Below are 43,703 nucleotides of genomic sequence, written 5' to 3' on the forward strand. Positions count from 1 at the left end.
TCGGCGAAATCCGTCGGTGCCGCAGAGGCGCCTCGAAAGCGCATGAGCCGAAGGCTCGAGTCCCGAGGCCGAAACGGCGAGACCAAGGGGGCCGCAACCCCGCGCCGCCGGAGGCGGCGCCAAAAACACAGCACCTTCGCGAGCGAGTCCGCCTGTCGCCTTCACGAGCGAGCCCACCCCCCCACCTTCGCGGTTCGGGCCGATGCGGCTCGTTCGGTCGACCGATTCATCGGTACGGAAGGTGGGGCGCCGCCGGCAGGCCTATTCCGGTTCCGGGTCTATGACGTCGGGGTCGACGCCGAGGTAGGTCGCGATCTGCTGGACCAGTACTTCGCGGAGGAGTTCGACCAGGTCGTCCGGGTCGCCGGCGCGGAGTTCGAGGGGCTTGCGGAACAGCACGACCCGGGCGCGGATCGGGGTGCCGTGCCGGTCGACGCCGGCGGGGATGAGCCGCGACAGCGGGACCGGGCCGTCGGCGACGACCTCGTCCGGCCAGGTCACCGAATCCGGGTGCAGCGGGCGGATTTTGGGCACGTCGTCGACGGCGATATCGAGTTTGGTGAGCCGATCGTGCCAGCGGGTGTCCAGGGGTGCGAAGGCTTCCAGCACCAGCCGGTCGAATTTCTGGCCTCGGGTGCGCCAGGCCGGGACGGTCGGCGGCAGCATCGGTCCGCGGACACCGCGGCCGCGACGGCTGACCGACCGGGCGGTCGGGGGTCTGCGGTTGCGGGATCGTGCCATGACCGTCAACGTTAGTTCAGTAATCGCCGATCGCGACGGCCCGCCCCGGCCACATGCTCCGGGGCGCACCGACGCGAGCGGTGTCGTCAGCCGATACCGCGCTTGAGGCGCCGGCGCTCCCGCTCCGACAGGCCGCCCCAGATTCCGAAGCGCTCATCGTGCGCGAGCGCGTATTCCAGGCATTCGTCACGGACCTCGCATCCCAGGCAGATGCGTTTGGCCTCGCGGGTGGAGCCACCCTTCTCCGGGAAGAAGGCCTCCGGGTCTGTCTCCGCGCAGAGTGCGCGTTCTTGCCACTGTTCTTCGATGGAGCCGAACATCTCGTCGAAACCGGTCACGATCAGGCTGAGCCGGGGTGTCGATTCACGCTCACTCCGATCAGGGCCGGACCAGCCGTTGTCAACAGCGACGCTTCGTGCTGCGCCTGCTGTGGAATCGGTTCGCGATACACCCACCGGAATGCCGGCTGGGGCCAGATCATCGGCCATCGCTCCGCCTCCTCACTGTGTGTTAGCGCAGAAAGAATTCATTTCCGTCGATCAACGCGCATACCGACGGCCAAACTCCGCGACGTTGTCTCGCGGACTTCCCCGAGCCTGCCATTCCAATTCGAACATCCGTTCGAGTTTCCGTACGCGCCTTGCACTTCCCGCGCGACCCGGAATGACATGTCTGTGATTAGACACGCCGCCTGTAGTGATGGTCAAGCCATCGTCACTATTCCGTTACTATCCCGCGCGGCATTCCGAGTCGATCTTGTGACCCCAATAGCAAATGAGCGGCAAATATAGCGGAAGCCGCACCATTTCCCGCGCGGCATAGTGTGTACAGATGTGACTTCACAACAAGCGGACAGCGCACCCGCCAATGGTCCCCGTATCGTCGTCCTGGTCGGCGGAGTCGGTGGCGCGCGGTTCCTGCTGGGCGTTCGGGAGCTACTGCCCGAGGCGGAGGTTTCCGCCATCGTCAATGTGGGCGACGATGTCTGGATGCACGGGCTGAGAATCTGTCCCGACCTCGATACCTGCATGTATACGCTCGGTGGCGGAATCGACCCGGAGCGCGGCTGGGGCCGGCTGGGGGAAACGTGGCACGCCAAGGAGGAGCTCGCGAAATATCATGCCCAGCCCGACTGGTTCGGACTGGGGGACCGGGATATCGCGACGCACCTGGTTCGGACCGAAATGCTGCGCGCCGGGTATCCGCTCTCGGCGGTTACCGAAGCCCTCTGCAATCGATGGCAACCGGGTGTGAAACTCCTCCCGGCAACCGACGATCGCTGTGAAACACATGTTGTTATCAGCGACCCGGAGAGCCCTGGCGAACGCCGCGCGATCCATTTCCAGGAGTGGTGGGTTCGCCACCGTGCGGCCGTCGAAACCCACGGATTCGCCACAATCGGGGCGGATGACGCCAAACCGGCACCGAATGTGACCGAACTCATAGCCGATGCCGATGTCGTATTACTCGCCCCCTCGAACCCGGTGGTGAGCGTCGGGTCGATCCTCGCGGTGCCCGGAATTCGCGGTGCGCTGCGCACCACGAACGCCCCGGTGATCGGGGTATCACCGGTGATCGACGGCAAACCGTTGCGCGGGATGGCCGACGAGTGCCTGTCGGTGATCGGTGTGGAGACGACGGCGGAGGCGGTCGGACGCCACTACGGATCCCGTTCGGCCACCGGCATTCTCGACGGCTGGCTGATCCATACGACCGATACCGCCGAGGTGCCGGACGTACAGGTGCGCAGCGTTCCCCTTTTGATGACCGACCCGCCCACCACCGCCGAAATGGTGCGTGAGGCACTCGATTTGGCAGGAGTGAAGCCGTGACCAGCGCAAACCCGTTGGCCGAGACAGTGGCCGGGGACCACGCCGCCGCGCAACTACAGATTCTGCCGATCACCGGACTACCGGAGTTCCGGCCCGGCGACGATCTCGCCGAACATATCGCCGCCCGGGCGCCGTGGCTGACCGACGGTGATGTCCTCGTGGTCACCAGCAAGATCGTCGCCAAGGCCGAGGGCCGGATCGTGCCGGCCCCGACCGATCCGGAGGAGCGCGACGCCGCGCGGCGGCGGCTGGTCGAACAGGAGGCGGTGCGGGTGGTGGCGCGCCGCGGCCGGACTCTGATCACCGAGAACCGTCTCGGCATTGTGCAGGCCGCGTCCGGCGTGGACGGATCCAATGTGGAGCACGGTGAATTGGTGCTGCTGCCCGCCGATCCCGACGGTAGCGCCAAAGGATTGCGTTCGGCACTGGGCGCACGGCTCGGCGTGGATATCGCGGTGGTCGTCACCGACACCATGGGCCGCGCCTGGCGTAACGGGCAGACCGATGTCGCGATCGGTTCGGCGGGATTGCCGGTGCTGCACGACTACGCGGGGGCCGTCGACGGACAGGGCAACGAACTGCAGGTCACCCAGGTCGCGATCGCGGACGAACTGGCCGCCGCCGCAGACCTGGTCAAGGGCAAACTGGGCGGGGTCCCGATCGCGGTGGTGCGCGGCCTGCCCGTTGCCGACAACGGTTCCAGCGCGGCCGATCTGGTGCGTCCGGGTACCGACGACCTGTTCTGGCTCGGCACCGCCGAGGCGATTGCGCGCGGACGCGGGGAGGCGGTGCTGATGCGCCGCTCGGTCCGCAGTTTCGCGCCCGGCCCCGTCGACCCCGAACAGATCCGCGCCGCGGTCGCGGTGGCGCTCACCGCGCCGGCTCCGCACCACACCCGCCCGGTGCGTTTCGTCTGGTTGCGCGACCGGGCCCGGCGGCAACAGTTGCTCGAGGCGATGGCCGGCAAGTGGCGGGCCGATCTCACGGCGGACGGTCTGGATCCCGAGCGGGTCGAACGGCGGGTGAACCGCGGCCGCATCCTGTTCGATGCCCCCGAGGTGATCATCCCGTTCTGCGTTCCCGACGGCGCCCACGACTATCCGGACGGCCGCCGCCGCGACGCCGAACGGACCATGTTCACCGTCGCGGTCGGGGCCGCGGTCCAGGGACTGCTGGTCGCGCTGGCGACCGAGGGGCTGGGCAGCTGCTGGATCGGATCGACCATTTTCGCCCCGGAGACGACCCGGGAAGTGCTCGGCCTGGACGCGGAATGGATTCCGCTGGGAGCCATCGCGATCGGGCATCCCGTCGAGGAACTCCTGCCGCGTCCCCCGCGCGACCCGGCCGCAGGTCTGGTGGAACTGTGACCGCCGAATCGCTGCACGCGTCGGCGACCGGACTATTGACCGCGTGGCGGCCGGATTCGGGCGCCGACGCCTCGCTGCGGGAGGCGATACTGGCCTTCCTCGGCTCGGCACCGCGCGGTTGCCTGCGTGAGCACGTACCCGGGCATATCACCGCCTCGGCCGTGGTGTTCTCCGACGACGGCCGCGAGGTACTGCTGACCCTGCATCCGCGGGTCGGGCGCTGGATTCAGCTCGGCGGGCACTGCGAGCCCGGTGACGACACCGTGGCCGCCGCCGCGCTGCGCGAGGCCACCGAGGAATCAGGGATCCCCGGGCTCCGGCTGGAGCCCGACCTCTACGGCGCCCAGGCGCATCCGATCACCTGTTCGCTCGGTGCCCCGACCCGGCATCTGGATCTGCTGTTCCGGATCACCGCACCCCCGGGAGCTGTCCCGGTGCGCAGTGTGGAGTCCGCCGACCTGCGGTGGTGGCCCATCGACGGACTGCCCGCGGACGCCGATGTGCTGATCCGCTGAGGTCCCCGCTGCTCGGTCGGTCACGGCCGAGCAGCGGTTTCGCTCGCGGACGGCCTCGGAAACCGGCCGCGAAATAACGGCTGTGTGAACCCGGATCCCTTCTTTACCGAACTTATAAACGTCTCCACTTCAGGCATCCTTCGCGCTTACCGTTTGGGGTGAGTGTGGTGCGCCCGGTGCGCCCGGCGTGAGGAAGTCAGACAGCAGGCCGAGCCTGCCCATGCCCCTATCAGAAGTGAGACGGAGATGTCTGCCGAGCCCTTCGAATCCACTCCACCCGAATCCTGGTGCGACCCCAAGCGCTACCTGTGGTTGTGGGGTCTGTTGGCGCCCACCGGGCTGTTCGTCATCGGAATCCCGGCGGTTTGGGCCCTGGCCGCCGTGGGCCGTCCCGGTCTGATCCATATCGTGTTCTGGCTCGGGCCCATCCTGCTTTATCTGATCATCCCGCTAGCCGACCGAATGGTCGGGACGGACGGATCCAACCCACCCGATGCGATCGTGGCCGCGTTGGAGCAGGACAGGTACTACCGCTATCTCACCTACCTGTATCTGCCGTGCCAGTACGCGACCCTGCTCGCGGGTGCCTACCTGATCACCGCCGACGGTCCGTATCTGCCGGTGGAGGGCGGGCTGCACCTGATCGACAAGATCGGACTGGCCGTCACGATGGGGGTGATCGGCGGCATCGGCATCAATACCGCGCACGAGCTCGGGCACAAGAAAGTGGGTCTGGAACGGCGGCTGTCCAGGATCGCGCTCGCGCAGAGCGCGTACGGCCATTTCTACATCGAACACAATCGCGGACATCATGTGCGGGTGGCGACCCCCGATGACCCGGCCAGCGCTCGGTTCGGCGAGAGTTTCTGGGCGTTCCTCCCCCGGTCGGTCCGGGGCGGCCTGCGCTCGGCGTGGTCGCTCGAACGCACCCGGTTGCGACGGCTGGGGGTCGGGCCGTGGAACCTGCGCAACGACGTGTTGACCGCCTGGCTGCTGACCGTGGTGCTGTTCACCGCGCTCGTTCTCGTGTTCGGGCTCGAACTGCTGCCATATCTGCTCCTGCAGGCGGTGGTGGGATTCGGTTTGCTGGAGGCGGTGAACTACACCGAGCACTACGGCCTGGCGCGGCAGCGTACTTCTTCCGGGCGTTATGAGCGCCCCACCCCCGCACACAGCTGGAACAGCGACTATCTGGTCACCAATATCTTCCTGTACCACCTGCAGCGGCACAGCGATCACCATGCGTTCCCGACCCGGCGATACCAGGCGCTGCGCACCTGGCAGCAGGCCCCGGCGCTACCCGCCGGATACGCGGGAATGATCACGCTCGCCTACCTGCCACCGCTGTGGCGGCGCGTGATGGACAAACGGGTTCTCGCGCACTATGGCGGCGATATCACCCGCGCGAATATCCATCCTCCGGTGCGGGACCGGGTCCTCGCGCGCTACGGCACGACCGCGATGGAGGCGCCGGAATGAGCGAATACCGCTGCCCGGTGTGCGACTACGTCTACAATGAGCGCGCGGGCGCCCCGCGTGAGGGTTTCCCGCCGGGTACGCCCTGGTCGGAGGTGCCCGACGACTGGTGCTGCCCGGACTGCGCGGTCCGGGAGAAGATCGATTTCGAGCCGTTGCCCGCCGGGCCCCGCGGCCGGTGGTAGCCCGATCGACCGAAAGGCCGGTGTGCTCCATGACCGATTACAAGCTGTATCAGTGCGCTCAGTGCGGCTTCGAATACGACGAGGCCCTCGGGTGGCCGGAGGACGGGATCGCGGCCGGGACCCGCTGGGACCATATCGCCGAGGATTGGACGTGCCCGGACTGCGGTGCGGCCAAGTCGGATTTCTTCATGATCGAAATCGAGCGAACTTGAAACTTTGACTCACATGGTGAGTTCGTGCCAGTGTCGCTGATATGCCGAGCACCGGAGCCCGGAACGTCACCCAGGGGTCTGCGCGTGAGCTGCGCACAACCGTCCTCGACGCGATGCGAGACCTGCTGGTGCAGCGTGACTGGTCCAAGATCACGCTCACCGATGTGGCGGTCGGCGCCGGGGTGAGCCGGCAGACCCTCTACAACGAATTCGGCTCGCGCGGTGGGCTCGCCGAGGCCTACGCCGTCCGGCTCGCCGATCATCTCGTGGACCATGTGGAGACGGCGCTGGCCGCCAATGTGGGAGACGCCCAGGCGTCCATCCGGGATGGTCTGGCGAGTTATTTCCACGATTCGGCCCAGGACCCGCTCGTGCAGTCGCTGCTGCTGGGTGAGGTGAAACTCGATCTGCTCCGGCTCATCACCCTCGACGCCGGGACGCTGATGGCCCATGCCACCGAGCGGCTGTCGACGGTGATGCAGCGCAGCTGGATCGCGCTGACGCAGGCCCAGGCCCGCACCTTCGCGCACGCGCTGGTGCGGCTGGCGATCAGCTACATCCCCACCCCGCCGCCGCCCGGTCACGATGCGCCGGCCGAGCTCGGGCGAGTTTTCAGCCCCTACGTCGCCGCCGTTCTCGCCGAACAGGGATTGCGATGAACTCGCTACATCCGATGAAATAGCATCTTCGCGCGCACTATCAGTTACTATCTCGGTCGCGGAGAGTGCGCGGGACCGGCCGGATACGGGGTTGTCCGAGCGCCGGTACGGTACTCGCGTGTAACAGCGCCCACGTTCGGAGCGAACAAGGGCGCATCAGTGGCGCGGGTTCTGTCAATATGTAGGCCGCTGTCGGTACGGGTTCTCAATAGCGGGGCAAAAGTGCAATTGGTTGGTAAGTCGGCTGGATCGGCCGATCCCAAACGCCATCTGTGGATTCTCGGACTGATCGCTCCGGCCTGTGCGCTGCTGCCGTCACAGCTGGTGCTGCACACCGGTCTCGAGGTGTTCTGGTGGCTCGGGCCGATCGTGGTACTTGTGATCATTCCGCTGCTCGATGTGCTCGTCGGCGACGACGGCACCAACCCGCGCGACGAGGATTACGAGACTCTCTCCAACGATCGCTTCTACCGGTGGTGCACCTATCTGTTCCTGCCTTTCCAGTTGATCGGCCTCACCCTGGCCGGCTATCTGTGGGCCGGTTCCGAGCTGAGCGTCCTCGACAAGATCGGACTTGCCACCACCCTGGGACTGGTCTCGGGGATCGGTATCAACGCCGCACACGAACTCGGGCACCGGGTGGAACACCTGGAACGCTGGCTGGCCAAGGTCGCCCTGGCGCAATCCGGGTACGGGCATTTCTTCGTCGAACACAACCGTGGCCACCATGCCCGGGTCGCGACCCCCGAGGATCCGGCCAGTGCCCGGCTCGGTGAGAGCCTGTGGACCTTCCTGCCGCGCAGCGTGCTCGGGGGATTCCGCTCCGCGATCGTCCTCGAGCGGGAACGGTTGCAGCGGGCCGGTAGCGGCTGGTGGAGCCCCCGCAACCACATCCTGCAGGCCTGGTCGATGACCATGGCGCTCTTCGGCGCCCTGATGCTGGTGTTCGGCTGGGAAATCCTGCCGTACCTGCTGTTGCAGGCAGCGCTCGGCGCCGGGCTGCTGGAAACGGTGAATTACATCGAGCACTACGGGCTGCTCCGGGAACGCCGGCCGGACGGCCGGTATCGCCGGTGCACCCCGCGCGACAGCTGGAACAGCGACCGGCTGGTCACCAATATCTTCCTGTTCCACCTCCAGCGGCACAGCGACCATCACGCCAACCCGGGGCGCCGGTATCAGACCCTGCGCAGTTCGGACGAGGCCCCGCAACTGCCCGCCGGCTACGCGGCGATGGTGGTGCTGGCCGTCGTTCCGCCGCTGTGGCGGCGGGTGATGGACAAACGGGTCCTCGCCCACTACGACGGCGATATCACCCGCGCCAATCTGTCTCCCGGTAAACGGCGCCGGCTCCTGGCGGTGGCCCAGGGGCCTGTCGCGGCCTGATCACCGGACCCGCCGAGGGCGTTACCGATCGGCTACCGCGCCGACCGGCACACCCGCACCACGGTGCGTGCCAACCGACTAGCCTTGCGATCGAGACCGATACCGAGAGAAGGCTGACCCACGCTGATGACGACCTCCGAACTGCCTCGAACCTCGCTGAGCACCGATACCCGCAACGGTGTCGAATACAAGGTCGCGGATCTGGCGCTGGCCGATTTCGGCCGCAAGGAGATCCGGCTGGCCGAGCACGAGATGCCCGGACTGATGGCCCTGCGCCGCGAGTACGCCGATGTCGCCCCGCTGAAGGGCGCCCGGATCTCCGGTTCGCTGCATATGACGGTGCAGACGGCTGTGCTGATCGAAACCCTCACCGCGCTGGGCGCGCAGGTGCGGTGGGCCTCCTGCAATATCTTCTCCACCCAGGACCACGCGGCCGCGGCCGTGGTGGTGGGCCCGCACGGCACGGTCGACGCGCCGCAGGGCATCCCGGTGTTCGCCTGGAAGGGCGAAACGTTGGAGGAGTACTGGTGGGCGGCCGAACAAATGCTCACCTGGCCGGGGGAGCCGGCCAATATGATCCTCGACGACGGCGGCGACGCCACCATGCTCGTCCTGCGCGGGGCCCAGTTCGAGAAGGCGGGGGTGGTTCCGCCGGCCGACGAGGAGCATTCCGCCGAGTACACCGTTTTCCTCAACCTGCTGCGTGAGCGCTTCGAAAGCGACAGGGGCAAGTGGAGCGCGATCGCCGGGAGCGTCAAGGGCGTCACCGAGGAGACCACCACCGGCGTCCTGCGGCTCTACCAGTTCGCCGCCGCCGGCGAGCTGACCTTCCCCGCGATCAACGTCAACGATTCGGTCACCAAGTCGAAGTTCGATAACAAATACGGCACCCGGCATTCGCTGATCGACGGCATCAACCGCGGCACCGATGTCCTCATCGGCGGTAAGAAGGTGCTGATCTGCGGGTACGGCGATGTGGGCAAGGGCTGCGCGGAATCGCTGGCCGGCCAGGGCGCCCGCGTCCAGGTCACCGAGATCGACCCGATCAATGCCCTGCAGGCGCTGATGGACGGCTTCGACGTGGTCACCGTGGAACAGGCCATCGCCGGCGCCGATATCGTCGTCACCTCCACCGGCAACAAGGACATCATCACCCTCGACCATATGAAGGCGATGAAGGACCAGGCCATTCTCGGCAATATCGGCCATTTCGACAACGAAATCGATATGGCGGGCCTGGAACGCTCCGGCGCGACGAAGTTGAATATCAAACCTCAGGTCGATCTGTGGACGTTCGGTGATTCCGGTAAGTCCATCATCGTGCTGTCGGAGGGGCGTCTGCTCAACCTCGGCAACGCCACCGGCCACCCCTCGTTCGTGATGAGCAACAGCTTCTCCAACCAGGTGATCGCGCAGATCGAACTGTGGACCAAGCCGGAGGAGTACGACAACGAGGTCTACCGCCTGCCCAAGGTGCTCGACGAAAAGGTCGCTCGCATCCACGTGGAGGCGCTCGGCGGCACCCTGACCAAGCTCACCAAGGATCAGGCCGAGTACATCAATGTCGATGTCGAGGGTCCGTTCAAGCCCGAGCACTACCGGTACTGATCCCACCGGATCGGCGAACCCGTCCGCGCCCGCCTGCTTCGGCAGGTGGGCGCGGACGTCCGAGTAGGCTGCTCGGCATGGGTGTGCTGGTCTCGGTCGAGGGCCTCGACGGTGCGGGTAAGCGGACGCTGATCACCGCGCTGGCGGCCGCGCTGGACAGCCGCGGGCTACGGGTGGGGACTCTCGCTTTCCCCCGCTACGGCCGATCGGTACACGCGGACCTGGCCGCCGAGGCATTGCGCGGTGCCCACGGCGATCTGGCGGCGTCGGTGCACGCCATGGCCGTCCTGTTCGCGCTCGACCGGGCCGGGGCCGCCGACGAACTGGCGAAATTGCTCGCCGACAACGATATCGTCGTGCTGGACCGATACGTGGCCTCCAATGCCGCCTACAACGCGGCCCGGCTGGGCCAGTCCGCCGACGGGGAAATCGTGCGGTGGGTGGGGGAATTGGAATTCGGGCGGTTCGCACTCCCGGTACCGCGGGTGCAGTTGCTGCTCGATGTTCCGGTCGAGGTCGCGGCCTCGCGCGCGCGCCGTCGCGGTGAACTCGATGCGGCGCGCGACCTGGACGCCTACGAACGCGACGGCGGATTACAGGAACGTACCGCCGAGGTGTACCGTGATCTTGCTCGGCGTGATTGGTATGGAACCTGGTGGGTTTTCCGATCCAGCGAAGAAGACGGTTCCGGCCGGCTCGCCGGGGAAACGAACTCATTGGCCGCGCGGCTCGCCGCATCGGCCGCGAATTAGTGTTGGATATCCGGCGGGAACGCGCCACTGTGTGGCGTGGCGGCCCGTTACGAGCGCGGGAGATGACAACATAGTAACTATGAAGCCGAAGATTCTGGTCGTCGACGACGATATGGCGCTCGCGGAGATGCTCACCATCGTCCTGCGGGGCGAGGGTTTCGATCCGCACGTGGTCGGCGACGGCACCCAGGCCCTGTCGGCAGTTCGTGAGATCCGGCCCGATCTGGTGCTGCTCGATCTCATGCTGCCCGGGATGAACGGCATCGATGTGTGCCGGGTGCTGCGCGCCGACTCGGGTGTGCCGATCGTGATGCTCACCGCCAAGACGGACACCGTCGATGTGGTGCTCGGCCTCGAATCCGGCGCCGACGACTACATCGTCAAACCGTTCAAGCCGAAGGAACTGGTGGCCCGGGTCCGGGCTCGGCTGCGCCGCACCGAGGAGGAACCGGCCGAGCTGCTGAACATCGCCGATATCGTGATCGATGTCCCGGCGCACAAGGTCACCCGCGAGGGCGGGCAGATCTCGCTCACGCCGCTGGAGTTCGATTTGCTGGTGGCACTGGCCCGCAAACCCCGCCAGGTGTTCACCCGCGAGGTACTGCTGGAACAGGTCTGGGGTTACCGGCACGCCGCCGACACCCGCCTGGTGAACGTCCATGTGCAGCGACTACGAGCGAAGGTCGAGAAAGATCCGGAGAATCCCGAGATCGTACTGACCGTCCGCGGCGTGGGGTACAAGGCCGGTCCGCCGTGATCCGGCTCGCGTTCCCGGGTCCGGAGACATTACCTTGCGCGACCACGTAGGGTCGGACGCCGGTCGGAAAGTCGGACAGAACGGGCGTCTCGCCGACGTGCGGGAGGCGTTGACACCGGTCAACGAATGGTTCCAGCACGTCGGTAGATCACTGGGCCTGCTGTGGCGGCGTTCGCTGCAACTGCGCGTCATCGTCTCGACCCTGACACTTTCCCTCATCGTCATCACGGTGCTGGGTGTCGTGCTGACCAGCCAGATCACCGACCGGCTGCTCGACGCGAAGATCAACGCGGGGGTCGAGGAGATGGACCGCGTCCGCAATACGGTCGAAACCCAGCTGGCGGGGGTCCACGACATCACCAGTCAGGAGCAACGGCTGTCCGATGCCCGGGATTCGCTGTCCAACCGGCGCGATTCGCGGACCGGAGGCGCGGCGGGCAGTTTCGATTCGGCGCTGAGCATGATCGGCGGGACTCCGCAGCAGGTGATCACCGCTGGACCCATCAAAGAGGTGCCCGACGCGCTGCGCCGGTTCGTCCAGCGCAACCAGGTCAGCTACCAGTTCGCCACGGTCGCGGACCCGGACGGCTACCACGGTCGTGCGCTCATCATCGGCAGCCCCAGCGCCGAGGTGCCCACGCTGGAAATCTATCTGATCTTCCCGCTGGGCAACGAGGAACGCAGTCTGGCGCTCATGCGCGGGACCATGCTGGTCGGCGGTGTGGTGCTGCTGATCCTGCTGGCCGCCATCACGGCGCTGGTGACCCGGCAGGTGGTGTTGCCGATCCGGTCGGCCGCGCGGATCGCCGGCCGCTTCGCCGACGGCCGGCTCAAGGAACGCATGCTGGTGCGCGGTGACGACGATATCGCCCGGCTGGCGAAAGCGTTCAACGAAATGGCCGAGAGCCTGTCGAATCAGATCAACCAGCTGGAGGAATTCGGCAATCTGCAGCGGCGCTTCACCTCCGACGTCAGCCACGAATTGCGTACCCCGCTGACCACGGTGCGGATGGCCGCCGATCTCATCCACGGCAGCAGCGACGATCTCGATCCCGCGCTGGCCCGTAGCGCCGAATTGCTGGTCACCGAACTGGACCGGTTCGAAGGCCTGCTCAACGATCTGCTGGAGATCTCGCGCCACGATGCCGGTGTCGCCGAGCTCCAGGTGGAATCGCTGGATGTGCGGATGTGCGTCCGCGCGGCCATCTCCACGGTGCGGCATCTGGCCCGGGATGCCGGGATCGAGGTGGTCATCGATCTGCCCGAGGAGCCGGTGGTCGCCGAGGTCGATCCGCGCCGGGTGGAGCGAGTGCTGCGCAATCTGCTCGCCAACGCGATCGACCACAGTGAGGGCAAACCCGTCCTGATCCGGATGCGCGGCGACACCGAAGCCAACGCCCTCGCCGTGGTGGTGCGGGACCAGGGTGTCGGTTTGCGGCCGGGGGAGGAGAAACTGGTGTTCAGCAGGTTCTGGCGGTCCGATCCTTCGCGGATGCGCCGGTCCGGTGGGACCGGGCTCGGCTTGTCGATCAGCGTCGAGGACGCCAACCTGCACGACGGCAAACTCGAGGCGTGGGGTCGGCCCGGGGTCGGCGCGAGTTTCCGGCTGACCCTGCCGCTGATCCGCGGCCAGAAGCTGGGCAGGAGCCCGCTGCCGCTGGAGCCCGGTATGCGCCGGGCGCCACGGCCACCGCACTCCGAGAGCGAGCGAGCCGGCGGCGAACGGGTGGAGCTCGGCCCGCCGGTCACCGAATCCGAACCGTGGGCGCCCCTGCCCGCGGCACCCGCCGAGCCGGATACGCGCAGTGCTGCCTCGGAAACCCCGGCCTCGGAAACCCCGGCGCCGAAAGCGCCGGCGACCGGCACGCAGGACGCCGGTCCGGATTCCGGGCCGTCCGCCCAGGAACCGGGCGCCGCCGCGCACCCGGCGCCACCCGGCCCGGCCGATGGTCCGGTGCCCACCGACCGCGGAGACCAGAAGTCATGAGCGCACGCAGGCGGTGGTTCCGGCAGTTGGTGGTGGCGGCCGCGGTGATCGGCCTGGCCGCCACTGGGGGTTGCGCGAATCTGCCCGATTCCTCGCAACCCCAGGCGCTCGGCACGATCAATCAGGAACCGGCCGCCGAGGGGCCCCCCGCCCCGACGCAGGGGCGGGATCCGGATCTGCTGCTCCGCGATTTCCTGCAGGCCACCGCCGACCCCGCCGACGGTCATCTCGCCGCCCGTCAGTACATGACCCCCGCCGCGTCCACCCAGTGGAACGATGTCGACTCGACCGTGGTCGTGGAGCGCGCGGACACGCTGCGCGAATCGCGGAACGAGAACGAGGCGACCTACGTGCTGCGCGCGCGCAAGGTCGGGGAGCTCGCCGCGGACGGGTCGTACCACGCGGTGGACGGCATCATCGAGAACAAGATCGAGATGACGCGGGTCGACGGCGAATGGCGTATCGACGAGCTGCCCGACGGCGTGGTGATGGAGTACAGCGCCTTCACCCAGTCCTACCGGCGGCATGCCCTGTACTTCGTCACCGCCGACGGCCAGCATGTGGCGCCGGATCTGCGCTGGGTCGCGGGGCGTCCGGACGAGCTGGCGCAGCAACTGGTGACCAAGCTGATCTCGGGCCCGCAGCCGTATATCGCTCCGGTCGTCCGCAATTACCTGGCCCCGCCCGTCGCGGTGCGCGGGACCGTCACCAAGGCCAACGGTGATCCCGTCGGTGTCGGCGTGGGCCTGGGCGGGGTACGGATCGACTTCACCGGAATAGGCGAGCTGAGCCCGCGCGACCGTGAATTGTTCGCGGCCCAGGTGGTGCTCACCCTCGCGGGCGCCGATGTGCTGGGTCCCTACATGCTGCTCGTCGACGGCCGGCCGCTGGACGAGCGGTTCGCCGGAAACGGCTGGTCGGTCGACGATCTGGGGCCGCTCGCCGATTCCGTGCGGCCGGACGCCCTGATCGGACTGCACGCGCTGCGGGAGGGCAAGCTGGTCAAGGTCGAGGACAATCGCGCCCCGGCCCCCGCCCCGGGCTACTTCGGTGAGGTGCAGAACCTGCAGTCGGTAGGTCTGTCGCCGGACGGGAAGCTGGTGGCCGCCGTCGCCGACGCGGGCCGTCAGCCGCCGCAGCCGCAGCGCACGCTGATGGTGGGCAGTTACGGGGGTAACGCGTTCCCGGTCGCGGAGGGCGGGGCCATCACCCGCCCGTCCTGGACCGCCGACGGAAGCGCGGCCTGGGCGGTCATCGACGGGAATCGGGTGATCCGCGCGGTCACCAATCGTGATACCGGCACTGTCTCGGTCCAGGAGGTGGATACCGCCCAGCTGTTCGCCCCGGACTCCGGGCCCACCTTCGAATTGCCGATCACCGAACTGCGAATCTCGCGCAACGGTGTCGGCGCGGTGCTGATCGCCGACGGCAAGGTGTACGTCGCCATGGTGCTGCGCCGGCCGGATGGTACCTACGCGCTCACCGCACCGCGGCAGATCGCCATGGAACTCAGCACCGCCGCGACCTCGGTCGACTGGTTCAGCGACGATACGGTCATCCTGGCCACCGCGGGCAATGTGGATCCGGTACGGACGGTGAAGATCGACGGCTCCGGAATGGCCTCGCTGGGCGGCCGCAACCTCACTCCGCCGGTCCGCCAGGTCACCGCCTCCATCGAACGCCAGTACGTCGCCGACTCCCGCGCGGTACTGGAATTCACCCGCACACCCGAAGGCGGCGAGCCCTACTGGCGTGAGGTCCCCGGTCTCGGCGCGGACGCCGTCCCGGTGCTGCCCGGCTGATCCAGGGCGCCGTGTCGGTGCCCACCGGCACACTGCGCGCATGCGGACACTGCTGGATCTGGTCATACCGCCGGAATGCGGCGGTTGCCGCCGGCCCGGAACACCGTGGTGCGCCGATTGCGCGCGCAGTCTCTCCGGCCCGCCGATCCGGGTGTATCCCCGAGCCGATCCGGGAGTGCCGTGCTGGGCGCTGAGCCGCTACCGCGGCCCGGCGCGGCAGGCCGTACTGGCGGCCAAGGAACGCCACCGGCGTGATCTCGCCGGCCCGCTGGGGCTCGCCCTTGCCGTGGGACTCGCCGAGTTGCGGGCCCCGGACCGGCCCCTGATACTTGTACCCTCGCCGAGCCGGCGGGCCGCGGCGCGGCGGCGCGGCGGCGACCCGGTCCTGCGGTGCGCGCGGATCGCGGCCCGATCGCTGGGCAGTTGCCAGGTTGTGCCTTGTCTGCGAGTCTGGTGGGGAGTCCGCGATTCGGCCGGTCTGTCGGCGCGTGAGCGCGACCGCAATCTACGCGGCCGGGTGAGTGCTGCGCCGCTGCCACCTCACGCGGTGAACGCGCAGGTCGTCTTGGTTGACGACGTATTGACGACAGGTGCCACGGTATCCGCGTGCACCCGGGCTCTCATTGCCGCAGGAACACGCCCGGATGGCGTATTCGTGACGTGTGCGGGCTGAATCCGGGAAATTTGCGTGAAGAGTGGCGAACCTTCGATCCTCGTACTAGCGTCGCGTGCACACACCCGATCCGGGAGTTTGGAGGTGGGCCTCGTACATCACGTGCCGGCCGACTGGATCCGACATGGCCGGCACCGTTTCATCCCGCCGCATGCGACGACAAGTGTGCGGCCGAATCCGGGAGGTACGCGTGACGACTACTTCACGACCTTCAGTTCAGGACACAGCCCAGACGCAGCTGGACGACCAGCTGGACCGACCGCGGGACACCCGGGCGGATATCGTCGTCAAGGGCCGCAATGTCGAGGTTCCCGACCATTTCCGAATTTATGTGTCGGAGAAGCTGTCCCGGCTGGAACGCTTCGATCCATCGATTTTCCTCTTCGACGTGGAACTCTTCCACGAGCGCAACCGTCGTCAACGCAAGAACTGCCAGCGGGTGGAGATCACCGCGCGCGGCAAGGGCCCGATCGTCCGCGCCGAGGCCTGCGCGGACAGTTTCTACGCCGCGTTCGAGGCAGTGACCGCCAAACTGGAGAGCCGGCTGCGCCGCACGAAGGACCGCCGCCGCGTCCACTACGGCGAGAAGACCCCGGTCTCGGTACACGACGCCACCGCCGACCTGGCCGATGACGCGCAGCTCGGCGACCTCTCCGGAATTCCGCACGATCACTCTCCGCACAGCCGGAAGCGGTCCGATTTCGCGGCCGATTACCCCGAATACGAGGGGCCCGGGCATATCGTGCGCACCAAGGTGCACTCGGCGATACCGATGACGGTCGATGACGCCCTCTACCAAATGGAATTGGTGGGCCACGATTTCTTCCTGTTCCAGGACAAGGAAACCGATCGGCCGTCGGTGGTCTATCGCCGGCATGCCTTCGACTACGGCCTGATCCGGCTCGCTTAGCCGACAGCTCGGCCGACCGGTCCGCACCATGGGCCGGTCGGCTTCATTGTTCCCGGCTCGCGGGGGTGTACCGCTCCGCGTGGACCGCGGCGTCCAGCGGGCGCCGATCACGCCAGCCGAACCGCTCCAGGTCCGGCACCTGCTGGAATTCGGCCACCGGGCCGATACAGAGCCAGGCGACCGGCCGGACGCCCGGGGGCAGGTCCGTCAGGTCGGTGAGGAAGGCCTCGTCGTAGAACGACACCCAGCCCACCCCCACCCGCTCGGCGGTAGCCGCCAGCCACAGGTTCTGGATCGCGAGAATTGTGGAGTACAAACCGGTTTCGGGTACCGTCGCCCGGCCCAGCACCTGCGACCCGCCCCGCGCGTCGTCGTGGACGACCACGATGCCGGTGCCGCTCTCCTCGATCCCCTCGATCTTGATGGGCGCGAACGTCCGTGCCCGATCGGCGGGCAGCGAACGCGCGAAGTCGCGCCGCCGCTCGGCCACATGGGCAGCGAATGTCCGCAATGTCGCCCGATTACGGATGATCACGAAATCCCAGGGCTGCGAATTACCGACGCTGGGGGCGCAGTGCGCCGCCCCGAGGATCCGCCACAGTGTGGTCTCGTCGATGGGTTCCCCGGTGAATTCCGCCCGCACATCCCGGCGGGTCCGGATGGCTTCGTAAACGCTCATCTCCGCTGCACACACAGCACTATTGTTCTATCCGGCCTCCGGTGACAGGGGGCGGGGCTGTGCTTATCTGCGCCGCCTTCGGCGTCGCGGGGTCGAGGCCCCCGAAGGCCCCGCCGTTCAGCGCCCGAGACTCGCGGCTTCGCCGCACGCACTTCGGGCCTGAACGGCGGGACGGGCCTCGACCCTTTGTGGGCCCCGCTGAACTCGGCACCGAGAGGTCGCCACCAGCTGCACCTCGGCGCTCTCACCGAACGAGTCCATGACCAGGTTGCGACCCGGTTCCAGCAGCAGGGCCGAGGCCGGCACCGACAGACCGCTGGCTGTCCGCGGTGATCAGGTGACCAGGTGATCAGGTGGAGTTTTGCCGAGTGCTCGGGTCTCGCTGGAGCCATGGGAGCGTTGTGCCCGGTCGGAGAGGTGGGGGAGCCGGGTGCGGCGGGATCACAGGGCGGGCCGAAGCTCCGGCCTGCGATCCCGCCGCCGGAAAATCAGCCCGCCAGGGCGACCGAGCGGCGACGGAGCCGGCGACGGCCTTCGGCGATCGCCGTGCGCAGGCCCCGGCGCTTTCCGGTGAGGGGATCGAACGTGGACGTTGCCTGCCCGTTGAATTTCCGTTCCGAGGCCGTTTCGGGGGCGTCGTCGGCGGTGTGGCGAAGGTATTTGTTGGGCAGGGACAGTTTCAGGATGGTGCGCCAGGCCTTGAAGTACTGCACCGGCAGCGAGCCGGTGGTGTACGGCAGGTCGTATTTGTCGCACAGCTCGCGCACCCGGACCGCGACCTCGGCATAGCGGTTACTGGGCAGATCGGGGAACAGGTGGTGCTCGATCTGGTGGCTGAGATTGCCGGTCATGAAGTGCGTGAGCTTGCCGCCGGAAATATTGGCGCTGCCCAGCATCTGCCGCAGGTACCACTGGGCCTGGGATTCGTCGTCGATATCGGCCTTGGTGAATTTCTCGGCGCCGTCGGGGAAGTGGCCACAGAAGATGACCGCGTTGGACCAGACATTGCGGATCACGTTCGCCGTGAGATTGGCGGTGAGGGTGTGGAAGAACGAGGGCCCGGTCAGCAGCGGGTAGACGACGTAGTCCTTGAGCGCCTGTTTCTTGACCTTGGCCAGGACCTCGTCGACCTTGCGGTCGAATTCCGCCCGTTCCTGGCTGCCCGGTGCGAACTTTCCGGCGGCCAGTTTCCCGAGTTCGAGGTGCTGGATCGCGACGCCGTATTCGAACAGGGATTGCAGTACCAGGTTGTAGACCGGGTTACCGATATTGAACGGCTTCCAGCGCTGATCGCGCGTGACCCGCAGCAGGCCGTAGCCGATATCGTCGTCCATTCCCAGCACGTTGGTGTACTTGTGGTGCAGGTAGTTGTGGGTGTGCTTCCAGTGCTTGGACGGGCCCGCGTTGTCCCATTCCCAGTGGCTGGAGTGGATCTCCGGATCGTTCATCCAGTCCCACTGACCGTGCATCACATTGTGCCCGATCTCCATGTTCTCGATGATCTTGGCGGTGCCCAGCAACGCCACGCCGGCCAACCAGGCCGGGGGTAGGAAACCGGCGAACAGGACCGTCCGGCCGCTGATCTCGAGCGCACGCTGGAGCCTGATGACATTGCGAATGTATCGGGCATCGCGCGCGCCCCGGGTCGATTCGATGTCCCGGCGAATCGCGTCGAACTCGGCTCCGAGAGCCTCCACATCCGCCTCGGTGAGATGCGCGTATTCCTTGACGTCCGAAATAGCCATGGCGGCTACCCTACCGTAAGTTACGACACCGTAGGTTTGGGGATTTGCGGAAAAAATGTGGTGTGCGCCCTATTGCGGGTCCCAAAGTCGAATGATAGACGGGGTGAAACAGCGCACCCGTGCGTCACATTCGGGCCTCGTTGTGGATGATAGTCCGCTGTGGCGGCCGTGTTACACCCGCCACGCGATTATTTTTCCGGAATCGGACGGGCCGTTCAGGCCGAGTAGGAACGCTGCGATTTTCGCAGTGCGTGCCGGGCCCGCCGGAGCAGGTCCTGCTCCTGCCGGGCCTTGGCCCGCAGGCTGCGCTCGGCGCTGCGCAGCATTTCCTTTTCCTGCTCGGCTTTGGCGCGCAGCGCGATTTTCGCCTCGTGCAACGCCCAGCGCAGGCCGCGGCGCTTTCCGGTGGCCGGGTCGATACTCCACGGCCGGTTCTCCGGCCCCGCGTGCAAGGTGACCCCGGCGAACTTGCGTTCGGAGGAGGTCTCCGGCGCATCGTCGGCGGTACGGCGCAGGAATCGGTCGGGCAGAGCGAGCTTGTGAATGGTGCGGAAGGCGAGCAGATATTGCTTGCCCAGCGATCCGGTGGTGTAGGGCAGATCGTATTTCTCGCAGAGTTCGCGCACACCGACCGCGACCTCGGGGTAGCGGTTGCTGGGCAGATCCGGGAAGAGATGGTGTTCGATCTGGTAGCTCAGATTCCCGCTCATGAAACCCATGACCGGACCGGCGGAAAAGTTCGCGCTACCGAGCATCTGCCGCAGATACCATTCACCGGGCGTCTCGCCCGCGAGCTGTTCCTCGGTGAACTTCTCCGCGCCGTCGGGGAAATGGCCACAGAAGATCACCGCGTAGGCCCACAGATTGCGGACCAGGTTCGCGGTGGCGTTCGCCTTCAAGGTCGACATGAAGGCGGGCCCGGTGACCGCAGGATAGAGCAGGAAATCTTTGGCCACCTGCCGGGCGATCTTGCGGCCGAACAGTTTGTTCGGTTCGGAGAAGAGCTGGTTGGCCGGTGTTCCGGAGAGCTCTTTCTCGATCCCCCAATCATGCAGAGCGATGCCCCATTCGAACGCTGCGGCCAAGATGATATTGGCGATCGGCTGCACCAGGTGCACCGGCCGCCACGGTTCGTCGCGGGTCATCCGCAAGATGCCGAAGCCGAGATCCTCATCCTTGCCCAGCACGTTGGTGTAGGTGTGATGGGAATAATTGTGCGCCCGCCGCCATTGCGCCGACGGGCCGGTCATATCCCATTCCCAGTTCGTGGAGTGAATCTCCGGATCGTTCATCCAGTCCCACTGACCGTGGCTGATGTTGTGGCCCAGCTCCATGTTCTCGATGATCTTGGCCACCGAGAGCATGGCGGTGCCGGCCACCCAGGCCCAGCGGTTGCGGCTACCGAACAGCACGGCCCGGCCGGCCAGTTCCAGCCCGCGCTGCGCGGCGATGGAGCGCCGGATGTAGCGTGCGTCCCGCTCGCCCAGGGATTGCTCGACCGACCGCCGGATCGTGTCGAGCTCTTGCCCCAGCATCTCCACATCTTCGGCCGTCAGGTGGGCAAAGGCTCTGATGTCGGTGATGGCCACCGGCGTCCCTTCTGTAAGCGCTGTCTGCGAAGACGAGGTCGGAACAGGCGTACCTCCGCCATCGCTCCGGCCGTGCGTTCTTATGTGGACACTCCGTCCACAAGGCCGGTCCGTGTCGGACCGGGGGCGGAAACCGGAAGAGAGTTTCGGAAATCTTCCCGCAATGGGAAGCAACCTGTGTTCACCCCGAGCGTACCGCTAGGTGCCGATCTCCGGGTGAACGTCTCCGGTCACACCTCCAGTGTGCAGTCACCCGCCGCGGCGGAGATGCACGTCTGCACCTTCTCTCCTTCGAACCGCTCCGTGCCGTTGCGCAGATCGCGGGCATGTCCCGAGCTCAAGGTGACCACACAGGTCTGGCAGATACCCATCCGGCAGCCGAACGGCAGCTGAACACCGGCGGATTCACCGGCTTCCAGCAGGGTGGTGGCGCCGTCCACGGTGACCGTGCGGCCGCTTTTGCCGAAGGTGACGGTGCCGCCCTCGGTGGTCGCCGACCGCTCCACCTCGAACCGTTCCACGTGCAGCGCCGATTCGAGGCCGGCCTGCTGCCAGTGTTTCTCGACCTCGTCGAGCATGCCCAGGGGACCGCACGCCCAGGCCTGGCGCTCCCGCCAATCGGGATAGAGCTCGTCCAGGGCGGCGGTGGCGAATTTGCCCTTCTCGCCGGTGAGGTGGATATGGGAGACGAATCCGGGATGCCGCGCGTGCAGTGCGTCGAGTTCGGCGGCGAACATCACGTCCTCGGCGGTCCGCGCCGAATGGATGTGCACCACATCGGTCACCGCGTCGCGGCGATCGAGGGCGCGCAGCATCGACATGACCGGGGTGATGCCGGACCCGGCGGTCAGGAACAGCACCTTCGGCGGCGGCGGCGACGGCAGCACGAACGCGCCCTGCGGGGCGGCCAGCCGGACGATCGTCCCGGTCGACACCCCGTTGACCAGGTGGCTGGACAGGAAACCCTCCGGCATCGCCTTCACTGTGATGGCGATGACCTTCTTGCCGTAGCGGGGGTCGTCCCACTCGGGCGGGCTGGTGAGCGAATAGGACCGCCAATGCCAGCGACCCTCCACCAGGATCCCGATACCGATGTACTGCCCGGGTTCGTACCGGAAGTCGAAGCCCCAGCCGGGTTTGATCACCAGCGTCGCCGAATCGGCGGTTTCCTTGCGGACATCGACGACCCGGCCACGCAGTTCCCGCGCCGACCACAGCGGGTTGGCCAGATGTAGATAGTCGTCGGGCAACAGGGGCGTGGTGACCCGCGCCACCGCCCCTCGCAGCAGATTCAGTTTGCCGCCGCGTTCCGCGATACCGGCCGCCGGTGCCTCCAGCCAGTTCTTGACACCGCGCACCGTCATCGCGTTCGGTTTCCTGCCCATTTGCGCTGTTCTTCTCCTGTGGTCTCCGCGCCCGGGGCGCGCCGTGGCACCAGGTTACGGCATCGTAGGTTGTCGCGGGAGCCCAGGTGAAGGGCGTCGGCGGACCCGGTTGCGGCTCACAGCGAGCGGCCGTGCCGGCGGTCCCCGGTCACAAGCGCGGGCTCACAGCAGCTCGACGAGAAACGGCAGTTCCTGGGTGGCGTACCAGGCCAGTTGATGGTCCTCGGCGTCGCCCAGTATGAACTCGGCGTCCTCGTCACCGAGGTCGGCGGCATCGACATTGTCGACCGCCTCGGCCACCGCCGGTTCGGCTTCGGCCAGGTCCAGATGAACCGACGCGATCCGCTCGTACTCGATCGGCCCGTCCAGTTTCACCACCGCGTCGTCCAGGTCCGGGCGCAGGGTCGCGCCCTCCACGTCCACCGCGATGACCGCGCGGCGGTACATCGGGGTGGTGGAACCGTGGACCTCCTCGGCCAGCAGCCGCAGTGCCGCGCGCGCGGCCTCGGCCATGGCGACCTCGGCCAGTTCTTCGTCGTCGCCCGAGGCATAGGCCTCGCGGAGCGCGGGCGTGAGCGCGAAAGCCGTCCCGCCGACCGCGTGCAGCACGCGTTTGTCCACGAGCTCGCGCAGCATCGGCACGGTGGCCGGCACGTACACGCGCATGGTCTTGCGGTCAGAGGCAGGCACCGAGTAACTCCTCCATCGATTCGGGCACCGACGCGGCCAGCACCCCGATATCGGCCATCGCCTCGCGGTCGGCGTTGAGTCCGTAGCAGACCCGCCCGTCGTAGGACGTGATCCCGATACTCGTCGCCTGGTTGCGCAGCAGTGGCGAAACCGGGTACATCTCCAGCATCCGCGCGCCGCCGACGAACATCGGCGTCTGCGGGCCCGGCGCGTTGGTGATCACCAGATTGAACGTATGGTCTGCGAACGTACTCGCCGCCCGCACACTCATCGCGTGCAGGCTGGCCGGAGCGAACCCGGCGAGGTGTACCAGGGTCGAGGCCCGCACGCCGTGCCGGCCGCGGGCGTCCTCGGCGGTGGCATGGGCGATATGGGACAGCCGCATGACCGGACTGGGCTCGCCGACCGGCAGGTCGATCAGGAACGGGGTGATCCCGCTGGGCAGGGTGCGCCCGGTGCCCGGTTCCCCGCTGTAGCCCGACATCGGCACGACCGCGCGCAGCACGCTCGATTCGGTCAGGCCCTTGTTCCGCGACAGCAGCCAATTGCGCAGCGCGCCGGTGACCACGGCCAGCACGACATCGTTGATCGTGCAGCCGGCCTGCTGATGCACCCGTTTGTAGTCGTCGAGCTCGGTGACCGCGACGGTGAATCGGCGCTGCCGGGAGGTGCGCGTGTTCAGCGGACTGTCCGGGGTGCCGCTGGCGGCCGAGCGCACCGCCGTCACCGCGCTCTCCACCGTCCGTCCGGCCGCGCCGATCAATCCGGCGGTGCCCGCGCCCACCTCGCGCAGCACCTCTACCGCCGAACCGGGCTGGGCCACCAGATGCCCGAGGGCACCCAGCAGGAGATCGGTGTCGCTGGGTTCGCGGCGGGGGATCCACGCGTCGTCCGCTATCTCGCGCGGGGACTCGGCCCCGTCCACGACGACATGGCCGATCTCCAGCGCGGCGCGCCCGTCGACCAGGGCGGCGTGCGATTTCGTGTAGATGGCGCACCGCCCCCCGCTCAGCCCCTCGATCAGGTACATCTCCCACAGCGGGTGTCCCGGGTCGAGCGGCCGGGAACCCAGCCGGGCGACCAGGTCGTAGAGCCGCTCGTCGCTGCCCGGCGTGGGAAGGGCGGAACGACGCAGGTGGTAGGTGATATCGAAGCGGCTGTCCTCCACCCAGACCGGGCGCCCCAGCGACAGCGGGATCTCGCGCACTTTGCGGCGATACCGGGGCACCAGCGGCAGGCGTGACTCGACCAGATCGACCAGCGCCTGGTAGTCGAGGATCGGCTCGCCGTCGTCGCCGGTGTTGTCGAGAACGGCCAGCGACCCGATGTGTACCGGGTGGGTGGTCGATTCCAGCCGGAAGAAGTCCGCGTCCTGCGGTGTCAGCTTCGCTATCACCCTGATGTCTGCTCCTTCGGAGTCAGGAATCCGGTCTCCATTGTGACCAGGTGGTACCTGTTCCCGCACCATTGTGTGTGATATTCCGATATGTAATCGGGAGGCTTGCGCGCGAGGTCGCGGTGATATAGCCGGGCGCGGGCCCCGGCCGGCCGGTGAATGTCGAACGAGGCACACTGGCCGGGTACACGGCGGCGCCTACCATGGGAGCCGCATTACCATGAAGCAAGCTGCGGCTTCGTGGCCCGTCGCCGGGCCGCGCGCCGCCGACATCGGAGCCGAAACCGACCCAGAGGACTGACGAGACTCGTGCCTGCGCTGACACTGACGAGGTTGCTACGTTTTGGTGAGGGTCGCATGGTCAAGCGCCTCTCCCATCTCGCCGACGAGGTGATCGGGCTCGAGGGCGACTACGAGGACCTCACCGATACCGAGCTGCGCGCCAAGACCGATGAATTCCGCGAGCGGTATGCCGATGGGGAATCGCTGGACGACCTGCTGCTCGAGGCTTTCGCGGTGGCGCGCGAGGCCTCGTGGCGGGTGCTGCAGCAGAAGCACTACAGAGTGCAGATCATGGGTGGCGCGGCGCTGCATCTGGGCAATATCGCCGAGATGAAGACCGGTGAGGGCAAAACCCTGACCTCGGTGCTCCCGGCCTACCTGAACGCGATCAGCGGCGACGGCGTCCACATCGTCACCACCAACGACTACCTGGCCAAACGCGACTCCGAGTGGATGGGCCGGGTGCACCGCTTCCTGGGGCTCGAGGTGGGCGCGATCCTGTCCGGTATGACGCCGCCGCAGCGGCGCGCGGCCTACGGCGCCGATATCACCTACGGCACCAACAACGAATTCGGCTTCGACTATCTGCGCGACAATATGACGCATTCGCTGGACGATCTGGTCCAGCGCGGCCACAATTTCGCCGTGGTCGACGAGGTCGACTCGATTCTGATCGACGAGGCGCGTACTCCGCTCATCATCTCCGGCCCCGCCGACGCCTCCAGCAAGTGGTATGCCGAATTCGCCCGAATCGCACCGCTTCTCAAGAAAGATCTCCACTACGAGGTCGATATCAAGAAACGCACCATCGGCGTGCACGAAGCGGGTGTGGAATTCGTCGAGGACCAGCTCGGTATCGACAATCTCTACGAGGCCGCCAACTCCCCGCTGGTGAGCTACCTGAACAACTCCGTGAAAGCCAAGGAGCTCTACACCAAGGACAAGGACTACATCGTCCGCGACGGTGAGGTGATCATCGTCGACGAGTTCACCGGGCGCATCCTGGTCGGCCGCCGCTACAACGAGGGCATGCACCAGGCGATCGAGGCCAAGGAAGGGGTCGAGATCCAGCCGGAGAACCAGACCCTGGCCACCATCACGTTGCAGAACTACTTCCGCCTCTACGACAAGCTCTCCGGGATGACCGGTACCGCCGAGACCGAGGCGGCCGAGCTGCATCAGATCTACAGCTTGGGTGTCATCCCGATCCCGACCAACAAGCCGCCGATCCGTATCGACCAGGCCGACCTGATCTACAAGACCGAAGAGGCGAAGTTCAACGCCGTGGTCGACGACGTGGTGGAACGCCACCAGGCGGGCCAGCCGGTGTTGATCGGTACCACCAGCGTGGACCGTTCGGAGTATCTGTCCAAGCAGCTCACCAAGCGCGGTGTCCCGCACAATGTGCTGAACGCGAAGTTCCACGAGAAGGAAGCGCAGATCATCGCGGAGGCGGGCCGCCCCGGCACGGTGACCGTCGCGACGAATATGGCCGGCCGCGGTACCGATATCGTGCTCGGCGGCAACCCCGACATCATCACCGACACCCTGCTGCGCCAGCAGGGCCTGGATCCGGTGAACACCCCCGAGGAATACCAGGCCAACTGGTTCCACGCGCTGGAGAAGGTGAAGAAGCAGGTCGCCGAGGACGCCGAGGCGGTGAAGGAGGCCGGCGGTCTCTACGTGCTCGGTACCGAGCGCCACGATTCCCGGCGTATCGACAACCAGTTGCGCGGCCGGTCCGGCCGCCAGGGCGACCCGGGTGAATCGCGGTTCTACCTCTCGCTCGGCGACGAGCTCATGCGCCGTTTCAACGGCGCGGCACTGGAGTCGATCATGACCCGGCTCAACCTGCCCGACGATGTGCCGATCGAGGCGAAGATGGTCTCCAAGGCCATCAAGAGCGCGCAGACCCAGGTCGAGCAGCAGAACTTCGAGATCCGCAAGAACGTGCTCAAGTACGACGAGGTGATGAACCAGCAGCGCACCATCATCTACGAGGAGCGCAACCAGATCCTGCGCGGCGAGGATATGGAGGGCCAGGTCCAGAGCATGATCACCGATGTGATCACCGCCTACGTGGACGGCGCCACCGCCGAGGGCTATGTGGAGGACTGGGATCTCGACAAGCTGTGGGGCGCGCTGAAAACGCTCTATCCGGTGAGCCTGAATCACCGCGACATCACCGGTGAGACCGAGGTCGGCGAGGCCGGGGAGATCACCCGCGAGGATCTGCTCGAAACCCTCCTCGACGACGCGCACGCCGCCTATGAGCAGCGCGAGTCCGAGATCGACGGCCTGGCCGGCGAGGGCAGTATGCGCACCCTGGAACGCCAGGTGCTGCTGTCGGTGCTGGACCGGAAGTGGCGCGAGCATCTCTACGAGATGGACTACCTGAAGGAAGGCATCGGCCTGCGCGCGATGGCTCAGCGCGATCCGCTGGTGGAATACCAGCGCGAGGGTTTCGATATGTTCGCCAACATGCTGGAGGGGTTGAAGGAGGACGCCGTCGGCATCCTGTTCAACGTCCAGGTGGAGGTCCAGCAGCCGCAACCCGACGGTGTCCAGGTGGGCCAGGGTCTGCGTTCCCCGATCGGCTCGCAGCCGGTGCCGCCGGAGAGCCAGTACCCCACCGAGAAGCTGCCGATCCTCAACGGTGCGCCGCCGGCGCTGCGCGCCCGCGGTATCGACGATTCGGGCCCGCGGGGTCTGAGCTACTCGGGGCCGGACGAGGGCGGTCGGGCCGCGGTGCACAGCGATGAGGAAGAGTACGGCTCCGATGGGCCGACCCAGGGCACCCGGCGGGAACGTCGCGAGGCGGCCCGGGCGCAGACGAAACAGGGCCGGGGCCCCAAGACCCGTCGTAAGCACTGATTTCGAAACAGGCGGCGCCGCTCCCGGATACCGGGCGCGGCGCCGTCGTGTCGGAGGGGTATCCGAATGCCCGCGTGGGCTTGCCGCTCAGCCCAGCAGGGAGTGCTGTGGGCAGTAGGCGCCGACCGCGGCTTCCAGGAACAGGTAGGGGTACTCCACGAACGGCCGTGCTTCCTCGGCGAGATAGGTGCGGTTCGCCGGGGTGTTGCCGGAATTGCCGAGGTAATCGCACTGGGCGTGCGCGAGGGCGATCGCCGCGTCCTGGAGCTGGCGGGTTTCGTCGTCGAACGCACTGGCGCGGAGGAATTCTCGGTCGGTGAAGGGTAGCTGCGCGACGGAATCGTCCTTGCCCGCCGGGCTGTGCACACCCGCCGAGCCCGGCCGCGAGACGCCGGGAGGGTGTGCCGAGGCACTGGAGAAGCTGCCGAACACGAGCGCGGCCGTGACCGCGCCGATGGCCAGAATTTTGAGCATCGTTCCTTCTGTGTTCGTTGGTGCGGGACGGGATGGTGGGGCAGCGGGGCCCGCCATGACGGCTCGGGCCCGGACTGTCGCGCCGACGTCTCGGCGTCGTCTCGGCCGAATAACTTCGGTGCGCGCCGCATATTAACGCGGCGCGAAGCCGACGGTTTGCTGATTCGCCGTGCGTCGCCGAACATCCCATCAATTTGCCCGATCGATCTCCGGGAATATGTGTTGACCAGGTGTGTTCCCGGTGTTCGCGCGCCCTGGGCCGTGCCGGATGAGGGCGCATGTTTGGACTCGGCTCGAGGCAAAGGGTTCGCAGCCGCGTGCGTGGACCGCACGATATCCGGGCAGCGCAACCACATCACAAGGGACAGAACCCATGCCAGTACGTCCGGATACGACACGGAGTCACCGACGGCCGAGGGCCGTCGCGTGCGTCGCGGTGGTCACCGCCCTGCTGATGCTGCTGTGTGCGTGTGGTGCGGGCGGCGAGGCCGCGCGCACAGCCGACGGGAAGACCATCCTGCGCTATCAGGGCTGGGCCGGGAAGGTGGGATTTCACGAACTGGCCGCCGACCTCGGCTACTTCGACAAGATCCAGCTGGAGTGGGTCGGCGATACCACCAGCGGTCCGCAGGACATCCAGTCGGCGGCCACCGGCGAGATCGAATTCGGGTCGGCGTTCAACGGTGCCGTCGTCAAGCTCAACGCGGCCGGTGCGCCCATCACTTCGGTGCTCAGCTCCTACGGTGCCGACGCGCACGAGTACACCGGGTACTACGTGCTGGAGAACAGCCCGATCCGGTCGGCCCGCGACCTGATCGGCAAGAAGATCGGGATGAACACCCTCGGTGCGCATCACGAATTTCTCACCCGCGAATGGCTGGCCCAGCAGGGACTCACTCCGGACGAGCTCGAGTCGGTGCAGCTGGTGGTGGTACCGCCGGTGAACACCGAGCAGGCGCTGCGCGAGGGGCAGATCGATGTCGCCACGTTGAATTCGATCCAGCGGGAGAGCGCCCTCGAACGGGGCGGTATCCGGGCCCTGTTCACCGACCGGGACCTGTTCGGCGCGTTCAGTTACGGCACGTACGTGATGCGCGACGATTTCATCGCCGCCAACCCCGAGGCGGTGCGCGATTTCGTCCAGGGCACCGCGCGGGCCATCCGCTGGACCCAGGTCCATCCGCGGGAAGAGGTGGTGGCCCGCTTCCTGGACATCATCCACACGCGGGGCCGCACGGAGAGCGCCGAACCCGTGAAGTACTGGCGCAGTTCCGGGATCCCGGTACCGGGCGCGGTGATCGCCGAACGCGAACTGCAGATCTGGATCGACTGGCTGGTCCGCAACGGCGAACTCGACGAGGGCAAGCTCGCGGCCCGCGACCTCTACACCAACGAGTACAACCCGTACGCCAACGGCACCTACCCCGCCGACAGCGGTCCCGACGGACACGCTCTGGCCGGTGCGAAATGAGCGCTGAAGCCGGCTCTGCCCGGATCAGCTGACCGGGAAGCCCCGCTTCCCCGGCCGGCAGGCCGACTCGCCGCGATCGACACCATTGCCCTCGACCTCGCCGACGGCGAGGTCGAGGGGGCCCGTCGGACGCAGGCGGGGGAAGCGGACCCACCGCGCGCTACTCCTCGTGCTCCAAATTCCGGTCCAGCCGCAGGAGCACCTCGGCGACCTGGTCCTGGGTCCATTCGATCATTCGTTTGGTGCCCATTCCGGTCGCTACCTCTACGTCCTGGTTCATCGGGATCACATAGCGTCCGTCGTCGGGCAGATCCCGCCAGCGCATCCCCATATCCACTCGGCCGCGCGGCCCGAACATGGAGCGGCCTTGGAAGACCTGGATCGTCCCGGCCGCGGTCGCGGGCGCCGCGAGAAAGGCCGCGCTACGGTAGGCCTCGTCGTCCTCGGCTTCGTCATCGTCGGAGATCAGCGGGATGTACGGCCGGGTATCCGGCGCGGTCGCCGGATCGACCAGGGTGATCTGCGGCATCCGGCCGGCCGGCGCCACCGGCAGTTCGGCCAGGACCGATTCGGCGAGGGCGTGCGGATCACAGGCGGTCACATCGAAACCGCCGCTGTGCCAAACGGTTTCGCCGGGGCGCTGGGTGATCACGAAACCACGCGCCCGCTGCCGGACCGCGTGCACCCGAATCCAGCCGGCGGGCTCCTCGGCGTCCTGATCGTTCCAGGCCTTCGCCGTGATCGTGACATCCGGACGCGAGATGGCATCGGCCATGGCGTAGAGATCGGAATCGTCGCGGTCGTGCAGCGTGCGTAGCGCTTCGGCCTTCTCGATGCGGTAGTCCGCGGCGAGCCGGGTCCGGCTGGTGTAGGTGAACGGCTCCGGTAACCCACCCTGCCGGAATTCCGCACACAACACGACGAATTCCAGATCGGTCAATTCCCAGGTACGAATCACTGTTCGATCACCGGCCGCACCTTGGACGGCGTGTCCTCGAAAACCTCGTCCAGATTCGCACGAGAGGTGAGGAACTCGGCCGGGGTGTGGTTACCGCTCTGCCCGGGCGTACTGGCCGCGCCGGCCCCCGCGCCCGGCGCGCCCATCATCGGCATCCCGGGAGTTCCGCCGGGATTCGAGCCACCCGGCGTCCCCGAGTATCCGGCGAGTTCGAGACCCGGACTGGGGAGGGAGGCCCGGGGGAAGGTGCTGTGGCCGGGTTCGGATCCCGGATACGGGGCGAGCGCCGGGGGTCCTGCATCGCCGGCCGGCAGACCGGCGCCGCCGGGGACCCCGCCCATCGCCGGCTGGGTCGGCTCCGGCTCCGGCTCCAGCATCCCGCTCAAATGCTCCTGCAGTTGCGCCGGATCGAGCATCTGCGCGAATTCCTCCATTCCCGGCATCGTGCCGGCGCCACTCAGGGAGAATGCCTGGATTCCCTGGGTCAGCATATTGATCAACCGGTCCAGGGCGTTCTGGCTCTGCCCGGCGGGATCCCCGGCGGGCAGCGCGCCGGGGTCCGTGCCGAGCAGGGCGGAAAGCGCCGATTCCGGATCGGTTCCGCTCTCGTCCCCGGCGGGCACTACCCCGTCGACCCCGGATGGCACTGCCTCGGCGCCGAACAGTGTGGAGTCCGATCCGTACGGTGAGTCCTCCGAGTACAGCTCCGCCAGCAAGGTGTCCTGCAATTCCTGCGGCATCTCGTCGACGGGGATGCCGGTGATCTTCGACAAGGCGTCGGCGAGGGTCGGGGGCTTGCCGTTCTGACCGGTGATCGGGATGTTCTTCAGGGCATCGGGCAATAGTGATGTGGGGATGCCGGTGAGCCTGCCGAGTACATCGGCGGCGGTGGGGTTCTTCGGCATGGTGGTACCGGTGACCGGCGTCGGGATGCCCGGGACGGGTTGGCCGCCGTTTTCGCTCTCGGTGGGTTCCTGGGAGGTATCACCGGCCGGCCGGCCGCCGGAGCCGTACTCGGCTTCGTCGTAGCTGGGGACATGAGGCGTTTCTTCGCCACCGCCTGGGGTGTTTCCGCCCTGGTTACCACCTTGGCCTTGGTCGCCACCTTGGCCGCTGCCTTGGCCTTGGCCTTGGCCGCTGCCTTGGCTTTGGCTACTGCCTTCGCCCTGACCCTGACCCTGACCAGCGCCCTGACCCTGACCAGCGCCCTGACCCTGACCACTGCCTTCGCCTTGGCCTTGACCGGTGCCTTCGCCCTGGCCCTGCCGGGAACCGTCCGCGAAGCCTTGCTCGTACCCGTCGTCGTAGCCCTCGTCGTATGCCCCTTCGGGGGTCTGTTCGTTGTCGCTGCCGTTGCCATGGCCGTTCCCGCTGCCATAGCCGTTGCCGTCCCCGCTGCCGCTGCCATGGCCGTTGCCGTTCCCGCTGCCGTCGCCGTTGCCGCTATTGGATGGCGGTCCGGGTTCGGCGATCGGCCCTTCGATCACCGGCATCTCCGCCAGGGTGTTGGTCATGCCATTCGCGTAATGCTTGACCCACTCCTCGCGATACCGCGTGAGCACTGTCTGCTCGACCGACAGACTGCGGAATGTGAAATCTTCCTGTGGCATCGACAGTTGGGTGCGACGCAGCCATTCCGAGGTGTAGTGCAGGTTCTCGCTCATCGAGAACATCGAATTCCACAGCGGGCCGATGGAGTCCACGTAGTTCTTGGTCGCCGTCCGCGCCCGGTCCGCGGCCAGGCCGAGCCATTTGTCCTGGATACTCTCGATCGCGCCGTCGAATTTCTCCAGTTCGGATTTCACATGGCCGGCCAGCCGCCACCACGCGAGGGCCGCGTTGTACGTATTCGTCACATCGCCGGGCAGGTCACGGGCGAGTCCCCGGAAAGTGGTGAAGCCGAGCGAGGTACTCTCCTCCAGCCCGACGGTGTCCGGTGAGATCGACTCCTGGCGGCCCTCATAGTTCGTGAGCTCGCTGGGCAGGCCGTATGCGGACTGCACATGGATATCGTCGGCTGTTCCGTCGAAGCCCGCGTCCTGCAATCCACCGATGGGCCGGGGAAGATCGTCGTACCGGGTATCGCCGCTGTCCAGGCTCAGATCCGGCGATGTGGGTTCATACGGAATGTGAAAGTCGGCGAGCTCGTCGAGCGCAAGGTTGTCCGCGTTCGCCGACTCCGTTCTGCGGTAGTACAGGCCGGCTTGAACAAATGCCTCACCCATTTCCCGGGCGATATTGACGTGGTCCTGTAGCACCGTGTACAAGCGTTCGGCGCGCTGTTCGTATATTCCGGTGAGGTTGATACCCGAGGTCAGAAAATTCCCGGCGATGTTCACCATATCGTCGAGCTTCTCGTTCTGGATCGCCTCTCGCGCGCGCAGCAACTGGTCGACCAGGCGTTTGGCGGCTTCGGCGCCGGTGACCGCGGCGGCGGGGTCGAAATACAGCAGGTCCTGGGATGCCTCCTGTTTCAGACCGGCCCAGGTGCCGGGCTCTTGAACCATCGGAACTGACCTTCCCTCGGAGACCGGACCGCCGCGAAGCGCTCCACGCGTGCGTCCGGCGAGCGCGCCGAACACACCTCCGTATTACATCGGGGGACCGTAAATATCCTATGGCGCACAGGTGAATTCGATGCCGCTCGGCCTCGCCCCTGCGGCGATCGGTGCCCGGGCGGTACCGGCGGAACACAGGTGCGGGATGCGGCTCCGGTCGGCGTGTTCGACTCGCGCTGACGCAAATGGTTCAGACTTCGGAGCCACGGCCGCACCATTGCGGGAGCCCCAGCACCTGACGGACAACCATTGGCCGGTGACAAATGAGCAGCACACCCAAACTTCGCCTGGCTCAGGTGAGCAAGAGATTCCCGATCCGGGGTCAGCAGACCGAGCTGTCCGCCATCGAGGACATCACTCTCGACCTCGCCGCGGGTGAGTTCCTGGTTCTCGTCGGCCCCAGTGGTTGCGGCAAATCCACGTTGCTCGACCTGCTGGGCGGCCTGAGCACCCCCACCTCCGGGCAGATCCTGCTCGACGGCACGCCGATCACCGGGCCCGGCCTGGACCGCGGGATCGTTTTCCAACAGTACGCGTTGCTGCCCTGGCGCAGCGCCCGCCGCAATATCGAATTCGGGCTCGAGGCCAAAGGGGTGCCGCGCGCGGCGCGGCGCGAGCGTGCCGAGCACTACCTCGAACTCGTCGGCCTGGCCGGTTTCGCCGACCGCTACCCGCACGAATTGTCCGGCGGTATGAAACAGCGCGTGGCGATCGCCCGCAGCCTGGCCTTCGATCCCGAAGTACTGCTGATGGACGAGCCGTTCGCCGCGCTGGACGCGCAGACGCGGGAATCGCTGCAGGATGAACTGCTGCGTATCTGGGAGCGCACCGGCAAGACGATCCTGTTCATCACCCACGGCATCGACGAAGCGATCTACCTGGGTCAGCGGGTAGCGGTGCTCACCTCCCGGCCCGGCCGGATCAAAACGGTGATCGACGTCGACATCGATCGCACCGCCGAGGACATCCGCTCCGGCGCGGAGTTCCGTGCTCTCCGCCACCGGATCTGGTCCCTGCTACACGACGAGGTCGAACGCGCTCACTCGCTCGAACTCGCCGATATCTCGACGACCGAAGAGGTTCAGCATGTCTAGCGCACTCGCCGCCGGCACTCTCGACGCGCCGCGCGCCGCCGGGCCCGAGCCCGCACTCGCCCGGCCCACCGCGCCGGCGAGCCCCCCGGCCCGCCGGGCGGTGCAGCGGCTGGCCGGGCTGGCCTGGCGGGTGACGAAACCGTCGGTCGCGATCCTGGCCTTCCTGGCGCTCTGGGAGATCGCGCCCCGGGTGGGACTGGTCGACAAGGTCTTCCTACCGCCGTTCACCGAGGTCGCCGCGACCTTCTTCGAGCTGATCGGTAACGGGCAACTTTGGGAGCACGTATCGACCAGCCTGTCCCGCGCGCTCACCGGGTTCGTGATCGCGGTGGCGATCGCGGTCCCGTTGGGGGTCGCGATCGCCTGGTACCGGCCGGTGGCCGATTTCCTCAACCCGGTCCTCGAACTGTTCCGCAATACCGCGGCGCTGGCGCTGCTGCCGGTCTTCATTCTCGTCCTGGGTATCGGCGAGACCTCGAAGGTGGCGCTGGTGATCTACGCCTGCACCTTCCCGATCCTGCTCAACACCATCTCCGGGGTGCGCACGGTCGATCCGCTGCTCGTCAAATCCGCGCGTTCGCTGGGCTTCTCCCAGATCGCGCTGGTGTACAAGGTGGTGCTGCCGGCGGCGGTACCGACCATCTTCACCGGCCTGCGGATGGCCGCGGCGTCCTCGATCCTGGTGCTCATCGCGGCCGAGATGGTCGGGGCGAAGGCCGGGCTCGGGTACCTGATCACCGCCGCGCAGCTGAACTTCCAGATCCCCGATATGTACGCGGGGATCATCGCCATCGCGCTGGTCGGCCTGATCTTCAACGCGGTCCTCGTGTTCGTCGAGCGTCGGCTGTCCCGCTGGCGCGTAGCTCTCTAGACAGGTAGTGATGTCGCACCAACTCCACCTCAACGCGTTCCTCATGGGTGTCGGCCACCACGAAGCGGCCTGGCGGCATCCGCGGACCGAGGCGCGCGATGTGCTGCGGGTCGGCCATTTCCAGGAACTCGCGCGGATCGCCGAACGCGGCAAACTCGATTCGGTGTTCTTCGCCGACGGCCTCGCGGTGGGTCCGCGGATCGAGCGCAACACCCAGGCGGTGTTCGAACCGATCACCCTGCTGTCGGCGATGGCGGTGGTGACCGAGCGGGTCGGACTCATCGCCACCGCCTCCACCGGTTACAACGAGCCCTACAACCTCGCCCGGAAATTCGCCTCGCTCGATCAGATCAGCGGTGGGCGGGCCGGTTGGAATATCGTCACCTCCGGGACCGCCGACGAAGCCGCCAATTTCGGCTACGACGAAGTGCCCGACCACGACGGCCGGTATGTGCGGGCAGCGGAGTTCGTCGATGCCGCGACGGCGCTGTGGGACTCCTGGGAGGACGACGCCGTCGTGCTCGACGCCGAGACAGGGGTATTCGCCGACCCGTCGAAGGTGCACACGATCGACCACCACGGGGACCGCTTCACGGTGCGCGGCCCGCTCAATGTGCCGCGGTCGGCGCAGGGACGCCCGCTGCTCGTGCAGGCAGGTTCCTCGACCAGCGGTAAGGATTTCGCCGGTCGCTACGCGGAGGCCGTTTTCACCGCGCAACGCTCCATCCCGGCGGGGCGGGAGTTCTATCGCGAGGTGAAGGCGCTGGCCGCCGGCCACGGTCGCGATCCGGGCGACGTGCTGATCCTGCCCGGGATCGTGCCGTTCATCGCCGAGACCGAGGCGGCCGCGAAGCGGCTCGAGCAGGAGTTCACCGATCTGATCTCCCCGGAGTACTCGCTGCGCCAGCTCTCTCAGATGCTCGGCCTGGACCTGACCGGCCATCCGCTCGACGCGCCGCTGCCGCCGTTGCCCCCGATCGACCGGATCCAGGGCAACAAGAGCCGATACCAGCTGGTCAAGGATCTGGCCGGCCGGGAGTCGCTGACCGTGCGGGCACTCATCGCCGCGCTTGGCGGTGGCCGGGGACATCGCACCATCGCCGGGACCCCCGAACAGATCGCCGACGATCTGCAGGCGTGGTTCGAGGCGGGTGCCGCGGACGGGTTCAATGTGATGCCCCCGTACCTGCCCGGTGGCCTGATCGATTTCGTCGACCAGGTGGTCCCGATCCTGCAGGCGCGCGGCCTGTTCCGCACGGAGTACACCGAGCGCACGCTGCGCGGGCACTACGGGCTCGGCCGCCATACGAGCCGGTTCGCCCCGGTCGCGGCGGGCGCCTAGCAACACGGCGCGGCGGGCCCGGTAGCGCCGCGGCGGGCGTGCGGCAGCGCCCGCAACCGGCGGAGCCGGCCCTGCGGCCGGTCTCGCCTACCTCCGGTCGGCGGGGTGTCGGCTTCGTCGGCGCGAGGGTGGTCGGCCGCCGGGCTCCGTCGTCCGGGCTCGCCGCGTAGCTGCGCTGAGCCCCGCGGCCGAGAAGCAGCGCGTTCCGCCGTGGCGCCGGCCGGCTGCTCCGCACCGAGGGCGCTCGCCGGCACGGTCAGCGCGCGGCGGCGCGGACGAGTTCGAGCAGTTCGGTCTCGTCGAGGTCGATGCGACGGGCGGCCGCCACGAGTTGCCGGGCGAGTTCGATCACGGCCGCCCGCCCGTCCGGTGTCCCGGCGCGGACGGTGGCGCCGCGCCCGCGGCGCAGTTCGATCAGCCCTTCGTCGCGTAACCGCTGATAGCCCGCGAGCACGGTATGGATACTCACGTCCAGCGACGCCGCGAGTTCCCGGGCGCCGGGCAGCCGGGTGCCGGCGGGCGCGTCACCGTCGGCGATCGCCCGCCGGACACAGGCCGCGATCTGGTCGGCCAGCGGTTCGGGCCGCGCCGGGTCGACACGGATCAGCACCGGGTTCGGTCCGCCCGTTCGACGACACCGGCCAGGACACCGGCGCCCGTGCCGGCGTCGTCGACCGAGACCACGAACCGGCGCCCCGAGCGGCGGGTCACCACGATGCCGGGTCCGGCGCGGAGCACCACGGCCGTGGCGCCCGGGATTACCCGGATGCCGTACCCGCCGTACCGGACGGGGGAGATGTCGTCGGCCGATACCTCCGTGATGTCGCCGGGCCGCAGCCGCCACCGGGGCCAGCCCAGCAAGCCGGTCCCCACGGTGAGGCCGTGCTGGTCCACGACCACCCGCAGCAGCGCCAGTTGTGCGAGCAGCACCCCGGTGAATGCCAGCAGTACCCCGGTCAGCGGCTGGGCGACGAAGCCGACCACCACTCCCATGAGTACGGCGATCACACCGGTCAGCAGCATCCACGGTGACACCGCCCGTCGTGACCAGCTGACGCGTTCGGTGCGGCCGAGAGCGAGGGGTTCGGCCGGTGCCGGACCCGGCGTCACCGGGCTCGCCGGTGCGGCGAGCCAGCCCGCCGCAGCGAACAGCAACCCGGCGACCGCCGCGGCCGCGAACGCCCAGCCCGAGAGCGTGACCCGCGCGGGATCGGCGGCGTCCAGGTTGGCGATGGTGCCCGCCATCATGATCGCGCCGACGAATCCGCCCACGCCCCAGGCCGTGGCGACCAGTGACCGGATCGGGTCCAGGGGAGTATCGGCCCGGCGTGCGTTGGTGCGTGCCCCCACCACGAGGATCGCGGCGAACAGGACTCCCAGGCCGAGACCCAGGCCGGCGGAGACGAACATCGTCGGTACCCGTCCGGTGAACCCGTCGGCGCCGTCGGCGGCGAAATGGGTGGCCAGCGGATCGGGCAGCCGGTCGGCCGCCGCGGCGAGCAACACGATGTTGGGCACGGCGGACAGGATCGGCGGGAGTCCGGCGAGTAGGCAGAGCCGGAGCGAATTCAGGGTGGTCATGGGCACCTCCTTGTTAGGGTTAAACCATAACAAACTATTCAATCGACCTCTGCCTGCGGCATGGTCCGAACCGGCTCGCCGCGCAGCGTGCGAATGTGCCCGCGGGTGCGTTGAGTTCTTCGCGGAGGCTCCGATCGGCTTCGGTGGCCGCCGGGATCACGGCGCGGCCGGCCCCGCCGATGTCCTCGATGCGGGATTGCGAACCCGCTGAACAGCGGGTTCGCGGTTCTGTGACGTGCCTGGATCCGTTATTCCATGACGAGGACGGCCGAGGCGTGGGCAGGGAGCGTCAGGCGACCACCTCGGACGGCGTGGGCTGTCGGTGTGCCTGTCGGCGTCGACGCGTCGACCGAGTACAGCGTCGATCGTTCGCTCCAGTCGCCGATTTCGATGTTTACGGGCAGGCTTCGCTTGTTCACGAGTACGACGCGGCGGCGCCCGTCGGCACCGACGATGGCCTGCGCGTGGACGCGCGCGTCGGGATAACCGGGCGCTCCGGTTATGGTGGGCACGAGCCGGTCGCCGAGGTTGGTGTGGTCGACCATGAGTTTAGTTGCGTGGTAGCGGGCGTTCGGCTCGCCGGTGTCCCAATCGACCAGCGATGTTCCTGGGATCATGCCCGGATAGCCGGGGAACTCGGCGACTCCGAAGAGGCCGATGTCGAGCTCGAGGCATCGTGCCCACAGGTATGTGATCATCGGCTCCGTCGCGCTTTCCCTGATCAACGGCGCGGTCCTGCAATGGCTGGTCGATCCCGCCGACTCTCGCGGCGCGAGCCGAATCGCCGCCGCCCTGGCCATATTGGCGCCCGAACCAGTTTCGTGAAAGCGCTCCGCGATGGGTCCGACCGTCGCCTTCTGCTCTCCGGCCCGTGTCTTGGCCCCGGCTGCCGTAACCGGCGTGTTCACCACTGGTCGTTGGAGTTCAGCGCGACCAGCAGGCGGCGGATCGCGGCCACTCGCCGCGCTTTGTCCGGGAGTTCGTCCAGCGCGCATTCCGGATCGGCGGGCGGGCCCAGATGCGTACAACCGCGTGGGCAGTCCTCGATCGCCGTGGCGAGATCGGTGAAGGCCGCGATCACATCGTCGGGTGTGATGTGGGCGAGGCCGAACGACCGGATGCCCGGAGTGTCGATGACCCAGCCGCCACCCGGCAGCGCCAGCGCGACCGACTGCGTGGAGGTGTGTTTACCCTTGCCGACCCCGGACACCTCGCCGACCGCCCGCTCGGCGTCGGGAACCAGCCGGTTGACCAGGGTGGATTTCCCCACCCCGGAATGTCCCAGGAAACAGGTGAGATGGCCGGTCAGCAGGGCCAGTGCCGCGTCGAGCGGATCGTCGATCCCCGCGTAGACGATGGTCAGGTCCAGATCGTCGAACGCGGCCGCGAATTCCGAGTCCCCGGCCAGGTCGTGTTTGGTGAGACACAGGACCGGCTCCAGACCGCCCGCGTAGGCGGCCACCATGGTCCGCTCCACGAACCCGGTGCGCGGCGGCGGGTCGGCCAGCGCCACCACGATGAACAACTTCTCGGCATTACCGACCACCACCCGCTCGAACGGATCGGTGTCGTCGGCGGTGCGCCGCAGCACGGTGGTGCGCTCGGTGACCCGGACGATCCGCGCGAGGGTGTCGGGCCGGCCGGACAGGTCGCCGACCACCTCGACCCGATCGCCGACCACGATGGGGGTGCGTCCCAGTTCCCGGGCCCGCATGGCCACCAACGGACGCCGCGGATCGCCGTCGAGCACACACCCCCAGCGCCCCCGGTCCACCGAGACGACCATGGCCGGTTGCGCGTCCAGGTGTTCCGGGCGGGTCTTGGTTCGCGGCCGGGAACTCCGCCCGGGACGTACCCGGACATCGGATTCGTCGTAGGAGGCGGTGGTGCGGCCGCGCCGGCTCAGTGAGCCGCTCCCGGTCCGGCCGACTGCGGGTCGAGCATCGATTCCCACAGGGCGACGAAATCGGGCAGGGTCTTGGCGGTCGTCCCGATGTCCTCGATCTCGATCCCCGGTACGGCGAGCCCGAGAATCGCGCCGGCGGTGGCCATCCGGTGGTCGGCGTAGGAATGCCAGCGGCCGCCGTGCAGCGGGGCGGGGACGATCTCCAGGCCGTCCTCGGTTTCGGACACCTGCCCGCCGAGTCGGTTGATCTCGGTGGACAGCGCGGCCAGCCGATCTGTTTCGTGCCCGCGCAGATGGGCGATACCCCGCAGCCGGGACTCCGAATCGGCCAGTGCCGCCAGCGCCGCGACCGTCGGGGTCAGCTCGCCCACATCGTGCAGATCGATATCGATACCGGCCAGCCGGTCCGGACCGGTCACGGTGAGTGCGCCGTCACTGAAACCGGCTTCGGCGCCCATCCGCACCAGGATCTCCCGGATCACATCGCCGGCCTGGGTGGTCAGCCGCGGCCAGTGCGGGATGCGGACGCTGCCGCCGGTGACCGCGGCCGCGGCCAGGAACGGGGTGGCATTGGACAGGTCCGGCTCGACCGTCCAGTCGACCGCGCGGATCGGGCCGGGGAACACGGTCCAGGTCTGCTCGCCCCGGACATCGGCGGGCGCCTCGACCACGACATCGGCACGGCGCAGCATCTCGACCGTCATCTCGATATGCGGCATGGAGGGCAGCGCGCTCCCGGAATGGCGCACCACCACGCCCTCGTCGAAACGCGCCCCCGACAGCAGCAGACCAGAGACGAATTGCGAGGAACCGGAGGCGTCGATGGTGATGGCGCCACCGCGCAGGGCACCGGTCCCGCGCACGGTGAACGGCAGGGCGTCACCCTCGATATCCGCGCCGAGCCCACGCAGGGCGTCGAGGATGGTGCGCAGCGGGCGGACCCGGGCGGCGATATCGCCGTCGAAGGCGGTCTCGCCCACCGCGAGGGTCGCCACCGGGGGCACGAAACGCATCACGGTTCCGGCCAGGCCGCAGTCGACCCGCCCGCCCTGTAGCGGCGCGGGGGTGACGGCAAGAGTGTCGGCGTCGCCGATGATCTGGGTGCCCAGGGCACGCAGCGCGGCAATCATCAGGCCGGTGTCACGGCTGCGCAGGGCTCCGGTGATGGTCGAGGGGCCATCGGCGAGCGCGGCCAGGACCAGTGCTCTGTTCGTGATCGATTTGGAGCCGGGCAGGGTGACGGTCGCATGCACTGGGGCATCGACATGGGGCGCTGGCCAGAAACTCACCCGACCATCTTGGCGCATCGGGCCGACAGGCGTGTCGGTGGTGCTCGTCAGTGTGTCGCCGAGCACCACCGATCGCGTCCTCACCTGTGGTGGCCGGACTACTTGTTCCGGCCGTGCAGCAGCGGAACCATCTTGCGCAGCATCTTCATGTTCGCCTGAGTGCGGCGATAGCTCTGCAACGCCATCCCGGGAATCGTGAAGCGCTGCACCGCGATCGAATGCGGGCGGACGAATTCGCGCATACCCGGCTCACCGTGGATACGGCCGATACCGGAATCGGCGCTGCCGCCGAAGGGCAGTCCGGGGATGGCGGCGAAGCCGAGTACCGAGTTCACCGAGGTCGCGCCGACCTTCAGCCGCCGGGCGATCTCGAGTCCCTGCTTCTTCGAATACACCGCCGAGGCCAGGCCGAAGGTGGTGTTGTTGGCGAGATCCACGGCCTCGTCGATGCTGTTCACCGTGGTGACAGTGACGGTCGGGCCGAAGGTCTCCTCCTTGACCGCCGCCGAATTCTCGTCCACGTCCACCAGCACGACGGGTTCGATGAAGGGGCCCTTGATCGATTCCGGGCCGCCCAGCAGCGCTTTGCCGCCGCTGGCCAGGGCCGCGTCGATATGCTTCCTGACGATATCGATCTGGCTCGGCATGGTCATCGGGCCGTAGGCGGCGTCCTTGCCCGAACCCGGTTTCACATTTTCGAGAATGCGGGTCAGTTCGGCGAGGAACTCCTCCTTGACCGACTTGTCCACGTAGACGCGTTCCACGCCGGCGCAGGTCTGACCGCTGTTCGAGGTGGCGCCCCAGGCGATGGCGTCGGCGGCGGCCTTCACATCCGCGTCCGCCGCCACGATCACGGGGTCTTTACCGCCGCATTCCAGCAGCACCGGGGTGAGGTTCTCGGCGGCCGAGGCCATGATCTTGCGTCCGGTGGCGGCCGAACCGGTGAACGCGACCTTGTCCACTCCGGATTTCACCAGCGCGGCACCGGTCGCGCCGAAACCGTTGATCGCGACAAAAACGCCCTCGGGCAATTCCGGGTTGGCCTCGGAGAAGGCCTCGGCGAGGAAATTGCCGATTCCGGTCGAGAATTCCGACGGCTTGAACACCACGGTGTTACCGGCGGCCAGCGCGTAGGCCAGCGACCCGTTAGGGGTGTAGACGGGATAGTTCCACGGTCCGATCACGCCGATGACACCCAGCGGCCGGTATTCGATACGAGCCGAGAAGTTCGCCATCAGCGGGCCCGAGGGGACCTTCTGGGGGGACAGGACCTTCTTGGCGTGCTTGGCCGCCCATGCGATGTGCTCGAGCGCGAGCATCAGTTCCAGAAAAGCGTCGTCGAGCGGTTTACCGTTCTCGGCGTGGATGAGCGCGCAGAATTCGTCGGATTTGGCGACCAGCCGGCTGGACCAGCGCAGCAGGGCCTTCTTCCGGCCGTCGAAGCCCAGATCCTCCCAGACCGGAGCGGCGGCGCGCGCCTTCGCGACAGCCTCACCGACCACCTTCTCGTCGGCGATCGGATACGTGGCCAGGGTCGCTCCTGTGGCCGGATCGACCGAGGTGAGCACCGATTCTTTCTCGGTAGCGTTTTCGGTGGTTGTCACAGGTTCTCCTCTGCGGAAGTAGGGCGGTAGCTGCGCGCGTGAACGGGCAGCCTGTGACCGCCGCGTCCCCGATGAGAGAATGCTAAGACATAACTCTCAACACGTCACCAAGTACTGGCATCATTGTTGCGCACGGGCCCGGGATTGTCTTGATCTGTCGGTATTCGGTGTAAGTATCGGAGTATGTGCGGACGGTATGCGACAACGACGGATCCCGGCCGGCTCGCGGTCGAGTTGGACGCCATCGACGAGACCGGGGGCTTCGGAGCACCGGGCGGTGGCGGGCCGACGGCCGGGGACGCGGATAACCGCGGCGGCCGGGCGCCGGGGGCCAACTACAACGTCGCGCCGACGACGCAGATCGTCACGGTCGTCGACCGGCATACCCACGAACACCCGGACGACACACCGAGCCGTCGTATCCGGCGGATGCGCTGGGGGCTGATCCCGCACTGGAGCAAAGCCGCCGAACCGGGGGTTCCGGTGAAGGGGAAACCGCTGTTCAATGCCCGGGCAGACCGGGCGGCCACGCTCCCGTCCTTCCGGGACGCGGTGAAATACCGGCGCTGTCTGGTCCCGATGGACGGCTGGTACGAATGGCTCGTCGAACCCGATCCGGCGGGTCCGGGCAACGGGAAGAAGCCCAAGGTGGTCAAGCACCCGTACTTCATGTCCCGTCCGGACGGTGAGCGGCTGTACATGGCGGGGCTGTGGTCGGTCTGGCGAGACCGGTCGCTCGACGATCCGGAACCGCTGCTGTCGTGCACCATCCTCACCACCGACGCCGTCGGTGACCTCACCCGGATCCACGACCGGATGCCGCTGCCCATGCCCCGCGAACACTGGGACGCCTGGCTCGACCCCGATCACCGCGCCCCCGCCGACCTGCTCGGGCCGCCCAGCGCGGCTCTGGTCGCCGAGATCGCGGCCCGGCCGGTGTCGACCCTGGTGAACAGTGTGAAGAACAACGGCCCGGAACTACTGGCGTCCGCCCCCGATACGGCGGAGCAGACCACCCTGCTGTGAGGTCGCGTCGGCCCGGGACGGTGCACC

General features: G+C 67.5%; 38 protein-coding genes. 21 read left to right on the plus strand and 17 right to left on the minus strand.

The window, feature by feature from the left end; genetic code table 11:
• Positions 1-261: 261 nt before the first annotated feature.
• Together AB0H42_RS31875 and AB0H42_RS31880 are read right to left on the minus strand one after the other, a co-directional pair.
• Positions 262-741 (minus strand): metallopeptidase family protein, encoded by a 480-nt coding sequence (locus tag AB0H42_RS31875; protein ID WP_168165638.1) that lies wholly within the window; start codon positions 739-741, stop codon positions 262-264.
• 86 nt (positions 742-827) lie between these two features.
• Positions 828-1,061, minus strand: coding sequence for a WhiB family transcriptional regulator (locus tag AB0H42_RS31880; protein ID WP_030523343.1), 234 nt, complete (start codon positions 1,059-1,061; stop codon positions 828-830).
• A gap of 513 nt (positions 1,062-1,574) precedes the next feature.
• Here AB0H42_RS31880 and cofD point away from each other — a divergent pair.
• The 15 genes from cofD (at position 1,575) to raiA (ending at position 16,862) form a co-directional block, all read left to right on the plus strand.
• On the plus strand, positions 1,575-2,573 hold the full coding sequence (gene cofD, locus AB0H42_RS31885; protein ID WP_357062759.1) for a 2-phospho-L-lactate transferase: 999 nt from the start codon (positions 1,575-1,577) through the stop codon (positions 2,571-2,573).
• Positions 2,570-3,940: a coenzyme F420-0:L-glutamate ligase gene (locus tag AB0H42_RS31890; RefSeq protein ID WP_357062760.1), complete on the plus strand. Its 1,371-nt coding sequence runs from the start codon at positions 2,570-2,572 to the stop codon at positions 3,938-3,940. Before cofD ends, AB0H42_RS31890 begins: the two co-directional genes overlap by 4 nt.
• Positions 3,937-4,455: an NUDIX domain-containing protein gene (locus AB0H42_RS31895; protein ID WP_357062762.1), complete on the plus strand. Its 519-nt coding sequence runs from the start codon at positions 3,937-3,939 to the stop codon at positions 4,453-4,455. The genes AB0H42_RS31890 and AB0H42_RS31895 overlap by 4 nt, the downstream gene beginning before the upstream one ends.
• 246 nt (positions 4,456-4,701) lie before the next feature.
• On the plus strand, positions 4,702-5,934 hold the full coding sequence (locus AB0H42_RS31900; RefSeq protein WP_357062764.1) for an alkane 1-monooxygenase: 1,233 nt from the start codon (positions 4,702-4,704) through the stop codon (positions 5,932-5,934).
• Positions 5,931-6,116, plus strand: coding sequence for a rubredoxin (locus AB0H42_RS31905; RefSeq protein WP_357062765.1), 186 nt, complete (start codon positions 5,931-5,933; stop codon positions 6,114-6,116). Before AB0H42_RS31900 ends, AB0H42_RS31905 begins: the two co-directional genes overlap by 4 nt.
• 29 nt (positions 6,117-6,145) lie before the next feature.
• On the plus strand, positions 6,146-6,328 hold the full coding sequence (locus AB0H42_RS31910) for a rubredoxin (RefSeq protein WP_357062766.1): 183 nt from the start codon (positions 6,146-6,148) through the stop codon (positions 6,326-6,328).
• 41 nt (positions 6,329-6,369) lie between these two features.
• Positions 6,370-6,987, plus strand: coding sequence for a TetR family transcriptional regulator (locus tag AB0H42_RS31915; RefSeq protein ID WP_357062767.1), 618 nt, complete (start codon positions 6,370-6,372; stop codon positions 6,985-6,987).
• A 222-nt stretch (positions 6,988-7,209) separates the two neighbouring features.
• On the plus strand, positions 7,210-8,373 hold the full coding sequence (locus tag AB0H42_RS31920) for an alkane 1-monooxygenase (RefSeq protein WP_357062768.1): 1,164 nt from the start codon (positions 7,210-7,212) through the stop codon (positions 8,371-8,373).
• A 126-nt stretch (positions 8,374-8,499) separates the two neighbouring features.
• Positions 8,500-9,981 (plus strand): adenosylhomocysteinase, encoded by a 1,482-nt coding sequence (gene ahcY, locus AB0H42_RS31925; protein ID WP_357062769.1) that lies wholly within the window; start codon positions 8,500-8,502, stop codon positions 9,979-9,981.
• 77 nt (positions 9,982-10,058) lie between these two features.
• On the plus strand, positions 10,059-10,733 hold the full coding sequence (locus tag AB0H42_RS31930; RefSeq protein WP_357062771.1) for a dTMP kinase: 675 nt from the start codon (positions 10,059-10,061) through the stop codon (positions 10,731-10,733).
• Positions 10,734-10,803: 70 nt separating this feature from the next.
• Entirely contained in the window at positions 10,804-11,490 is a 687-nt protein-coding gene (gene mtrA, locus AB0H42_RS31935; RefSeq protein ID WP_030523354.1) for an MtrAB system response regulator MtrA, read from the plus strand.
• A 109-nt stretch (positions 11,491-11,599) separates the two neighbouring features.
• Positions 11,600-13,477, plus strand: a complete 1,878-nt coding sequence (gene mtrB, locus AB0H42_RS31940; protein WP_357062800.1) for an MtrAB system histidine kinase MtrB — start codon at positions 11,600-11,602, stop codon at positions 13,475-13,477.
• Entirely contained in the window at positions 13,474-15,279 is a 1,806-nt protein-coding gene (lpqB, locus tag AB0H42_RS31945) for an MtrAB system accessory lipoprotein LpqB (protein ID WP_357062772.1), read from the plus strand. Before mtrB ends, lpqB begins: the two co-directional genes overlap by 4 nt.
• 40 nt (positions 15,280-15,319) lie before the next feature.
• Entirely contained in the window at positions 15,320-15,952 is a 633-nt protein-coding gene (locus tag AB0H42_RS31950; protein WP_357062773.1) for a ComF family protein, read from the plus strand.
• A 190-nt stretch (positions 15,953-16,142) separates the two neighbouring features.
• On the plus strand, positions 16,143-16,862 hold the full coding sequence (raiA, locus tag AB0H42_RS31955; protein ID WP_030523358.1) for a ribosome-associated translation inhibitor RaiA: 720 nt from the start codon (positions 16,143-16,145) through the stop codon (positions 16,860-16,862).
• Positions 16,863-16,905: 43 nt separating this feature from the next.
• Here the strand turns inward: raiA and bluB are convergent, their stop codons facing one another.
• The 6 genes from bluB to AB0H42_RS31985 all read right to left on the minus strand — a co-directional run bounded on the left by bluB (position 16,906) and on the right by AB0H42_RS31985 (position 24,346).
• Positions 16,906-17,541 carry a 5,6-dimethylbenzimidazole synthase gene (bluB, locus tag AB0H42_RS31960; RefSeq protein ID WP_357062774.1) on the minus strand — a complete coding sequence of 212 codons (636 nt, stop codon included), beginning with the start codon at positions 17,539-17,541 and terminating at the stop codon, positions 16,906-16,908.
• Positions 17,542-18,029: 488 nt separating this feature from the next.
• Positions 18,030-19,286, minus strand: a complete 1,257-nt coding sequence (locus AB0H42_RS31965; RefSeq protein ID WP_357062776.1) for a fatty acid desaturase — start codon at positions 19,284-19,286, stop codon at positions 18,030-18,032.
• 215 nt (positions 19,287-19,501) lie between these two features.
• A complete protein-coding gene (locus tag AB0H42_RS31970; protein WP_357062778.1) occupies positions 19,502-20,875 on the minus strand; it encodes a fatty acid desaturase in 1,374 nt (457 codons plus the stop codon).
• A 230-nt stretch (positions 20,876-21,105) separates the two neighbouring features.
• A complete protein-coding gene (locus AB0H42_RS31975) occupies positions 21,106-22,239 on the minus strand; it encodes a ferredoxin reductase (protein WP_357062802.1) in 1,134 nt (377 codons plus the stop codon).
• A gap of 183 nt (positions 22,240-22,422) precedes the next feature.
• A complete protein-coding gene (locus AB0H42_RS31980; RefSeq protein WP_030523363.1) occupies positions 22,423-22,926 on the minus strand; it encodes a hypothetical protein in 504 nt (167 codons plus the stop codon).
• A 10-nt stretch (positions 22,927-22,936) separates the two neighbouring features.
• On the minus strand, positions 22,937-24,346 hold the full coding sequence (locus tag AB0H42_RS31985) for a wax ester/triacylglycerol synthase family O-acyltransferase (protein WP_357062779.1): 1,410 nt from the start codon (positions 24,344-24,346) through the stop codon (positions 22,937-22,939).
• A gap of 309 nt (positions 24,347-24,655) precedes the next feature.
• On the opposite strand from AB0H42_RS31985, the gene secA reads away from it, so the two are divergent.
• Positions 24,656-27,502: a preprotein translocase subunit SecA gene (gene secA, locus AB0H42_RS31990; protein WP_357062781.1), complete on the plus strand. Its 2,847-nt coding sequence runs from the start codon at positions 24,656-24,658 to the stop codon at positions 27,500-27,502.
• Positions 27,503-27,589: 87 nt separating this feature from the next.
• Here secA and AB0H42_RS31995 read toward each other — a convergent pair whose 3' ends face one another.
• A complete protein-coding gene (locus AB0H42_RS31995) occupies positions 27,590-27,976 on the minus strand; it encodes a DUF732 domain-containing protein (protein ID WP_357062783.1) in 387 nt (128 codons plus the stop codon).
• A 454-nt stretch (positions 27,977-28,430) separates the two neighbouring features.
• On the opposite strand from AB0H42_RS31995, the gene AB0H42_RS32000 reads away from it, so the two are divergent.
• Positions 28,431-29,447 carry an ABC transporter substrate-binding protein gene (locus AB0H42_RS32000; RefSeq protein ID WP_357062803.1) on the plus strand — a complete coding sequence of 339 codons (1,017 nt, stop codon included), beginning with the start codon at positions 28,431-28,433 and terminating at the stop codon, positions 29,445-29,447.
• 160 nt (positions 29,448-29,607) lie between these two features.
• On the opposite strand, the gene AB0H42_RS32005 is transcribed toward AB0H42_RS32000, so the two are convergent.
• The gene (locus tag AB0H42_RS32005; RefSeq protein WP_357062784.1) at positions 29,608-30,405 is read right to left on the minus strand and encodes an ESX secretion-associated protein EspG; all 798 of its coding nucleotides are present in this window, start codon (positions 30,403-30,405) and stop codon (positions 29,608-29,610) included.
• Positions 30,402-32,912 carry a hypothetical protein gene (locus tag AB0H42_RS32010; protein ID WP_357062786.1) on the minus strand — a complete coding sequence of 837 codons (2,511 nt, stop codon included), beginning with the start codon at positions 32,910-32,912 and terminating at the stop codon, positions 30,402-30,404. The genes AB0H42_RS32005 and AB0H42_RS32010 overlap by 4 nt, the downstream gene beginning before the upstream one ends.
• A gap of 314 nt (positions 32,913-33,226) precedes the next feature.
• Here AB0H42_RS32010 and AB0H42_RS32015 point away from each other — a divergent pair, with 314 nt between their 5' ends.
• The 3 genes from AB0H42_RS32015 to AB0H42_RS32025 are packed head-to-tail and all read left to right on the plus strand — an operon-like array spanning position 33,227 to position 36,270.
• Entirely contained in the window at positions 33,227-34,057 is an 831-nt protein-coding gene (locus AB0H42_RS32015; RefSeq protein WP_357062787.1) for an ABC transporter ATP-binding protein, read from the plus strand.
• A complete protein-coding gene (locus AB0H42_RS32020; protein WP_357062789.1) occupies positions 34,050-34,928 on the plus strand; it encodes an ABC transporter permease in 879 nt (292 codons plus the stop codon). The genes AB0H42_RS32015 and AB0H42_RS32020 overlap by 8 nt, the downstream gene beginning before the upstream one ends.
• 10 nt (positions 34,929-34,938) lie before the next feature.
• Positions 34,939-36,270 carry an LLM class flavin-dependent oxidoreductase gene (locus tag AB0H42_RS32025; protein WP_357062790.1) on the plus strand — a complete coding sequence of 444 codons (1,332 nt, stop codon included), beginning with the start codon at positions 34,939-34,941 and terminating at the stop codon, positions 36,268-36,270.
• A gap of 256 nt (positions 36,271-36,526) precedes the next feature.
• Here the strand turns inward: AB0H42_RS32025 and AB0H42_RS32030 are convergent, their stop codons facing one another.
• The 6 genes from AB0H42_RS32030 to AB0H42_RS32055 all read right to left on the minus strand — a co-directional run bounded on the left by AB0H42_RS32030 (position 36,527) and on the right by AB0H42_RS32055 (position 42,650).
• On the minus strand, positions 36,527-36,880 hold the full coding sequence (locus tag AB0H42_RS32030; RefSeq protein WP_030523374.1) for a GntR family transcriptional regulator: 354 nt from the start codon (positions 36,878-36,880) through the stop codon (positions 36,527-36,529).
• The gene (locus AB0H42_RS32035) at positions 36,874-37,851 is read right to left on the minus strand and encodes a hypothetical protein (RefSeq protein ID WP_357062792.1); all 978 of its coding nucleotides are present in this window, start codon (positions 37,849-37,851) and stop codon (positions 36,874-36,876) included. Before AB0H42_RS32035 ends, AB0H42_RS32030 begins: the two co-directional genes overlap by 7 nt.
• A gap of 248 nt (positions 37,852-38,099) precedes the next feature.
• Positions 38,100-38,759 (minus strand): hypothetical protein, encoded by a 660-nt coding sequence (locus tag AB0H42_RS32040; protein WP_357062794.1) that lies wholly within the window; start codon positions 38,757-38,759, stop codon positions 38,100-38,102.
• Positions 38,756-39,757, minus strand: coding sequence for a ribosome small subunit-dependent GTPase A (gene rsgA, locus AB0H42_RS32045; RefSeq protein ID WP_357062805.1), 1,002 nt, complete (start codon positions 39,755-39,757; stop codon positions 38,756-38,758). The genes AB0H42_RS32040 and rsgA overlap by 4 nt, the downstream gene beginning before the upstream one ends.
• Entirely contained in the window at positions 39,754-41,064 is a 1,311-nt protein-coding gene (aroA, locus tag AB0H42_RS32050) for a 3-phosphoshikimate 1-carboxyvinyltransferase (protein WP_357062806.1), read from the minus strand. Before aroA ends, rsgA begins: the two co-directional genes overlap by 4 nt.
• An 80-nt stretch (positions 41,065-41,144) precedes the next feature.
• Positions 41,145-42,650, minus strand: coding sequence for an aldehyde dehydrogenase family protein (locus AB0H42_RS32055; RefSeq protein WP_357062796.1), 1,506 nt, complete (start codon positions 42,648-42,650; stop codon positions 41,145-41,147).
• A 183-nt stretch (positions 42,651-42,833) separates the two neighbouring features.
• Between AB0H42_RS32055 and AB0H42_RS32060 the strand changes: the two genes are divergently transcribed.
• Positions 42,834-43,676: an SOS response-associated peptidase gene (locus AB0H42_RS32060; RefSeq protein ID WP_357062798.1), complete on the plus strand. Its 843-nt coding sequence runs from the start codon at positions 42,834-42,836 to the stop codon at positions 43,674-43,676.
• The last annotated feature ends 27 nt before the right edge of the window (positions 43,677-43,703 follow it).

Origin of the sequence: Nocardia sp. NPDC050799 (genome assembly GCF_040654015.1) — a bacterium.
In the GTDB taxonomy this organism is placed as follows: Bacteria; Actinomycetota; Actinomycetes; order Mycobacteriales; family Mycobacteriaceae; genus Nocardia.

Excerpts from the sequence above, each read along its gene's own strand:
- AB0H42_RS31980 (WP_030523363.1), bottom strand. The coding sequence starts at position 22,926 with ATGCGCGTGTACGTGCCGGCCACCGTGCCGATGCTGCGCGAGCTCGTG.
- AB0H42_RS31950 (WP_357062773.1), top strand. The coding sequence starts at position 15,320 with ATGCGGACACTGCTGGATCTGGTCATACCGCCGGAATGCGGCGGTTGC.
- AB0H42_RS31910 (WP_357062766.1), top strand. The coding sequence starts at position 6,146 with ATGACCGATTACAAGCTGTATCAGTGCGCTCAGTGCGGCTTCGAATAC.
- AB0H42_RS31900 (WP_357062764.1), top strand. The coding sequence starts at position 4,702 with ATGTCTGCCGAGCCCTTCGAATCCACTCCACCCGAATCCTGGTGCGAC.
- AB0H42_RS32020 (WP_357062789.1), top strand. The coding sequence starts at position 34,050 with ATGTCTAGCGCACTCGCCGCCGGCACTCTCGACGCGCCGCGCGCCGCC.
- lpqB (WP_357062772.1), top strand. The coding sequence starts at position 13,474 with ATGAGCGCACGCAGGCGGTGGTTCCGGCAGTTGGTGGTGGCGGCCGCG.
- bluB (WP_357062774.1), bottom strand. The coding sequence starts at position 17,541 with ATGAGCGTTTACGAAGCCATCCGGACCCGCCGGGATGTGCGGGCGGAA.
- AB0H42_RS32000 (WP_357062803.1), top strand. The coding sequence starts at position 28,431 with ATGCTGCTGTGTGCGTGTGGTGCGGGCGGCGAGGCCGCGCGCACAGCC.
- ahcY (WP_357062769.1), top strand. The coding sequence starts at position 8,500 with ATGACGACCTCCGAACTGCCTCGAACCTCGCTGAGCACCGATACCCGC.
- AB0H42_RS31915 (WP_357062767.1), top strand. The coding sequence starts at position 6,370 with ATGCCGAGCACCGGAGCCCGGAACGTCACCCAGGGGTCTGCGCGTGAG.
- AB0H42_RS31875 (WP_168165638.1), bottom strand. The coding sequence starts at position 741 with ATGGCACGATCCCGCAACCGCAGACCCCCGACCGCCCGGTCGGTCAGC.
- AB0H42_RS32035 (WP_357062792.1), bottom strand. The coding sequence starts at position 37,851 with ATGACCACCCTGAATTCGCTCCGGCTCTGCCTACTCGCCGGACTCCCG.
- AB0H42_RS31995 (WP_357062783.1), bottom strand. The coding sequence starts at position 27,976 with ATGCTCAAAATTCTGGCCATCGGCGCGGTCACGGCCGCGCTCGTGTTC.
- AB0H42_RS32060 (WP_357062798.1), top strand. The coding sequence starts at position 42,834 with ATGTGCGGACGGTATGCGACAACGACGGATCCCGGCCGGCTCGCGGTC.
- AB0H42_RS31905 (WP_357062765.1), top strand. The coding sequence starts at position 5,931 with ATGAGCGAATACCGCTGCCCGGTGTGCGACTACGTCTACAATGAGCGC.
- AB0H42_RS31965 (WP_357062776.1), bottom strand. The coding sequence starts at position 19,286 with ATGGCTATTTCGGACGTCAAGGAATACGCGCATCTCACCGAGGCGGAT.
- AB0H42_RS31975 (WP_357062802.1), bottom strand. The coding sequence starts at position 22,239 with ATGACGGTGCGCGGTGTCAAGAACTGGCTGGAGGCACCGGCGGCCGGT.
- AB0H42_RS32015 (WP_357062787.1), top strand. The coding sequence starts at position 33,227 with ATGAGCAGCACACCCAAACTTCGCCTGGCTCAGGTGAGCAAGAGATTC.
- aroA (WP_357062806.1), bottom strand. The coding sequence starts at position 41,064 with ATGCGCCAAGATGGTCGGGTGAGTTTCTGGCCAGCGCCCCATGTCGAT.
- AB0H42_RS31930 (WP_357062771.1), top strand. The coding sequence starts at position 10,059 with ATGGGTGTGCTGGTCTCGGTCGAGGGCCTCGACGGTGCGGGTAAGCGG.
- AB0H42_RS31880 (WP_030523343.1), bottom strand. The coding sequence starts at position 1,061 with ATGTTCGGCTCCATCGAAGAACAGTGGCAAGAACGCGCACTCTGCGCG.
- AB0H42_RS32025 (WP_357062790.1), top strand. The coding sequence starts at position 34,939 with ATGTCGCACCAACTCCACCTCAACGCGTTCCTCATGGGTGTCGGCCAC.
- AB0H42_RS32010 (WP_357062786.1), bottom strand. The coding sequence starts at position 32,912 with ATGGTTCAAGAGCCCGGCACCTGGGCCGGTCTGAAACAGGAGGCATCC.